Origin of the sequence: Corynebacterium sp. HMSC078A10 (assembly GCF_001811565.1) — a bacterium.
Taxonomy (GTDB): Bacteria; Actinomycetota; Actinomycetes; order Mycobacteriales; family Mycobacteriaceae; genus Corynebacterium; species Corynebacterium hesseae.
Window position 1 is genome coordinate 1 of record NZ_KV805179.1, and the last position, 57,348, is coordinate 57,348.

Consider the following 57,348-nt stretch of genomic DNA (forward strand, 5'->3'; position numbering starts at 1 on the left):
CACCCGGTGGCTTTCGCTCCTTCAATATAGCCATTGCATTCGATGTCGCGCTTCGCTTTTTCGCTCGCTGGGCAGCGCGCTTGTCCTCGATGTTGCAGATCATCAACCACAGCGTTTTCAGCGCCGCGGTGTCGTTCGGGAATTGCCCGCGGTTACGGGTAGCTTTACGCAGTTCAGCGTCGAGCGATTCGATCGAGTTTGTGGTGTAGATCACCCGGCGAGCCGCTGGCGGGAACTGCATAAACGGCACGAACCGGTCCCAGGCGTCGCGCCAGACTTTGACCGATTGCGGGTATTTACGGCCCAGTTCACTGGCTTCGAACGCGTCCAGGGCGTCGCGGGCAGTGTCCTCGTTGGCGGCCGTGTAGACCTCACGTAACGCACGGGAGACACCTTTGTGGTCCTGATACGACACCCACCGGTTCGCAGCTCGGTTCAGGTGCGCAATACAGGTCTGCACCATGGAATTCGGCCAGGTAGCCTCCGCTGCTTCCGGCAAGTCTTTGAGCCCGTCGTAGCACACGATGAACGCGTCTTGGACGCCACGGTTGGTCAGATCTGCGCAGACTGATGCCCAGAAGGCGGCACCTTCATTGTCAGCGATCCACAATCCCAGGATGTGCTTGATGCCGTCGATGTCCACACCGATTGCCATATAGCAGGCCTTATTGACCACGCGGTGGCCATCGCGGATTTTCACGCGTAGCGCGTCGAGGAATACCACTGGGTAGAACTCGTCGAGTTGGCAGTTTTGCCAGATCAGCACCTCATCAGTCTAAAGACCAGGATCCCTTTTCCACCGTTTCCCTGCGGTGAGGGAGGGGGCTTTGGTGATCCTAGGGTTCGGGGCGTGGCGCTGGCCAGCCGCTGCCCGGTGGGGTTGGGATGGTGGGATTTGGGGGGGACGTCGCCAAGCAATGCAGCGCCAGAAGTATGCGATAATTCGAGAATGATTACCGTAGGCGACATCGCAGGCCAGATCGGAACCCCTCTGACAGGAAACGCCACCAAGGTGCTGCTCCTGGGAGCGGGCGAGCTGGGCAAGCAGTTGGTCATTGCCTTTCAGAACTTAGGGCTTGAGGTCCACGCCGTGGACCGCTACGCAGGAGCACCCGCGCAGCAGCTTGCGCACTTTAGCTATATTGCAGACATCAGGGACCCGCACAAGGTGTGGGAGCTGACCGAGCGCATCAAACCGGACTACGTGGTCCCGGAAGTGGAGACCGTCGCGGTGGAGGCGCTGAAGCGGATTGAGGAATTCGGCACCACCGTTGTACCCTCGGCGCGGGCGTGTGAGCTAACACAGTGCCGCGAGAGCGTTCGTGAGGTGGCTGAGAGCATCGGCCTGCCTGTCACGGCCTATCGCTTTGCTGAGTCCGCTGAAGAGTTGCAGGACGCGGTGGGGGAGCTGGGGCTGCCGTGCATCGTGAAGCCGGATATTACGACCTCCGGGAAGGGACACGTCCTTCTTAAGGAAGAAGAGGACGTGGCGGAGGCGTGGTCCATGGTGCGCCACGTGTCTTCGGAGTATAAGCGCGTGGTGGTGGAGCGCTTCGTTGACTTCGATTATGAGGTCACGCTGCTTGCTGTGCGCTCTATTGACCCGGCCACGGGCAAGATGGCCACGTGGTTCAGTGAGCCCATCGGCCACCGCCATGAGAACGGTGACTTGGTGGAATCCTGGCAGCCCATGGCGATGAGTGAGGACGCCCTGGCGAACGCGCGCTCCGTTGCAGCGCGTATTTCTAATGAGTTGGGCGGGCGTGGCGTCTACGGCGTAGAGCTCTTTGTGGCGGGCGATGAGGTGTACTTCTCATCTGTCTCGCCGCGTCCTTTGGATACCGCCATGCTGACTGGGTATACGCAGCGCTTCTCCGAGTTTGAGCTGCACGTCCGTGCGATTCTGGGCTTCCCTATTGACGTGACGTTGGTCAGCCCCGGTGCTGCGGTCATTCTGCACGCGGACGCTGAGCTTGATGACGTCTCCTTTACCGGCCTCGACACCGCCCTTTCCTACGAGGAGACGGATGTGCGTCTGTTTGGTAAGCCGTGGGCCTACGCCGGCCGACGCATGGGCATGGTGGCCACGACTGCTGAGGACGTTGAGACCGCCCGCGACAGGGCAGCGCTGGCGGCTGGAAAGATCACTGTCGGGCCGAATGCTGATAGAACCGTTCACGGTGACTCGCAGCCCGTGGAGACGAACGCCACTGCCGTCTCCGATATTGAGGTCATTGAGGTTCCGGAACCGGTTGTGGACGTCGACCCGAAGCTGACCCGCTCTGCCGATGACTAGGCCTAGTTAAGCGGAGGACTCCTCTAGCCGCGCGATATGCAGCGTCAGGTAGGAGACTTCATCGGGGGTTAATGCACTGTCGAGGCGCAGCTCAATCAGGTTAGCCACCATCTGGGCAGTCTCGACGGCATCGGGGTAGCGTGCGGAGATGGCGGTGGCCACCTGGCGGTCGTCGGAGTCGAGCTGTTGGTGTTCCGCCATGCGTACGAAGAGGTAGCGGAGGTGCGTGATGAAGCGGGCGACGGAGATGTCCTCGCTGTTGAGCTCCGTATCGTTGTGGGAACCGATGACGGCCAGGATCTGTTGGATGAGGCCCGTCATGCGGTAGGTGCCGGAGAGATCCCCCACCGCGAAGCCGGCGTTGACCAGGTGCAGGGTGATGGCCACGGCTTCGTCAGGAGCCAGTGGTTTGTGCAGGCCGCTGTTGATGGCGTCGAGAAGCCGTTGCGCCAGGGCAAAGTCATCGGCGTAGAGGTGGCGCACCTCAGCTTCCAATGGATAGGACACGGTGTTGCCGCGGCTGACCGCGCCGTGGATGTGATCCGCAATAGCCACGACCAGCGTGAGTTTGCTGCGCAGTGCCTCAGACATGTCGACGGAGTGCATGGCGTCGATGACCAGCTGGACGTATTCGCCGGGAATGCCGGCGATCATGGCGGCGAGGTGGTCCGGATCGCGGCCGGAATCAGGGACGAAGACCTTCACCACCTTGGCCGGGTCAACCTCAGTGCCAGGTTTGGCTTGGAAGCCGATGCCGCGGCCGGTGACAATGACGTCCTCCGCGCCGCGCCGTGCGAGCACGACGTTGTTATTGAACACGCGCAACAGTTGCACAGGGCACCTTTCTGGTTGAGCTTAACCGGTTAAGGCTAGCCGGTTGGGGCTAGCCGGATCAGGCTAGTCGGTTGGGGTGAAAACGACTAAAGCCAGCCACGATGGTAGATACATCGAGCCAGCTTAGTCAGGGTTCGTCAAAGGCGTGCTAAAGGTTCCCTAGTGGGTCCTTTAGCGGGTCGTGGTGATGACCGTATCGCCAGCGGCGGCGTGGTTGAGACCAGCCGGGGTGACGGCGGACAGCGCCTTGGTGTTGGTCACGGCAAGGACGATGGTGGTGTCGTAGCCGGCTTCGGTGACCTTGGCGAAGTCAACGGTGGCAAGCAGCTCGCCCTGCTTGACCGTGTCGCCCTTCTTGACGGCCGGGGCGAAACCTTCGCCCTTCATCTTCACGGTGTTGATGCCGATGTGGACGAGGACCTCCACGCCGTCTTCAGTCTTGATGCCGTAGGCGTGGCCGGACTTCATGGCACTCATCACGGTGCCGCTGACCGGGGCGTAGACTTCGTTGTTTTCGGGGACGATGCCCACGCCGTCGCCCAGGGTGCCGGCGGAGAAGACCGGGTCATCGATATCAGCCATGGGAACAACCTTGCCGGCAGCCGGGGAGGCGATGTCGGTGGTGGTGCCAGCGGCAGGCTCAGCGGCCTTGGCCGGGGCGTCAGCCTTGGTGGCGGTTGCGGTGGCGGCACCGGCGCCAGCGCCGGCAGCGGCGGTTGCTGCGGGGGCGTCGGCAAGCGCGGCGTTGTCGGCGGTGTTGGCGTTGTCGAGCTCGGCCTTCTCGGCTGCCTCGCGGGCGGCCTTAGCCTCAGCGCGCTCCTCCGGGGTGCGGTAGTCGGTGAAGAGGATGAGGAAGAAGGCCACGAAGAAGGCCACTGCGATGGCGATGGCGTACTTGGCCATCGGGGTGAAGACCGGGATGGTCAGCAGGGAGGTGAAGACGAAGGCGTCGGTAGTAATGCCGTTCGTGCCCAGGGTCAACAGGGCCACGGTCAGGCCACCAGCGAAGCAGCCCACCAGCATGCGCGGGTAAATCCTCTTGTAGCGCAGGTGGATACCGTAGAGGGAAGGCTCGGACACGCCGCCGAGCAGGCCAGCCAGGAGGGCAGAGCCGGAGGTCTGACGCATCACGGTGTCGTGGTCACGGATGGACAGTGCCAGCACGCCAGCGGTAGCGCCGAAGCAGGCGAAGTTCCATGCGCCCATCGGGCCCTGGATGAAGTCATAGCCCAAGGTTTGAATGTTGACCAGCATGAGGGCGTTGAGCGGCCAGTGCAGGCCCAGCGGGACGAGGAACGGGTAGAGCATCGGGATAGCCAGGGCGAAGACGAACGGAACGTTGTCATTCATCCAGGACAGGCCAGCGCCAATGCCGTTACCGGCCCACACGCCGAACGGGCCAATGAGGAAGGCGGTCAGCGGGATGACGAAGAGCAGGGTGAGGAAGGGGACGAAGACCATGTGCACCGCGGACGGGATGATCTTCTGGAAGCCCTTGTAGAAGAGTGCGGCGACGGCCGCCATGATGAGCGGGACGAAGACGTTTCCGCCGTAGTCCTGCAGCTGCATGGTCAAGCCGAAGATTTCGATGGAGCACTGCTCAGCGCCGAGGGTGTCGTTGGTGACGCACTGGACGGCGGGGTTCTCCGAAAGATTCAGGAACTCCGGGGTGAAGAGCGCCGCCATGATGGTGGCTGGGACCCACGGGTCGATGCGCAGCTTCTTACCAGCGTTGTAGGCCACCATCACCGGCAGGAAGTAGAACACGGAGCGCCACATGGCGTCCACGAAGAACCAGGAGGCAGGCTTGTCCGGGGAACGGAAGTCCACGACGCCGAAAGCGTCCAGGACGGAGGCGAAGGCGATGATGAGGGAAGCGCCCAGCAGCACGCCCAGAATCGGGCGGAAGGAGTCAGAAAGGTACTCGAAGAAGGCGTCCATCCACGGCAGCTTGCCCTTGGACTTGGCGCGGGCGGCGGCCTTGACATCGTCATTAGTTTGGCCGCCGGACTGGTTGCGGTTCTTCATCTGCGGGAGGGCCTTGATCTCGTCATAGACCGTGGCCACGTCACCGCCGATGACAACCTGGTAGTTGCGGCCGCCCTGGGGCACGGCACCCATGACCTTGGGGATGGCCTCGAGTGTTTCCTTGTCTGCCTTGGAGGCATCAGCCAGCTCAAAGCGCAGGCGGGTGGCGCAGTGCGTGAGAGAGGTGATGTTCTCCGCCCCGCCGATGCCATCCAGGATGGCCTCGGCTGCCGAGCGAATATCAGTCGACATGAGAATCCTTTCGCGAGTTAAGGGCCTGTGAAAACCACAAAAGACCTAGGCCACAATGGTTCATAGCGAACCATCCCCACGCGGCTAAGAGTGGGGAGCCTAGGTCTTGCCCGAAGTAACAATCCTGGTTAGGAGCCTACTCCGGGGTGCTCACGGGAGACAAGTTACTGTGGGATAGCACACTGTGGTTCCGGGATAGGTGTCGGTGGCCTGGGAAGTTGATGAGGAAAAGCGTCAAGCGGGCGGCGAGCAGGGATGTGTTCCCGTACTGTGAAAGTGTCGTAGTGTCACTGTGTGTCCCAAATTGTGACCCCGGGTACACACCTTCTATGCAGAGAAAGGTTGGTCATGACCGCCAAGTCCTCACGCAATTCTGCCTTTATCAGCGTCATCGGGCGCGGCTTCGACGGCTTGGACGTTGCTGCTGTGGCTCAGGAACTAGGAGCCACCTTCGCCCAGGTCGATGACTTGGGAACCACGCTCAGCGAGGTTTTGGACAACGCCCCCGCGGGCAACCTGGTCCTTCAGGGAACAGGCGTTATGGACTTTGACGCCAAGGCCGCAGCCGCTCTGGGCCTGCCCTTCGTGCTGGTTTCCGACGCGCCTGACCGCGCCGCAGAGCTGGCACTGGAGCACGCGCGCTCGGTGGGCGCCACCGTGGTGGGCGCGGTGGGCGACGTCTCCTCCGTCCCCAGTGCGATTTCCTCCCTGGAGGACATCGAGCCCTATATGTGCGCCGAGCTCTTCCAGAAGCAGCTTCTGGATCAGGCCCGCGAAATCGGGGCGCACATCGTGCTGCCGGAGGGCGAGGATGACCGCATCCTTCAGGCCGCGGGGGAGCTCATCAAGGGCAAGGTGGCGAAGCTGACGATTCTGGGTGACGGGGACGTCGAAAAGCGCGCCCAGGAACTCGGGATCGACCTGAGTAGCGTGGAGATCATCAACCACCTGGAATCCCCGTTGGCGGAGGAATTTGCAGCGGACTTTGCGGAGCTGCGCAAGAAGAAGGGCGTGACGCTGGAGCAGGCGCGCGAGACCATGAAGGACGTGTCCTACTTCGCCACGATGATGGTGCACAAGGGCTTGGCCGATGGCATGGTCTCCGGCGCGGCGCACACCACGGCGCACACCATTAAGCCTTCCTTCCAGATCATCAAGACCAAGCCGGAGGCTTCCGTGGTTTCCTCCATCTTCCTCATGGTGATGCCGGGCCGCCTGTGGGCGTTCGGTGATTGCGCGGTGAACCCGAACCCGACCCCGGAGCAGCTCGGCGAGATCGCCATCGTGTCCGCGCAGACCGCGGCACAGTTTGGCCTGGACCCGCGCGTGGCGCTGCTGTCCTACTCGACGGGTACCTCGGGCGCTGGCCCGGACGTGGAGAAGGTGACGCAGGCCGTCGAGGTGGCTCGCGGCATCGATTCTTCCGTGGCGGTGGATGGTCCGCTGCAGTTCGACGCTGCCTGTGACCCCGGCGTGGCCGCCAAGAAGGCGCCGGAATCTGACGTTGCGGGTAAGGCTACGGTCTTCGTCTTCCCGGACCTGGAGGCCGGCAACATTGGTTATAAGACGGCGCAGCGCACCGGTGGCGCGTTGGCGGTGGGCCCGATTCTGCAGGGGCTGAACAAGCCGGTCAATGACCTCTCGCGTGGCGCGACCGTTCCGGACATCATCAACACGGTGGCTATCACCGCTATCCAGGCAGGGGTGAAGTAGATGGCGTACGTACTCGTTCTCAATTCGGGTTCCTCCTCGGTTAAGTTCCAGCTGGTGGACCCGGAAAGCTCGGCCACGGATACCCCGCTGGTCTCCGGCTTGGTGGAGCAGGTCGGAGAGCCGCAGGGTGCGGTGACCGTCAAGACGGGCGGTGAGGAATACAAGGAAGAGCTGGAGATTCCTACCCACTCCTTCGGCCTCGACCGCGCGTTCGGCATCATGCACGAGCACGGCGTGGGCCCGACGGATGTCGAGGTCATCGCCGTGGGCCACCGCGTTGTGCACGGTGGGCGCCTGTTCAGCGAGCCGCAGCTCATCGTGGACCAGATTGAGTCCATGATCGAGGACCTCATCCCGCTCGCGCCGCTGCACAACCCGGCCAACCTGGACGGCATCCGCGTGGCGCGCAAGCTGCTGCCGGATATCCCGCACGTGGCGGTCTTTGATACGGCCTTCTTCAACCACATGCCGCCGGCGGCCGCGCTCTATGCCATCAATAACGATGTGGCCTCGCAGTACGATATCCGCCGCTACGGCTTCCACGGAACCTCCCACGAGTTCGTCTCGCAGCAGGTGCCGAAGCTCTTGGACCGCGACCCGGGCCACGTCCACCAGATCACGCTGCACCTGGGCAACGGTGCCTCGGCGGCGGCGATTCGCAACGGCCGCCCGATTGATACCTCGATGGGCCTGACCCCGTTGGCGGGTCTGGCCATGGGCACGCGCTCGGGCGATATTGACCCGGGTATTATCTTCCACCTCTCCCGTGAGGCAGGGATGTCGATCGATGAGATCGATAACCTGTTGAACAAGCGCTCCGGTGTGAAGGGCATTGCGGGTGTCAACGATTTCCGCGTGCTGCGCGAGCGCATCAACAACGAGGACCAGGATGCCTGGCTGGCCTATAACATCTACATCCACCAGCTGCGCCGCTTCATCGGTGCATACATGATTGCGCTGGGCCGCGTGGACGCGATTACGTTTACCGCCGGCGTGGGTGAGAACGATACTGAGGTCCGCCAGGATTCGCTGTACAACCTGGACATGTACGGCATTGACTTCGATAAGGAAGCCAACCTCGTGCGCTCGAAGGAGCCGCGCATGATTTCGACCGCGGATTCCCAGGTCAAGGTCTTCGTGGTGCCGACTAACGAGGAGCTGGCCATCGCGCAGAAGTCCGCGGGCATTGCGGCCATGGCTCGGGAGGCGGGCCTGTACTAGGCCGGGCGTCGGCTATGCCGACGTCTAGAACATCGTGACCGGGCGGACCTTATTGGCCAAGTCCACCAGCGCGTAGCGGTGGCGGGCAAACGGTGCCTGGCGGGCCAGTGCCCGCAGGGTATCCGCCAGGCCATAGCGCAGGCCGCGCTGGGTAAAGGGGAACTCGAAGAGGTCGTTGGGGGAGGCCGCGGCGTCGAGATCTGCCTCGCGCAAGAAGGTCAGCCCGGCGGAGATGACCGCAATTTTGATCTGCAAGAAGCGCGGCTCGTTCTGCGGAATCTCCTCCAAGCGGCGGGCGGCACGGCGGATGCGGGACTCGGAGAGATCGTGCACGATGAGCTGCAGGACCGTGGTCAAGCGGGCCATGCGGTGATGGCGCGACGCATTGGGCACCTTATCCAAGGTAGCCACGGCGAGCTCAACCTGGTGCTCGGCGCGCAGCTGGCGGGCCAGGCCGAAGGCGGAGGAGACCGTCGTCGGGTTCGTGGCCCACACGATGCCGTAGAGGCGCAGCGAGTTGAAGCGCAGGTGGGCCGGATCATCGGTGACGTGGTCCCAGATGCCGGGCTGATCCTCGAAAGCATCGTTGGGCAGATCCGCCAGCGACGTAGTGAGGTTGGCGCAGGCGCGGGCGACGGAGGCGTCGATAAGCGCGGCTTCCGAAAAACCCAGCTGCTGCAGGATGAGCTCGTTGACCGCGCCGATGGCTAGTTTGGGGGCGGCCTCACCGGGCAGCACGTCGAGGACGTGGGCGAAATGGGCCTGGGCCTCGCGGTACTTATCCAGCAGCAGCTCGGTCACGCCCGAGTACCAGTGGAAGCGCCAGTCCTTGCCCAAGCGCTCCTCGATGGAGGTCAGCCACTCGCGTGCCTGGCCGATGTATCCCAGATCAATCATGGCGCGCACCACGCCGAGGGGAATCTCCGCGGACTCCTCGTACTCCGGGGTCTGCATGGCCTGGCGCAGGGTTTCCAGCGCTTCCTGCGGCTCGGTGTAGGAGGAACCCTGCAGCAGCGGGGCGCCGATATCGGAGCGGACGATGAGCGGGATGGGCAGCGCGGAGACCACCTCGGGGGCGGTGATGCGCACGGTGCGGTCGATGCCGTCGATGAGCTGGTCGGTGCGGAAGACCAAGTGCTTCGTGCCGAAGGTCGTACGCTGCGGGGAGAAGACGGAGTGTTGGGCTGGGTGCTGGATGCCATCGCGCAGCGCGATGACCTCACGCAGCACTCCGAAGAGCTGGTTGCGGAGCTCGGACACGGACGCGAAGCGCTGCTCCGGGTCAGGATCGGTAGCGCGCAACAGCAGGCGGTAGAAGGAGAGGTAGCGGCGCAGCAGCGGCTCCTCGGTAGGGGAGGGTAGGCCGGGCTTATAGACGCCATCCTCCACCGGCAGCTTCAACGTCAAGCAGGCCAGTGTGCGGCCGATGGAGTAAATATCGCTGGCCACCGAGGGGCCCTGGGTGGCGATCTCCGGGGCCTGGAAACCCTGTGTGCCATAGATGTGGCCGAAGGCGCCGATGCCGGAGACCGCGCCCAGATCGATGAGCTTGACCTGGTCCTCGGTGACGATGATGTTGGAGGGCTTCAAATCGTTGTAGACCACGCCGCGGGCATGCAGGTAGTCCAGGGCGGGCAGGATTTCCAGGATGTAGGCAATCGCGGTGTCGACCGGGAAGCGGTCATTGACTTGGTCGTTGCGGCGCTGCTTGAGCGAGGGGCCGCCCACGTATTCCATGACGATGAAGCCGCCGGGGACGCGGGGGTCATCGATGAAGTTGAAAATCTTCACGATATTCGGGTGTGTGATGTCCGCGAGGAACTCGCGCTCCGCCTCCGCAGTCGCTGTCTCTTCGGCGGAGTTGGTGGATTGCATGCCCTTGAGCACCACGATGCGCCCGGAGACGAAGTGGTCATTGGCCAGGTAGATCCACCCCAACCCGCCATGGGCGAGCACGCCGAGGATTTCATACTGGCCGGCCACCATGTCGCCCGGCTTGAGCTGCGGGGGTGCGGCGCGGGGCGCATCCTTCGGATCGATGAGCGCCTCGCTGGGATCTACCGGGACCACGAAGGGCAAGGTGGCCATGCCATCGGCCACCTCGCGGTCGGTGCGCTTGGTGGCGCGGCGCTGGCGGAAGGTATCGAGCGCGCGGCGTCGCGAGGCCCGCGAGGGGTCCTCTGCTTTGCGACGATCACGCAGCTGCCCCAGCTCCTCGATGAGTGCCGCGATGTTATCCGAATCGACGTATTCGCCGTCGTCGGGTTTGCCCGTCGCGGTGCCATGCGCGCCGGGGCGGTCCGCTGGGGAGAGGACGGCGCCGGTGGCGCCGAGGTCCTCCTCCTCGAGGTCATCCGCGAAGGGATCGAAGGGGACTGCCGCGGTGCGGTCGGAGGCTTCCGCGTTGTTGGCGCCGGGCGCTGTTCCCGGATCCCCTGGTTCCGCAGGCGAGGCGCCGAGGTGGTGGTCCTCCGAAAAATCATCGTCCTCATCGGCGAAGGGATCGAAGCGCACGGCCTGGGTGGCGTCGGCAGCTTCGGGCTCCACGGCTCCGGGATCTGCGGCTTCGGGCTGCGCGTCTTCGTGCTCTTCGGGCGTGAGGTGGTCGAGCTCATCCTCGCTGAAGCGGTGCGACATTAGTGCCCCTCCTTCTTCTCACCGGGCTGGTTGCTGGTTGGGGAACTCGGCTGCGATTCCGTCGCGGGTGGAGTCTCATCGAGGTACTTCGGTGCCGGGAGCAAAGGCTGTTCCATATAATCCCCCAACCACGTGCTGAAGAGCTTCTGCCAGGTCCCGTCCTTGCGGATGCGCTCCAGCGTGGAGTTGACCTGGCGGATGAGCGGGCGCGAGTCATAAGAGCCATCGGGTTTGCGCACGGCTACGCCATAGCTTTGGCTTTCGAGGGGATCGCCGACGATCTCCGTGTAGCGATCCTGCGCCAGCATCCCGGAGAGCAGGGCATCATCCACCACGATGCCGTCCGTTTGCCCCAGCTGCAGCGCCATGAGGCAATCGCCCCAGGCGCGGGTCTCCAAGATATCGGAAGTAGGCGCGTGCTTGCGTATCGCGTCCACCATGGTGGAACCCTTCGTCGCGCACAAGGTCAACCCGGCGGTATCCGCGATGGAGTGAATGCCGGAGTTCTTCAGCACCAGCAAGCGGGCATCCGTTTGCATATAGGGAATGGAGAAGGCGACTTCGCGCTGGCGTGTGGGGCTGATCGTCATGGTGCGGATGACGATGTCCACCGTGCGGTCGTTGAGGGCACGCGCGCGCTCGGAAGCTTCCACGAAGCGGAAGTCCACCTTGTTGGGATCCCCAAAGATATCGCGTGCAATTTCGCGGGCGATGTCGACCTCGAAGCCGCGGACCTCGCCGGTGGCGGTATCGCGGTAGCTGAGCAGGTTATTGGAGCGGTCCACGCCCACGATGAGCCGGCCGCGCTCCAGGATCTTGGGCACGCGCTCCTTCGGCGTCTTATCGTCCGGGCGGTAGGAGCCGTAGGCTTCGGCATCGCTTTGCTTGGACACCTCACCGCTGCCTGCGGGCTCGATGATGGCGTCCTCCGGCAGCGGCGGGCCCGGCGTGGAATCGAGGTTCGCGGTAGACGGCAGGATGGGATCCGGCGCGCTGGGCGGCTCCGGCTCGCAAGCGCTGAGCGCCACGGCGCTGCTGAGCACGAGCAGGGACACGGTCCAGGCTGGGCGTTTCGTGGTAGGGCGGCGCATCACAGGTACTCCTGCAGACGGGGGCGGATTCCCAACCACACAGCGATAATCGCGCCGAAGGTAGCCAGGAGCACGCCGGTAGACACCATGGTCATGGCGTTGAGCCCCTGGACCAGGTAGGTGCGCATGGCGTCGCGGGCCTGGTCGATGAGCTCGGCCAAGGAATTATCCACGGCGTTGAAAGCACTGGCGGCGGTGGGGTCACCGTCCGGATCGATGGCGGTGGCCTGATACAGCGCGGCATCGTAGTCACCCATGGAGAGATCCTCCATGAAGTTCTCGTGCGTGGTCGTCCAATCCTCCACTGCCTGCTTTGCGCGGGGAATCAGGGTGGGATCGGAGGAGGGGAAGTCGTCGTCGACAAGCGCCTGCTCATAGTCCCGCAGGGCCTGGTTGACGGAGTACACCGTGGAGTTAAAGTGCACGGACATGTCCTGCTGAGAAGAGCGCAGGACCAAGGCGAGGGTCTCCGAGGTGCGCATCTGCTGGGCCTCGATGCGTGAGGCGGTCAGCGAGTCCCAGGGGCGCGACACCGTCTCGAAACCCTGGTGGCCCGAGGCCCACGTGGCGAAGTTGGAGGCGGAGGCCCACACCAGCGCCAGGAACAACAGACCCGTGGCCACCACGAAACCGCGGTTGAAGCGGCGGCGGGTCAGCCGCCACAGCCACCACTGCGCTAGGCCGAGGAAGATGAGAGCGGCGACAAGCCCCGACAACGGCACCCACTGCGGGCGGGTCAGGCGCTGCTGCTGTTGGCTCACCTTTTCCGACGTCAAGGTGAACAGCTCCGCGGCGGCGGGAAGAATCTGGGTCCGCATGAGCGCCGAGGCATTGGACATATAGGAATTCGCCACGGCGTGGCCCGCGCGGTGATTGACGCGGGCCTTTTCCACGAGCGCGGTATACACCGGCAGCTTGCGTTGGATAAAGGTGACGAGCTCGCGCACGCGTTCATCCTCCGCGGAGGTGCCCACGATGGCCTCCGTGGCGGCGACGGAGGCGGCATCGATGGCCTCGTTATAGCGGTTGCGGTTCACCTCCGGCTCCACACCCGCCTGCACGAAGCCGGTGGTGGCTACGGTATCCGCCAGGGACAGGTTGGTGTAGAGGTGGTGCGCCGCATTCGACATCGGCTCGGTGGAGGTCAGCAAGGCATCCAGGTCATCGTGCCTTGAAGCCGAGGATGAAGACATGGAAAAGCCGGCTGCCGCCAGCGCGACGGTGAGGATGACGGTGACCGTAAAAAGCTTGCCGGGCGTGGTGGCCGCGAAGCTATAGAGGCGCCGGATGACGCGCGCGGGGCCGGCGAAGGAGCTCATGGCCAGCTGCGTCGGGCGGCTAAACGCGGGTCTGGCGGGCTCGGTGACTTCATCGAGCCAGTGATCGCCCCATGATTCGGGGGAGTGCTCGCGCAGTTCGGTGGCCGGGCCGGTCATTCCCTTAGGATAGCGCCCTCGACCGCGTCGCGCGATGATTTGGGGCAGGGTGGCGCGGGCTGCTTCTGACGTATCGTGGAAGGCATGTGTACACGCGTAAACCCAGAACTCTCCGGTGATGGCTGGTCTAAGGGGCCGGGCGGGGTGCCGGTATGGGGCAAGTTTGGAGCTGCTGGCCTTTTCTTGGTGGCGGGGGATGAGGTGTTGCTCCAGCACCGCGCCACGTGGACGAATAATGGCGGGACCTGGGGAATCCCGGGCGGGGCGCGGGATAAGCCGGAGTCCCCGGAGCAGGCAGCGCTGAGGGAGACGGCGGAGGAAACCGGAATCTCGGCCTCAGACGTCGAGGTGCTGGATGCGCTGGTCACCTCCGGGCCCTTCGAGGAAGGCTGGACCTATACCACGGTGTTGGCGCGGACTGTCTCGGGCCAGCGGCTGGAGACGACCGCCAATGCGGAATCCGCCGAGCTGCGCTGGGTGCCGTTTAACCAGGTAGAAGAGCTAGATCTCTTGGCTCCCTTCCGGGAAGCGCTGCCGCGGCTGCTGGAGCGCTGGGAGGAAATCAGCAGCTGATACAGGCGCGCGGCGGGAACCTGTGGCACGCTGTAGGGCATGATTGAAGTAGCCGGACTGACCAAACAGTACAAGTCTGTCCGCGCCGTCGATGACCTCACCTTCCAGGTGAAGCCGGGACAAGTGACCGGCTTTCTGGGGCCTAACGGCGCTGGAAAATCAACGACGATGCGCATGATCCTGGGTTTGGACAAGCCCACCGCTGGCACTGCTCTGGTGCACGGCAAGCCCTACCGCGAGCTGAAGAACCCGCTGCGTGAGGTGGGCGCGCTTCTCGACGCCAAAGCGGTCCACGCCAACCGCACCGCCGCCAACCACCTGACGTGGATGGCGCAGGCTAATGGCATTCCTACTTCCCGCGTCGACGAGGTGCTGGGTCTTGTGGGCCTGGCCGATGTTGCCGGCAAGAAGGCCGGCGGCTTCTCCCTCGGTATGGGCCAGCGCCTCGGCTTGGCGGCCGCCCTGTTGGGGGATCCGGGCGTGCTGATCCTGGATGAGCCGGTCAACGGCCTAGACCCGGAAGGTATTCGCTGGGTGCGCTCGCTCGTGCGCGCGCTGGCCGCGGAGGGCCGCACGGTGCTCATCTCCTCCCACCTGCTGGCGGAGATGGCACAGACGGCGGACCACCTCGTGGTGATTGGCCGCGGCAGGCTCTTGGCTAATCAACGCACCTATGACTTTGTCAAGGAAAACTCCAGTGCCTCGGTTATCGTGCGCTCGGAGCACTTGCGCGAGTTCGGCTCGGCGCTGAAGGAGGCCGGCATCACGTATAGCGAGTCGGTCGATGAGGAGCAGCGCCGCACCTTGGTTATTCCGAACCAAACCACGGATTACGTGGGTCAGCTGGCCTACTCCACGGGTGTGCCGCTGACGGAATTGACGCTCCACCGCGCCTCGCTGGAAGAGGCCTACGTGACTATGACGGAACGCGCGGTGCAGTACCAGGCGGCGGCACCGAAGGAAGGGGTACAGCGCTAATGTTTTTCAACACTGTGCATGCGGAGTGGACGAAGCTGCGCACGACGAAGTCCTTCTGGTGGACCACGGCCCTCATCATTCTCATCGTGACGGGCTGGACACTGCTGAACTCGCTGAACGCGGGCGAGGCGGTGCTGGGCATTAGCCCGCTGCAGGAGCGGGCCTTGGCCTCCATCCTCTTGCTCATGGGCATGCCGATCATAATGATCCAGGGCGCGATGGTGGTGACCACGGAATACCGCTATAAGACGCAATCCTTGACCTTCATGACCAACCCGAAGCGCTGGACAGTGGCCTGCGCCAAGCTGCTGCTCTACGGCGTCATCGCGGCCATTATTGCTTTCTTGAGCCTGGTGTACATCTTCGCGTTGGCGGATATGACGACGAATGAATCGGCGGCGGAGGCTTTCCAGCCCTTTGCCAGCGAGGACGGCAAATACATGCTGTGGTCCTTCCCGCTCGCGGCCTTCGGCGTGGTTGCCTTCGTGCAGGGCCTGGGCATGCTGTTGCGGCAGACCGCCGGCACGGTGGCGATTTCCCTCATCTTGTACTTGGGCTTGGAAAACATCGTGCGTGTGCTGCCGACGGTGGGCGATAAGGCCATTCACTTCATGCCCTTTACCGCCTTCCAGAACTGGGCGGTGAACTATGTCGATGAGAACGCGCCGTGGTCATCGGTAGGATTTGAGGCCCTCGTCTTCTTCGGTTGGGCCGCGGTGCTGTGGATTTTCGGCGTCATCGTGCTGGAGCAGCGCGACGCGTGATTCCTTTTCCACTCCTGGCTACCTTGGCGCTGTTGTCCGCAACAGCGCCTTTTGCCACTGATATGTACTTGCCGGTGATGCCGGAGATCCTCTCCGATCTGGGCACCACCCGGGCGATGGTCCAGCTGACCATTTCGGGCTTCTTCATCGGCATGGGCGTGGGACAGTTGGTGATGGGCCCGCTTTCCGACGCCATCGGGCGCAAACGCCTCCTCATCGCCGGCGCCTCCCTCGCGCTGGTGGCCTCCGTGCTGGCGGCGCTGGCTCCGACCGCCACCGTGCTCGTGGCCGCCCGCGCGCTGCAGGGCCTCGGCGGCGGTGCGTGCGTGGTGCTTGCCCGCGCGGTGGTTCCGGACCTTGTGCACGGCGCGGCGGCCGCGAAGGCTTATTCGCTGCTCATGGCGCTGCAGGGCATCGCGCCGGCGGTGGCCCCGGTGCTCGGCGGTGTCCTGGCGGAGCCGCTGGGCTGGCGCGGCATCTTTTGGGTGCTCGCCGGGCTGCATGCGGTGCAGTTGGTGCTTGCTGTTTCCATCGTCCCGGAAACCGCGGGCGGCCGCTCCCGCGCCGGGCTGTTCCGCGCGGTGGCGGGCAACTACTGGGCGGTCCTGACCAATGCCCGGGTGTGGGGCTACCTGGTGACCATGGCCTTCGGCTTCTGCTCGATGTTTTGCTACATCTCAGCCTCGGCCTTCGTGGTGCAGAACCAGTGGGGCTTTTCGCCGTTGGGCTATTCGCTGGTTTTCGGCATCAACTCCGTGGGCCTCTTTATGGCCACGCTGGTGAATTCGCGAGCCATGGATTCGGTCTCCCCGGCGGTCATGCTGCGCATTGGTGTTTGTGGCGTTCTTGCGTGTGGGGTGCTCTTGCTGCTGTCGGTGCTGTTCGGCGCCCCGGTGTGGGTGTGCCTCCTCGTGCTCTTTGTGTGCGTGGCGCCGACCGGCTTCATTATGGGCAACGCCACCGCGCTGGCGACGGGCCTCATGCGCCCGCGTGCGGGCAGCGTGTCCGCCATCATGGGCTTTGGTCAGTCCTTGCTGGCCAGCGCCATCAGCCCGCTGATGGGATGGGGCTCAAATGCGGCGCTGACCATGGCCACCGGAATGGTGTGCTGCAGCTTCATCTCGCTGTGCGGCCTTGTGGTGTCTACGCGGCTGGCCCGCGGCGCCGCTTAGTACGCACGGCTTAGCGCACGGCGCCTTGCAAACGGCGCCCTGCAAAAGGCATCAGTCAAAGGGCGTCTTTGCCTCTGAAAACGCCTTTTGCGGGCGCTAGATGGCGTTTTTAGGACCAAAAACGCCTTTTGGTGGACGCCTTCTGGGAGATGCCTTTTGCTTTTGGTGGGTCTACTGCAGGGCGGAGGTTAGGCGCATGACGTTGTCCACGTAGCGGCGCAGCAGGCCGCGCTCGTTCCACTCCTCGAGGGTGAGCTCGTGGCAGACCTTCTTGTAATTCCTCGCCAGCTGGGTGAAATCCTCGATGAGGTCGCCCTTGGCCACCAGCATCGTTGATTCATAGTTGAGGCCGAAGGAACGCATGTCCATGTTGGAGGAACCAAACATGCACAGTGGGTCGCGCTCCGGAAGATTCGGGTCCGCCAGGATGAACTTGGAGTGCAGCACGAAGGGCTCGGGGAATTGGAAGATCCGCACGCCAGCCTCTAAGAGCGCCTGGTAGTAGGAGGACTGCGCGTGGTTGACCATGAATTGGTCCGCCTTCGCTGAAACCAGGAGCTCCACCTCGACGTCGCGGTAGCACGCGGTGGTGACCGCTTCCAAGAGGGACTCGTCCGGAACGAAGTAGGGCGAGCAAAGGATGAGCTTCTCCTTCGCGTGGTGCACCACCGAATTGAACATACGCAGGTTAGGTTCCGTGGTGTAGCCGGGACCGGAGGGGACCAGCTGGAGGTGGTTGGAGTCCGCGGTCATGGCGTCGTCATAGGGCTGCATGTCCAAGGACAGCTGCTCCTCAGATTCCAGGTACCAATCCACCGCGAACACCGAGGCCAAGGACGTCACCACAGGGCCGGTCATCTCGACCATGTAGTCGATCCATGCGCGGTCCTTCGTCTTGTATTCGCGCTTAATCATGTTCATCGAGCCCAAGAAACCCGTGTGGCCGTCAATGACCACGATTTTGCGGTGATTGCGCAGGTCCGGGCGGCGGAAGCGGCCCTTGTGCAGCTGCAGCGGAAGCATGAGCCGCCAATCGACGTCTATAGCGCTCAGGCGCTTGCCCAGCGTGAAGTAACCCTTGTACTTCAGGCTGCCAATCTGATCCAGCAGCAGCTTGACCTCCACGCCGCGCTTTCGGGCGCGCGCTAGGGATTGGAAGAAGACATCGGTCACTTCATCCCAGGACTGGATGTAGATTTCAATGAGCACGTACTTTTCCGCGCGGTCCACCGCCCGCGCCATGGCCAGGATGGCCTCCTCATAGGAAGCGTGCAAGCCCTTGTTATGCCCAATCAGAGCCGGGTGCCCGGTGAGGTTGCGGTTGAGCTGGATGAGGGATTCCACCTCCGGGGAGAGGCGGCCCGAGGGGTGGTTGGGGGTGGAGGCGGTGACGTCGTTAAGCAGTGCGTTGGCCTCTTGCTGGATGCGGTGGCGCCGACGGTTGATATAGGGCGAGCCCATGAGCAAGAACAGGGGCAGGCCTACGATAGGCAGCACCAGAATGGCCAGCAGCCAAGCGGTGGAGCTAGACGGGCGGCGGCCTTCGGGGACCACGCCGATGGCGATGATTTTGATGCCGTAGTCAATGATCAGCAGCACAAGCTGCCAGACGGAGAGATCGATGTTGAGGTTCATGGCAGGCTAGCGCACCGATGCGAAATCGGGGACATCGAAATCTGCGATCAGTGGCACGTGGTCGGAGGTCTTGTCGCCGGCGCGCTCAACCATATCCACCTGGGCACCTTGGATCAGGCGTGCAAGCGGCTCGCTGGCCAGCTGGAAATCGATGCGCATGCCCTCGTTTTTCTGGAAGCGCAAGGACTTGTAATCAAAGTAGGTCCAGCGGTCTTCCTCGGTGAAGCGGCGTGTGACCTCCTCAAGCCCGGCCTCCTCCAGCATCTGGAAGGCCGCGCGCTCCGGTTCGGTGACGTGTGTTTTGCCGCGGAAAAGGGACATATCCCAGACGTCCTCATCGCGCGGCGCAATGTTGAAGTCACCCGTGAGCAAGAGTTTCGACTGCGCGCGGGTCTCCACATAGCGTGCCAACGAATAGAGGAAGTCCAGCTTGTAGTCGAAGTGGCGGTCCGTGATCTCGCGTCCGTTGGGAACGTAGAGGGACCAGATCTCAATCCCGCGGATGCGGGCCGATACCGCCCGGGCCTCGCGCGCCTGATCCTTAGCGGGATCTTTGTGGAAACCGGGCTGACCGGGGAAGAAGGTCTGGACCTCCTCCGGCTCCTCCTTAGACACAATGGCCACGCCATTCCACTGGTTAAGCCCGTGGCAGGTGACGTGGTAGCCGGCCTCCTCAAAAGGCTCGCGGGGGAACTTCGCATCCGCCACCTTGGTTTCTTGCAGACAGAGCACGTCGATGTCGTGCTTGGCCAAAAGATCCACCGCGCGCTGCGCGCGGGTGCGAACGGAGTTGATGTTCCAGGTAGCGATGCGCATGTGGTTTAGGGTACTTGAGGCAGGCGGCGGGCGTAACGGTGGCGGTGCTGCTCTAAGAAGCCGAGCTTCTCATAGAGGCGAATTCCCGCCGCGTTGTGTGCCACGACCTGCAGGTAGGCCTTTTCCGCGCCCTGAGCCTTACCCCAGGCCAGCATGTGCGCGCCCAGCGCGGTGCCCAGGCCCTTGCGGCGCCAGCCTTCGGCCACCTCCACGGCGGAGTAACCCAGCCACACGGTGCCGTCACCGGATTCGGTGAGCGTGCCGCGCGTGATCGCGATGGTCTCACCAGCAGGGGAGAGGAGGCGTCCGAAGCCCATCGTGCCCTCGATGTGGCTGCGCAGGTACTCCAGCGCCAGCGGTGGCAGGGCTTGGCCGCGGAAGTGGTAGAGGTTGAGCCACTCGGAATCGGGTTGCTCATCGATGACGAAGTGGACGTCGGAAAGCGCGGGCAGCTCATCCAGGTCTCGGACCATCACCAGGATTTCCGGTTCGAGCTCCCAGACTTCGGGCTGCGCCGCCACGAGCTTCTCAGCAGGCTTGCCGATGCGCTCCGGGATGGCCAAGCGCACCGGAAGATCGTGGCGTGCATAGAAGGCTTCAATCTCATCGAAAGGCACCGGCAGGAAACCCGCAGACGGGCCGAGCGGCACCGCCGAATTGGAGCGGCCCGTCACGCCATCGCCCGCGCGCATGAGCCACTGGCCATCGGAGGTCCACGTGTGCTCCTTTCCCGGGAAGGCAGCCGCGGTGGCCACCTCGACGGCGCGGATATCGGAATTGCGCACCGTGCGCGGGGAGAGGCGCTTAATAATCTTGAGCTGCTCCGGCGGAATCTCCACCGCGTCGAGCGAAGAGGGGTAGCCGCCGACTTCCTGCGGGCGGATGACCAGCGGATCTACGCTGAGCACGTGGCCAATCACATCGCTGTGCACGCCGCCGAAATCGCGCCGGGCCACCACACGCTCGCCCACCTGGACGGCATCGGAGCGGAAGATGCGGGACATTAGTCCTCGTGCCCGAAGGGGTCTTCGTCCTCGCCCGGAACCCAGGTGAGGCCGGCCTCGGTCCAGCCGTTGCGCTTAATGGCCTTCTTGGCTTGGCGCTTGTAGCGGCCGGTAAGCACGTCGGTGTAGACGAAGCCGTCGAGGTGGCCGGTTTCGTGCTGCAGCATGCGCGCGAAGAAGCCATAGCCCTCGATGGAGATGTCCTCGCCCTTTTCATTCTTGCCGGTCACGCGGGCCCAGTCAGCGCGGCCGGTGGGGAAGCCCTCGCCCGGAACGGAGAGGCAGCCTTCGTCCTCGGAGCCGTCGTCAGCCGGCATGGTCTCCGGGATCTCGGAGGTTTCCAGCACCGGGTTGATGACGCAGCCGCGGCGCATGCCGCCGTCGGGAAGCTCGGTGCCATCCGGCCCGTCGGTGTCGGGGCAGTGGTAGACAAAGAGGCGCTTGTTCACGCCGATCTGGTTTGCGGCCAGGCCAACTCCGTGTGCGGCATCCATGGTTTCGTGCATGTCTGCGATGAGCTCCTGCAGCTCGGGGGAGTCGATGGGCTCGGTGACCGGCTCGGTGGGGTTGTGGAGGACCGGGTCGCCGTGGATAACGATGGGACGAATAGTCATGGAATACAGTTTAAGCATGCATTCCCTGTCAGACCTAGACGCCGCGATTTTGGAGTTCGAGTCCCACGCCCCGCGCGATATCGGCGCGAAGGAGGAGGCCATCCGCACGCAGCTGGACATTACTCCGGTGCGCTATCACCAACGCCTCAACGTGCTGCTCGACAACCCCGCCGCGCACGCCTCCTACCCGCTGCTGGTCACCCGTTTGCGCCGGCTTCGCGACGCCCGCGAGGACATCCGGCGCGCCGCACGCGACAATGCGCCGGACTAGGGCTCGCAGATACTAGAGTGACCAATGTGACTAATGTGAATCCGGAAAACTCTGCCTCGTCCGCTGACCGCGCGCGCCACGCCGCCGAGTCCGACTCGGCCGCCGCCCCGGCCTCCGCTAGCAAGCTCCCGCTGCGTGGTGTCGCCATGGTGCTCATCGCCGTGGCCGTCATGCTCGGCATGTGGGCTCTGTACGCCATGACCTCGGATAGCTCCGAGGATGCCGCCCAAGACGCGCCCGCCAACGATGCCGCCGTGTCCAGACCCGCCACCGGTGGTGCCGAGGGCGATGCCGCGACTGGCGGCGCTGCGGGCGAAGCCGGCAAGAACAAGGACGCCGCCGAGAACGAGCGCCCGGCTGATACCGAGGCCGACTCGGAGAACGCTGCTGAGGCCGGCGCTGAGCATGGTGGGAACGCCGAGGCCGGCGCACCCGCGGGCAATGCCGATCGCCCGCAGGCGGAAATCCCCGTCAACGTTTATAACAACTCCGGCCGCGTCAACTACGCCGCCGATGAGGCCGAGCGCCTCAAGAGCAAAAAGTTTAGGGTCGCCGAGGTAGGAAACATCAGCGATGATGTCCTCGTCGCGCCGCAGACCACCATCTTCTTCCCACAGGGTGATGCCGCGGCCGAGAACCTGGCCAAGGAAGTCGCCGCCCAGTACTACGGCGGCAACGTTCCGGCGGAAGCCATCGCGCCGTACCCGGCCGAGCTGACCGGGGATTACACCAAGGGCGATGCCGTCGTCGTGGTCCTCGCCGTTCCCCAAGCCTAGGGAATAAAAACTTATTAAATTCACCCTGTTGGTGGATAGGATGAATGGGTGAATATTCCGGAAGAGAACTTCGCCCGTTCGCCCGAGCCCACGCTGGGTGTTGAGTGGGAAGTTGCCCTCGTTGACCCAGTGACCTGGGATCTCGTGCCGCGCGGCGCCGAGCTTATCGACGTTGTCCGCGCCTCCCACCCCTCCGTGCACCTGGAAAAGGAATTCCTCCAAAACACGGTGGAGCTGGTGACCGGGGTGTGCCGGACGGTGCCGGAGGCGATGGGGGACCTTCGGGCGTCGCTCAGCGCAGTGCGTGAGGCGGCCGATTCCATGGACGTGCGCCTGTGGGCCTCGGGTGGGCACCCGTTTACGGACTTTCGGAAGAACCCCGTCTCCGCGAAGGAGAGCTACTCCGAAATCATCAACCGCACCCAGTACTGGGGCCAGCAGATGCTGCTGTGGGGCACGCACGTGCACGTCGGCATCAGCCACGAGGAACGCGTGTGGCCCATCATCAACGCGCTGATGACGAAGTACCCCCACCTTCTGGCCATTTCTGCCTGCTCACCGGGGTGGGAGGGGCTCGATACTGGCTATGCCTCCAACCGCACGATGCTCTACCAACAGCTGCCCACCGCGGGCATGCCCTACCAGTTTGAGAATTGGGAGCAGTGGCAGGCCTACATGCGGGACCAGGCTATTTCGGGGGTCATCAACCACACGGGCTCGATGCACTTCGATGTTCGCCCGGCCTCCAAGTGGGGAACGGTGGAGGTACGCATTTCCGACGCCGCCTCCAACCTCCGCGAGCTTTCCGCCATCGTGGCGCTGACGCATTGCCTGGTGGTGCACTATGACCGCATGATCGACGCGGGCGAGAAGCTGCCGACCCTCCAGCCCTGGCACGTGGCGGAAAATAAGTGGCGCGGTGCGCGCTATGGCATGGACGCGCTGGTCATCACCTCGCGCGAGACCGATGAGCGTTGGATCAAGGATGAGCTGACGGATCTCTTAGTGGAGCTGGCCCCGCTGTCCGAGGAGCTGGGCTGTGCCCGGGAGCTGCAGCTGGTGCAGGAAATCATCGATTCCGGGGCGGGCTATGAGCGCCAGCGCCGCCTGTACGAGGAAACCGGCAGCTGGCAGAAGGTGGTCAAGGCCACCGCGGATGAGATGGAGCAGCTCTTGCCGCTCTAGCCTGAGTACCGAACGATCAATCAAGGCCCGGAAACTGATGGTTTTCCGGGCCTTACTTGATCGAAACGTCCTTTTGGGAAGCTGCCTCGCCTCGACGAGGACGTTTCGATCAAATAGTGCGCTAAAACGGGCGGGTTTTGCCCCCTTATTTGATCGAAACGTCCCCTAGCTCTCCGCCACCGCGCGCTTGCGTGGCGCGACGAATCCCCACACCGCGTAGACGGCGATGAAGGCAACGCAGGACAGCGTCCACAGAGAAGTCGCCCACGGCTGGAAGGACTCGATCGCATCGAGGTTGGCCGTGGACATGGTGAACCACACTGGCACCGACATAAACGGCAGCGACACCACGAACAGTGCCGCCACGGAGGCGAGGCCGGCGAGTTGCTCGCCGAACTTACCGGACAGGCGCGCGCTGAGCGCCTGGTTGACCGATACGAAGACCATGACCACGAAGGGGATGGTCCACACGAAGTGGTGGTACCACGAGAAGGGGGAGACCAAGCAGGTGCTCAGGCCCGTCAACGCGAAAGCCGCCGAGCGGTTGCCGCGCAGGTATGCGGTGCGAAGCGCCAGGCAGGTAAGCGCAAAGACCACGATGACCGCCAGCAGCCACCAGATGCCGCCGTCGACGCCTAGAACGCGGTACATGAGCGAGCGCAGCGACTTCGCGCCGGGGTTGGCGTGCTCGCCCACGCGGGAGGAGTTGAACATGGCGTCGGTCCAAAAATCCATCGCATCGGGCACGAAGAGGAAACCGAGCACGACGGTCACCAGGAAGGTAATGACCGCCCCCGCGGCGGCCCACCAGCGCTTCTCAAAGAGCAAAGCCAACCCCATATAAGCCGGGGTCAGCTTGATTCCCGCGGCCAAGCCAATACCCACGCCCGGCAGGCGGCGCTTAATCGGCAGGAAATCTAGGGCCACGAGCAGCATCAAGAATACGTTGACCTGCCCGTAGTACAGCGAGCCGTGCATCGCCTCATTCGCCGGGGTCAGGGCGGTGAGCAGCACCGCTACCAGGACGGCCGCCGGGGTCACCTTCATGCCCCGCTCACGGAAGATCATGATGATGATCGCCAACACCGCCAGGAACATGAGCGAGGGCCACATAAAGGTCAGCGCACCCTTGCTGAAGAAGGGCAAAACCTTAAACAGCAACCCCGCAAAGGGCGGGTACGTGAAGGGGAACTCGAAGATATAGGGGGCGTCGTAAAGCAGGCCGCCCGCGTTGAGGTCTTCGCCCGCCATGCGGTAGATGGAGAGGTCGAAGGGGAGGATATTGATGAAGGCATGGGGCCCATCGAACTGGCTGAACTTGTACACCATCACGGCGATGCACAGCGCGAGGACAGCGCATATCGTTGGTACGCCTTGCAGCTTCTTCACGTCGACTCTCCTCGGATGACCACCAATTATTGCCTTTTGCAGCCTATATTAATTCCCCCTCATTTCCTGGGAGAAGGCGCCCGTGTCCCTACTTTCGGCGCATGGAACGCGCGGCAGGGGCCTCATTGCGCAGCATTGACTCCGGCGGACCGTACAGGCCCTCACGGCGGGCGATACGCGTGGTTCTTTGCGCGGTCACCGGGCTGGTGATCATGGCGAAAAGAACAAGCAGCACCAGGATGCCCAGGTCGCCGCGCTCAGCCACGCTGAAGCTCTCCGAACCCGTCACCTTGATGATGGCACCCAAAATCGTGAAGATGAGCCCGGTGGTTTGGGGTTTGGCAATGGCGTGGACGCGCGCCATCGTGTCCTTAAAACGCGCCACTCCAATCGCGGCCGCCAAGGTGAGTATCGAGCCAAGGAGAATGAGGATGATGGAGAGGATATCGGCAACTACTGCATAACTCATGAGTCCCTCTTCCTAAAGCGAGTAACGGAGACCGTCGAAATGAATCCGAGGAGCGCCACGACCAACATCGCGTTGGAGACCGTCGTGTCCAGCGTCCAACAGATATAGGTGGCCAGGGCGCATTGGAACATGGCCACGAGCCCGTCCATCGCGATGAGCCGGTCGAGCGAGTTGGGCCCGATGACGATGCGCCACGTGGTGATGAGGAAGGCCACCACGAGGAAGCCCGCGGCCACGGTGAGCAGGATGTTATACACGTCAGTATCCATCAGGGGTGGCTCCTTTCGAAGATGGCAATCATATCGGCCTCCAGCTTGCGCACCGCGGCGATCTCACGCTCCAGGTGGGCTTCAGAATCGGCGTCGAGGAGATGGATGGTGAGCATGCGGTTCGCAATGTCGATATCGGACACCGTGCCGCCCGGCTGCAGGTTGTACAAGCTGACCGCCAGCGCCAGAACGAACTCATTCTCCACGCGCATCGGGAGCCTGACAATCGCGGTCTTCGGCACCTCCTGCGGGCGCACGGCCAGCCAGCCCACCTTGATGGAAGCTTCCATGAGCTCTATAAACCACTGCGCCATGAAGACAATCAGCTTGCCCCAGCTCACCGAAATCCCCGCCACGGGCATCGCCGGCAGCGGCAGCGCGAAGACAATGAACAGGCTGGCAATCAGCCCGCCCACCAGGTTCGCCACGGTGACTTCGCCCATGAGCATGCACCACATGACGATGATCCACACCATGAACCACGGGCGGAAGCGGTGCTTAATTCCGGAGAATCTCATCGCGAAACCTCCTTTTCTTCCTTATCCACGGAGGTGGGCAATGCAGGCGTGGCGCTTGGCGACGTCCTCGTTGTCGGCGCCACCGGCTCCGGATCCGGGAGGGGCTCGCTGCGGTTCTTCCGTGAGTCGGCGCCCTCCTCGTAGCGTTCGGCGGGGTCCAAGTGCCGCGTTGGGTTCTCGGCGGAATCTCCCAGTACCGCGTAGCGGTAGATGGAGTCATCCTGCGCGGACGTCGCCGCGCGGGTGGTAACCCCGGAGATGGGGCCGGCGAGGAAGGTCATCGATACTGAAGCGATGACGAGCAGGGACGTGGAAGCCAGCATGCCGAAGGGTACGCGGCCGACATCGGCGCGCTCCTCCAATTCGACGTACTCGGTGACCTCCCCGAGCGGGGAGGGCCGCGCCATGGCGAGGTTGCCTTCGGGGGCATCCCTGCGATCACGCAGGAAGCCCTTGGCCCACACGAGGATCATGACGTAGAGGGTCAGCAGCGAGGTGAGGACCGCGCCGCCGATGAGGACCCACGACATCCAGGAACCCTCGTTCGCGCCGGCCTGGATCAACATGATCTTGCCCAGGAAGCCGGAGAAGGGCGGGATGCCGCCCAGGTTCATGGCCGGGATGAAGTACAAAATGGCGATGAGTGGCGCGGAATAAATCAGCGAGCCCAAGCGCCGCAGCGAGGATGTGCCGGCTTGGCGCTCGATGAGACCTACCACCAGGAAGAGTGCGGTCTGCACCAGAATGTGGTGCACGGCGTAGAAGATGGCGCCCGACAAACCTTGCGCGGTGCCGAGGGCAACGCCGAAGACCATGTAGCCGATGTGGCTGACCAGGGTGAAGGACAGCAAGCGCTTGATATCCGATTGCGCGATGGCGCCCAAGATACCCACGAGCATCGTGGCCAGTGCGACCCACATGAGCAGGCCATCGAGGCCGCCGCCGGTGAAGATGGAGGTACGCGCGCGGATGATGGCGTAGACACCGACCTTGGTAAGCAGGCCCGCGAAGACCGCGGTGACGAGCGAGGGCGCGGTGGGGTAGGAGTCCGGCAACCAGGCATCGAGCGGGAAGATGGCCGCTTTGATGCCGAAGGCGATGAGCAACACGGAGAAGACCGCGGAGCGGGTACCGGCCGGGATGTCCTCCATCCGGAGGCCGATCTGGGCCATGTTCATCGTGCCCACCGCGGCGTACACATAGGCCAAGGCCAGCACAAAGATGAGCGAGGAAGCCATGGAGACCATGACGTAGCCCACGCCCGCCCGCACACGTGCGGGCGATGCGCCGAGGGTCAGCAGCACGTAGGAAGACACGAGGAAGATCTCGAAGCCTACGTAGAGGTTGAACAAGTCACCGGCCAGGAAGGACACATTCACGCCCATGGTCAGCAGCATGTAGTTGGGTAGGAAGACCGCCACCGGCTCGTCCTTGGTGCCATCGCGCACGCCCTGTGAGATGGCGTACCACATGACGGAGAACAGGACGACGGAGGAGGTAAAGAGCATGACCGTGGACAAACGGTCCGCCACGAGCGTGATGCCCACCGGGGCGTCCCAGCCGCCCACCTGGAGGGTTTGGATGCCGGTGGTATCCGCGATGAAGATCAGTGCGGCGTTGACCGCGGCCAGCGTGAGCAGGGAGAAGAAGGCGATGCGGCGTTGCGCATGAGCATTGCGCGCAAAGAGCATCGCCAGCGCGGCCGCCAGTGCGGGGATGATGATCGGAAGGGGAATCAGGAAGCTGACGTAGGGCAGTAGCAGGTCCACCAGGGGCGAGATAGTTTCACTCATCGGTGGCCTCCTTCACGGGAGCCTCGAAGAACTCGGGGCCAAACTTATCGCCTTCCTTCGTGGTACGGCCGGTGGTCGGATCATTGGAGGCATCGTGGTCGGGGGCGGCCGAGGCATTGCCCGGGCGCGAGGCAATCGCCGCGATGGCGGTGTCCTCGGTGTCATCCTCAATCACGTCCGCGGTGCGGTAGCGGTATTGGCGGTAGGCCAAGGTGAGGATGAAGCCGGTCAGCGCCATTGAAATGACGATCGCGGTGAGGATCATCGCCTGGGCCAGCGGATCGGCGATTTCTTCGCCATAGGGCAGGGAGGTCCGGCCGTCGATAGGCGGCGATCCCGCCTTGCCGCCGGCCATGAGCACGAAGAGGTTCGCGCCATTGCCCAGCAACAAGATGCCGAGGAGCATCTTTGTCATCGCGCGGTCCAGCAACAAGTAGACCCCGGCGCCGCAGAGCACGCCCGCAGCGAGCAGGAGCATGAGGTTGGCATCCACTAGGCGTGTCCTTTCTCTGCGGTGGCAGCTTTTTCTTTCTCTTTTTCTTTCGTGCGGCGTGCCAAGGAGCGGGCACGGTCGCGGGCGCGTTGCTTACGCATCTCTTCTTCCTCATCGAGCTTGGCGCCCAAGGAGGACAGGACGTAGAGCGTGAGGCCGACGACGATGAGGTAGACGCCGGCGTCGAAAATCAGCGCCGAAGGCAGGGACACATTACCGATGAGTGGCACGCCGACCTTCGTGTATCCGGTGGTCAGCGGCGGGTAGCCCAAGAGCATCGGGGTGATGACTGCGCTGAGGGAGAGCAGCAGGCCGACCGCCATGGTCCGACCGCCGTCGAGAGGCAGCGCCTCATCGAGCTCCGCGCGCCCGCCGGCCAGGTAGCGCAGAATCAGCGCCAAGGCCGCCACGAGGCCGCCGGCAAAACCGCCGCCGGGGGCGTTGTGGCCGCCGAAGAAGAAGTACAGGGAGAGCACCATCATCGAGGGGAAGAGGATGCGGGTGCTCACGTCCACCATGAGCGAGCGGTTGAGTGCCTTCTCCGATTCCACGCCCGCGGCCAGCCAGCGGCGGCCGGTGACCTGCAAAGTCGGGCGGCGGGAGGAGCGGGTGAAGCTCTGCGTGCGGTAGATCAGTGAGGCGATACCCGTCGCCGCGATGATGAGTACCGTGATTTCGCCGAAGGTATCCCACGCGCGCAGGTCCACGAGCAAGACGTTGACCGTGTTGGCGCCGTGGCCGATCTCCTTGGCCAATTCCGGCATGTACTGCGAGATGGGTTCCTCGCGCCGGGCGTTGATGGCGAACATGCCCACCACGGTGACGGCCAGGCCCACGCCCACCGCCAGCCACGCGCGCAGGCGGCCGGATTTGGGGTCCTGCTTCCACTCGGTATTCGCCGGCATGCGGCGCAGCACGAGCATGAAGAGCACCATGATGATGGTTTCCACGAGGAGCTGCGTCAGCGCCAAGTCCGGCGCGCCGTGAAGCGCAAAGATGAAGGACAAGGCGTAGCCCGTCGCGCCCACCAGGATGACGCCGGAGAGGCGGTTATCCAGCACCGTGGCGGCGACGGCGGCGATGATGATGACCACCGCGGCGATGGCCTGCCAGGGGTTCTCGGCCACGATCATGTGTACGTTGGTGAGATCGCCGCGGATAAGCATGACGATGGGCAGCACCATGAGCGTGGCAAAGATGACCGTGAGGTTGAACTGCAGCGAACCGCGCTGCGTGGAGGCGGTGATGCGCAGGGAGAGTTGGCGCAGGGCGTTAATGACGGCGTCGTAGGAGTCATCGGCCGAGCCCAAGGCCGGGTAGGTGAACTGGGCCTTCGCGAGGGCCTGGCGCTGCCAGTGCAGGAGAGAACCGGCCACGATGATGAGCACGGAGAGCAGCAACGGGATGGTAAAGCCATGCCACAGCGCTAGTTCGGAGGCCTGCTCCGCGCCAAAGGTGTTGTCCAGGTGCTGCGCGATGCCGTGGGACAAGGGCAGCGGCAGCAGACCAAAGAAGATGGTCAGCAGAGTCAGCACCGTCGGCGGGATCCACAGGAAGGGGCCGATGTGGTGCATATTCGCTACTGCCTCAGAGGGCTCCTCCTGCCCCTTCGAGGAGAACGCACCCCAGAGGAAGCGCAGCGCATAGGCCATGGTCAGCGCGGAGCCGACGACGACCGTCACGAGCAGCATGTTGCGCGGCATGCCGACCAAGAGCTCCTCGTGCATAATCGCCTCGAGCGTGGCCTCCTTGGACACAAAACCCAGCAGCGGCGGGATACCGGCCATCGACATCGCGGGGAGGATGGCCAGGATGTACAGCGCGGGTTTCTTCTTGCCCAGGCCTGCCAGCTTGTCGATGTCCCTCGTGCCCGCCGAGTGGTCGATGGCGCCGACGATCATGAAGAGTGCTGCTTTGAAGAGGGAGTGCGCGAAGGTCAGCGCCAGGCCTGCCTGCATGGCCTCGCGGGAGCCGATGGCGATGATGGCGGTGATAAAACCCAGCTGCGAGACGGTGCCGTAGGCCAGAACCAGCTTTAGGTCACGCTGCTTGAGCGCCATCCAGCCGCCGAGCAGCATGGTGAAGGCACCCAAGGGGATGACCACGAGGTGCCAGGTGGGGATGTCATGCACCGAGGGTGCTAGGCGTGCGACGAGGTAGATGCCGGCCTTCACCATTGCTGCGGAGTGTAGGTAGGCAGAGACCGGGGTCGGCGCGGCCATGGCGCCGGGCAGCCAAAAGTGGGCGGGGGCGATGGCGGATTTGGAGAGCGCACCGCAGAGAATCAACACGATGGCCACGGTGAGGAAAGGCGTGTTGGCCAGGTCCTCGGTGGCGGCGATATCGCTGAAGGACCACGCACCGGTCTGGCGGCCGAGGAGGGTAATGCCCACGAGCATGGCCAGGCCGCCGAGGACGGTGACCATGAGTGCCTGCTGCGCTGATCGCCGGGATGAGGCGCGCTCGCCGTAATAGCTCACGAGGAGGAAGGAAAGCAGGGAGGTGATTTCCCAGAAGACATAAAGCAGCAGGAAATTATCGGAAATGACCAGGCCATACATGGCCGTGGCAAAGCCCACCATCTGGCTACCGAAGAGGGCAAGGCGGCGCCGGGAGTGGTCGAAATAACCCCAGCAATACAGCAAGACCAGCGCGCCCACACCCAAAATGATGAGGCTGAACAGCGCGGAAAGCGCGTCCATGCGCAGGTTAATCGTTAGGTGCGCGGCGGGCATCCAGTCGAGGTCATACGCCAGCTGGTTGCCGTCGCGCAGCGTTCCAGTGGTGAGCTGTTGGAGCACCCAAAAGAAGCCCACCGCGGGCACGACGGCAAGGAGGCCGAAGGCGCGGCGGCCGAGATAGAAAAGGAGGAATGGAGCGACGATGGTAGTAAGTACCAAGGCGCTGAAGAGAGTGAGCACGAGGTTGCGGTGGCGTCCTTTCCTTGTCGGGGACTGGGCAAACCCCACCGCAGCGGCGGGCGTTCACTAGTGCTCACGATACAGTCTGAAATCCCAATTTTCACATTTTCGTTTCATACAGTTATATCTGTGTCTCCTGTTGGCGTTCCGCCACGTCGCCACCAACGCATCCAGGAGTAAGCGAGCCTGCGCCCGGCGGATGGCTCTGCCGGGCGGGATAGTGCCGCTTAAGCGAAACGCTGGAGGAAGAGAGCCTCAGCGATCGCAATGTTCTCAATCTCAGTCGGGTCGACCGACTCGTTAGCGGAGTGGATGGTGCACTGCGGCTCCTCGACACCAAAGAGCGCAATCTCCGCGTTCGGGTGCTTCTCCTGCAGCTCCACGGTCAGCGGGATGGAGCCGCCCATGCCCTGGGTGATGGTCTCGGAACCGTAGGCCTCGCCCAGGCACTCACCGAGCAGGGCGACGGCGGGCTTGGACGGATCGGTTTCGAAGCCCAGGTTGGCCTCGAGGATGGTGACCTCGATGTGCGCGCCCCACGGAATGTGCTTCTTCAGGTGCTCGGCCACTGCTTCCGCGGTGGAGCGGGGGTCCATGGTGGCGGGGGTGCGCAGGTTGATGTTGGCTTCGGCGGTAGCGGGCACGGCGTTGACCGCCTCGGAGACCGGGGTGGAGGTAAAGCCGGTCACGGTCACGGCGGGGCGGGCCCAAATCATGTCCGCGATGGCGGTGGCGCCTGCCGGATCCTTCGCGCCCATGATTTCGGTGCCCTCGAGCATCTGGGCGTCGGCGCGGAAATCTTCCTCGCGGTAGGCGGTGTCCTGCCCCTCGGCGAGCGGCCAGGTGCCCTCACAATCGACACCGTCGATAGTCGTGCGGCCGTACTCATCCGTTAAGGAATCCAGCGCACGCATGAGGGCCTTGACGGCGTCGGGAGCCGCGCCGCCGAACTGGCCGGAGTGCACTGCCGAGTTGAGGGTGGAGACCTTGACGTTGATCTGGGAGCCGCCGCGCAGGGAGGTGGTCAAAGTCGGCACGCCTGCCTTGGCGTTGCCGGCGTCGGCGATGAGGATGGCGTCGGCGGCGAAGAGCTCGGGGCGCTCCTCGATGAGCGCGGACAGGCCCTCGCCGCCGCGTTCCTCAGAGCCCTCGATGAGCACGGTGAGGTTGAGATCGGTTCCACCGTGAGCGTCGAGCGCGCGCAGCGCGGCGAGGTGCATGGCCACGTTGCCCTTGCAGTCCGCGGCGCCGCGGCCGTACCAGCGGCCCTCGCGCTCAGTCAGGGTGAAAGGATCGGAGTCCCACGCGTCGGGGTTTCCGGCAGGAACCACGTCGTAGTGCGAGTACAGCAGCACCGTCTTCGCGCCCTCCTTGCCGGGGCGCTTGGCGACGATCGCCGTGGAACCATCAGCGGTGGTGATGGCTTCGGGGGTGAAGTTGGCGTCGACAAGCGCGGCCTGAACCCACTCGGCAGCCTTCGCGGGCTGGTCCTCGAGGCCCGGCTCGTTATGGACGGAATTGAAGGAGACGAGCTCCTTGAGTTGCTGGAAAATCGTATCGCGGTCGTTGCTGACAAACTCAGAAATGTTGCTCATGCCTTCCAACCTACTCGCATCCTCGAATCGGCCTGCCGAGCGTTAGGTAGTAATATATTCATGGTTCTAGTCCAAATTCTTTTAGAAAGGACCTGACATGGCGACTACCACCGCCGAAGGTTCCCAGTCCACGGTTCGCGAGCTCACGCTCCGGGGCATCATTATTGGTGGGCTCATCACTCTCATTTTTACCGCCGCCAACGTGTATCTGGGCCTCAAGGTGGGTCTGACGTTTGCCACGTCCATTCCCGCTGCCGTGATTTCTATGGCGGTGCTGCGCCGCTTCGCCGGGCACAACGTCAAAGAGAACAACATTGTGCAAACCATCGCGTCGGCAGCCGGCACTCTCTCCGCCATCATCTTCGTGCTCCCCGGCCTGGTCATGGTGGGCTACTGGCAGGGCTTCTCCTTCATCGATACCGCCGCTGTCTGTGCCATCGGTGGCGTGCTCGGCGTGATGTACTCCATCCCGCTGCGCCGTGCGCTGGTGACGGGCTCCGATCTGCCCTACCCGGAGGGCGTGGCCGCGGCCGAGGTCCTCAAGGTGGGCGATAGCTCCGGCGAGGACGGCGAGGCCGCGCACGAGGAAAACGCGAAGGGCCTGCGCGTCATCGTCTTTGGTGGCATCCTTTCCGCCGTCATGGCTTTGCTTGCCGCGATGAAGGCTGCAGCCTCTGAGGTGGCCACCTATTTCAAGCTGGGCTCGGGTGCGACGACGCTCGGCACCTCCCTGTCCCTGGCGTTGGTCGGTGTGGGCCACCTCGTGGGCTTGGCGGTGGGTATCGCCATGCTCGTCGGCGTGGTCATTTCCTACCTCATCCTGCTTCCCATCCTCACCGGTGGGGAGGCACTGAGTGACCCGGCCACGATCATGGACACCGTCGACACGGTCTTCTCCGACAGGATCCGCTTCATCGGCGTGGGTACCATGGCCATCGCCGCCATTTGGACGCTGATCAAGATTTCCGGTCCGATTGTCAAGGGCATGGCTGAGTCCTTCGCTTCCTCCCGTAACCGCAAGGACGGCCACCAGGTGGCGGTGGAGGAGCGCGATATTCCGGCACCGTATGTCGTTGGCACGATCCTTCTTCTCATGGTCCCGATTGGACTGCTGCTGTGGAACTTCGTGCGCGGCACCGATATTCATGACCACATGGCCGTCCTCATCACGGTCTCCGTACTCTTTACCTTGCTTGTGGGCCTCGTTATCGCGTCGGTGTGTGGCTACATGGCTGGTCTCATTGGTGCGTCCAACTCGCCGATCTCATCTATCGGCATCATCGCGGTCATCACCGCCGCATTGCTGATTGCCGCCGTGACGCGCGGTACGGATGCGGAGCCGCTCTCGCTGGTGGCCTACACGCTGTTTACCGCGGCCATCGTCTTCGGCATTGCGACGATTTCCAATGACAACCTGCAGGACCTCAAGACCGGTCAGCTGGTTGGCGCGACGCCGTGGAAGCAGCAGGTAGCGCTCATCATCGGTGTCCTCTTCGGCTCCTTGGTGATTCCGCCGATTCTGCAGGTCATGCTCACCGGCTTTGGTTTCCAGGGCATGGAGGGCGCCGGTGAGGACGCACTGGCTGCACCGCAGGCCGCGCTGATGTCCTCGGTGGCATCCGGTATTTTTGATAACTCGTTGCCGTGGGATCTCATCGGTCTGGGGGCGGCGATCGGCGCCGTCATCATCATCGTCGACGAGTGCCTGCGCCACTTCACCGACAAGTACTCCCTGTCCCCGCTGGCGGTGGGCATGGGCATGTACCTGCCGGCGGCCATCACGATTGTGGTTCCGATTGGCGCCATCTTGGGTGCCTTCTACAACCGCTGGGCGGTACGCCAGTCCAAGCCGGACTTTGCTAAGCGCATGGGCACGCTGTTGGCCACCGGCCTCATTGTCGGTGAGTCCCTCTTCGGTGTGGTCAACGCCGGCATTATCGCGGCGTCGGGCGGCGAGTCCCCGCTGGAGATCTTCGAGGGCGGAACCGCTGCCAAGATCGTCGGCGTCATCCTTTTCGTCGGCGGCATTGCTGCGGCGTACAAGTGGACGGCGAAGAAGGCTGCTTCCTAAGACAGTGTGATTGGTTCTTTTTAACGAGTGGTTCGATTTAGCGGGCAGTTTACTTTGATGGGCGGTGCTTATGCACCGCCCGTTCGTGTTGAACCTTGCAGTCGGTAGGTCTGAGTGCCAGAATGGTCGCTAGCACTTCCACATGGCAAGTGCCAGAAATAAACAGAGTCATCTATGTGGTTGGGGCTGGAGAACACTCGCCAGCCGTGCCGTCGCGGGCGTCCGTCATAGATCAGACGTGAGTGTCGTCCTCAACAAAGCTTAAGGAGCACAAACACATGGCAAAGATCATTGCCTTCGATGAAGAGGCACGTCGCGGCCTCGAGCGTGGTCTCAACACGCTTGCCGACGCCGTCAAGGTCACCCTCGGCCCCAAAGGCCGCAACGTCGTCCTGGAGAAGTCCTGGGGCGCCCCGACCATTACTAACGACGGTGTCTCCATCGCGCGCGAGATCGAGCTCGAGGACCCGTACGAGAAGATCGGCGCAGAGCTGGTCAAGGAAGTAGCCAAGAAGACTGATGACGTTGCCGGTGACGGCACCACCACCGCTACCGTTCTGGCCCAGGCTCTCGTGCGTGAGGGCCTGCGCAACGTAGCCGCTGGTTCCAACCCGATGGGCATTAAGCGCGGCATCGAGGCCGCCACCAAGAAGGTTGTTGACTCCCTGCTCTCCTCCGCAAAGGAAGTAGAGACCCAGGAAGAGATCGCCACCACCGCTGGTATCTCCGCCGCTGACCCGGCAATCGGCGAGAAGATCGCCGAGGCTATGTACACCGTGGGCAACGGCTCCGTAAACAAGGATTCCGTTATCACTGTTGAGGAGTCCAACACCTTCGGCGTTGACCTCGAGGTCACTGAAGGTATGCGCTTCGACAAGGGCTACATCTCTGGCTACTTCGCTACCGATATGGAGCGCCAGGAGGCAGTCCTCGAGGATCCGTACATCCTGCTCGTCTCCTCCAAGATTTCCAACATCAAGGACCTCGTCCCGCTGCTGGAGAAGGTCATGCAGACCGGCAAGCCGCTGCTGATTATCGCTGAGGATGTTGAGGGCGAAGCCCTGTCCACCCTCGTGGTCAACAAGATCCGCGGCACCTTCAAGTCCGTTGCCGTGAAGGCTCCGGGCTTCGGTGACCGCCGCAAGGCCACCCTGCAGGACATGGCTATCCTCACTGGCGGCCAGGTCATCTCCGAAGAGGTCGGCCTTTCCCTGGAGACCGCTGAGATCGAGTACCTCGGCCAGGCCCGCAAGGTTGTCGTGACCAAGGATGAGACCACCATCGTTCAGGGTGCTGGTTCCCAGGAGCAGATCGACGGCCGTATCAAGCAGATCCGCGCCGAGATCGAGAACTCCGACTCCGACTACGACCGCGAGAAGCTGCAGGAGCGCCTGGCCAAGCTGGCTGGCGGCGTGGCAGTCCTCAAGGTTGGTGCCGCTACCGAGGTCGAGCTCAAGGAGCGTAAGCACCGCATCGAGGATGCCGTGCGCAACGCTAAGGCTGCCGTAGAGGAGGGCATCGTCGCCGGCGGTGGCGTGGCTCTGCTGCAGGCAGCTGAGGTTCTGGATTCCCTCTCTGACCTCACGGGTGACGAAGCTACTGGCGTCAAGATTGTTCGCGAGGCGCTGTCTGCTCCGCTGAAGCAGATTGCACAGAACGCTGGCCTGGAGCCGGGCGTTGTTGCTGACAAGGTTGCGTCCCTGCCGGCTGGACAGGGTCTCAACGCCGCTTCTGGCGAGTACGTGGACCTCATGGCTGCGGGCATCAACGACCCGGTCAAGGTCACCCGTTCCGCACTGCAGAATGCTGCGTCCATCGCGGCCCTGTTCCTGACCACCGAGGCGGTTGTGGCTGACAAGCCGGAGCCGGCTGGTGCAGGCGCTGGCATGCCGGATGCTGACGCAATGGGCGGTATGGGCTTCTAGTCCTTCACTCTCCGGCTGAGGCGTTTATCGCCTCAGCCCCTAGCAAATTACGAGCTCCCCACGGTCAACCGTGGGGAGCTTTCTTTGTCTTGAGACCCTTTTGTGTTCTTCTGTCACCCCGAATAGGGGTAATTTGGAGTGTTCCTGCGAAAAATATTTCGCGAGTTTACAGTTCAATTCAGGCCTATGAATCGCTGCTGCTGGGGTCAGCGTTACGTTTTAAAGAGGAATTCTTGAAACTTCGTTACGGGCACTGTCCATTTGTGCAGTTAACGGCGTTGTCGCTGGCTAAGTTAACAAAAGATGAATAAATGAATGGGCGTGTATAACTGATTTCTAAAGGGCTTCGCGCGAAAAATCACCTACGAATCCACTTGCAATGTTGAGGCGGTGTGCCAAAATAGTTTCGTGTGACGCCCGCTGAGGGTGTCTGCAAAACCGCAAACCCCTCCGGGCAGTTTCTACCCGGACTTCACAAGAGGAGACCACAATGGATCTTTCTTTCATCGGCGACCAGCTCGGTAACTTCGCTACCTTCGCTGACGGCATCAAGAAGCTCTTCACCGGCTTCGCTGGCGTTTTCGATGCCATCTCCGGCGCTGCTCAGCAGGGTGACTCCTTCGTTGTTAAGCCGAACACCTCCGAGCTCAGCGTTCTGTCCTCCAAGAAGTAAACTAGCTTCCCTTTAGGGCAGCACTAAACACACACTTTCAATCCCAAGGAGATTTCAAATGGGTACCCTTTCTTCCTCCGGCATCATCGGCCTTCTGCTCAACATTTTCTACAACCTGGGCGACATGGCTTCCGGCGCTTCCAAGCTGATCGGCCTGCTCTAAAAAGCACGCTGCTCACGCAGAACTAAGCGTTAACCCCGCTGACCCATTCTGGGCAGCGGGGTTTCTCATTTCCGTACTCTGTTGCGCCCTCAGGATCAGGCGGTTTCGGGCCTTGCGCGCGAAAACGTACCTTCGCACACGCGGGGCGGGTGCGGAACGATCAATTAGGGCCCCAGATCTTCGACTTTTGGGGGCACTATTTGTTAGAAACGTACATTCTGGGCGGCTGCTGCCGCCCGTCGGGCATTACGGGGGTAAATTCCGCGGCTGCAACTTGTTTATCGCGCCAGATGCCTGCTTCCTAGATAGAATTAATGGTATGGCTGACATTAAAGACGACGAACTCCCCGAGATCGACCTTGCGCAGACCGACGGCTACGTCGTCGACGACTCTGATGAAGATGATCCCTCGCTGATTATGCCGGATGGCTCGCCTGTCGAGACTTGGCGCGAGAACTACCCGTACGAGGAGCGCATGACGCGCGATGAGTACGAATCCATCAAGCGCGCCCTGCAGATCGAGCTGCTGAAGTGGCAGAACTGGACCAAGGAAACCGGCCAGCGCCACATCATCCTCTTCGAAGGCCGCGATGCCGCTGGTAAGGGCGGCACCATCAAGCGATTCAACGAGCACCTTAACCCGCGTGGTGCGCGCACCGTTGCGTTGGAGAAGCCTTCCCCGCGTGAGTCCACGTCGTGGTACTTCCAGCGCTACATCGAGCACTTCCCGTGCGGCGGTGAAATCGTCTTCTTCGACCGCTCCTGGTACAACCGCTCTGGTGTCGAGCGCGTCATGGGCTTCTGCACCGAGTCCCAGCACGCAGAGTTCCTGCGCGAGGTACCGATGCTGGAGAACATGATCTTGGGCTCGGGAATCTCCCTGACCAAGCTGTGGTTCTCCGTGACCCGCAAGGAGCAGCGCACGCGCTTCGCCATCCGCCAGATTGACCCGGTCCGTCAGTGGAAGCTTTCGCCCATGGATCTGGCCTCCCTGGATAAGTGGGATGACTACACCCGCGCGAAGGAAGAACAGTTCCGCTACACGGATACCGAAGAATCCCCGTGGATCACCATTAAGTCCAACGATAAGAAGCGCGCCCGCATCAACGCTATGCGTTACGTGCTTTCCAAGTTTGAGTACACCAACAAGGACCATGAGGTCGTTGGTCAGGTGGATGACAAGATTGTGAAGCGCGGTCGCGACCAGATCGGTGACTAAATAGCGTATCTCGCGGGTGGGGACTAGCCTCGTCCCGCGGATAGAAATAACGCCCTAGCCCAACTTCTGGGCTAGGGCTTTTGGCTTTGGCCGGTTTAGAAGAGGGCCTCAAGCTGAACGATCGGCGCGATACGGCCGGTTTCCAGCAGGAGGGAGTAAACGCCGAAGGAAGAAAGGCCAAGGCCGACGGCGCTAGCGACGGAACCGATGATGGAGCTGATGATGGTTGCTACGGTGCCCATAAGAAAAGTCTCCTTGAGAGAATTAGAAAAATGCGGGTGGAAAGTTTAAACGTGGAAGGACTGTACGAAGTTCTCGATGGCCGGAATTTCTGCCATGTGGCCCAAGCGGGTGAGAATGTTGTAGAGGCCGAAAGAGGAGAGGAGCGTGCCGATCATTGTTATTGAACTCCTTGCGAGTTAGTGGGTTAGTGTGAGACCGAAACCGTGGCTTGTACTTGCTTCAGTTTCACTTTCAGAGTAACACCCGGCGGGTCAGTACGCAGCGCTTATTCTGCAGGTACATGATGTTAATGAAACAGGAAGCCCCCGCTGAGCGCTGTATGCGGGTGCATACAATGCAAGCGGGGGCTGCCTCGTGTTCTCTGTTTTCCTAGTGCTTCCAGGGCTCAATCGGATTGCCCTGCCACTCGGAGTTGCCCGGGACCTGGTCACCGCGCATCACCAAGGAGCCGGGGCCAACCGTCGCCACGCTGCCAATGACCGAGGCGGGTAGCGCCACCGAATGCGAGGCAAGCGTGGCCCCGGCCTTGATGGTCACGGTGTCCAGGCTCATCACGCGGTCCTGGAAGAGGTGCGTTTGCACCACGGTGCCGGGGCCGACGGAAGCGCCTTCGCCCACAAAACACAGGTCCGTTTCCGGGAACCAGTAGGAGTCGATCCACGCGCCGCGGCCAATCGTCACGCCCAGCGCGCGGAGGCCCTGGTTGATTTCACCCATGCCATAGGTGTGGGTAAAGAACCACGGCGCAGCAACCGCCTCAACAAAGGTGTCCTGCAGCTCGTTGAGCCACACGAAGGCGGACCACAGCGGGTGGTCGCCGGCGGTCTGCGTGCCCACGCAGATCCATTTCACCGCCACAGTGATGGTCATGGCGATAGCGCCTGCCACCATGAGGATGAGGCCGCCGAGGGCCCAGGCGGCGGCGATGCCGAGGGAGTCGGCAAGCGCGTAAATCGATGCCAGGGTTCCTGCCAGCAACATGGCCGAGGTCATCGGCGCCAACAGGCGCATGGTCTCAATCGCACCACGCGCGGCCTTGACCCCAAAACCCGGGTTATAGGTCAGGGATTCGCCCTCCACACCGTCCACGTGGGCCTCGACGCGGCGCATGCGCTCCGGCGGGGAACCCCACCAGTTCGCGCCGGACTTGGTCTTCTTCGGCGTCGAGGAGAGCACGGCAACCAGCGAGTTCTTCGACAGCTTGCGGCCCGGTCCGGTGATGCCGGAGTTGCCCACGAAGGAACGCTTGCCCACCTTGGTCTCGCCCGTGAGCATCCAACCGCCGCCGAGCTCATAGCCGCCGATCATGGTGTCATCTGCCAGGAAGGCACCGTCTTTGACCTCAGTGAGCTTGGGAACCATGACGGCCGTGGAAATCTCCACGTCCTTGCCAATCGTCGCGCCCAGCGAACGCAGCCACGCCGGGGTGAGCTGCGAGGCGTAGATGGGGAAGAGCTGCGTGCGGGCCTCGTCCATGAGGCGCTCGATGGCCCACAGGCGCCAGCCCTTGGCGGAGCGCACCGGTGCCACGCCGGGCTTAATGCCCAGTGACAGGATGCGCACGCCCAGCCAGGTCTGCAGCATGAAGGTAGCAAATGCCGCAAGCGCGCCCAGCGGGGCGAAGAAGATGGAGCCGACGAAGGCGGAGCCGTTGGTGGCCGCGATGAGAGCAACGACCACGGCTGCGCCCACGGCGAGTGCCACAATCGGCTGAAGCGCCAGCAGGATGGAGGTGGCACCATAGATGGCTACCCACCACGGGCGGCGCTTCGGGGCATGCGACGGGAAGCGGTGCTTGGAGCGGCCCACCTTCTTGGCGGGCGAGCCGGACCAGCGCTGGCCGTCCTTGATCTTCTTGCGGGCAGTCACGGTGGAGCCGGCCTCGACGTGGGCATCCTTGCCCACGACGGTGCCCGGAAGCAGCGTCGAGCGCGCGCCCACGCGGGCGCCTTCCTTGACCTCGATGGCGCCAACCCGCAGGATATCGCCGTCGAGCCAGTAGCCGGAGAGATCGACCTCGGGCTCAATCGCAGCGTGCTTGCCCAAGGTCAGCAGGCCAGTCACAGGCGGCAGCGAGTGCAGGTCCACTCCGCGGCCCATCTTCACTCCCAGCGCGCGGGCATAGTTATTGACCCACGTGGCACCCGCAATCGAGCGCGAGCCAGAAGCATCTGCCCAGCGCTCCGCTGCCCAAATACGCAGATGCGTGGAGCCGCCGCGAGGGTACTCGCCGGGCTTAATGCCGGCGGTGATAAGCCGCGCGCCGAAACCGCCAATGGGGATGCGGCCAACCGGGGTGACGAACACGACGAGCAAAATGGCCACCAGCCACCACGGTGTGGTCATGGCCCACTCCACGCCGAGCAGGTTCGCCACGTTGGAGCCCAACAACAGCCAGGCCAGCCACGTCGTGGCGGCCAGCGTCATCACGGGGATCTGGATGAGTGTTTGCGCGATGCGCGTGCCGGCGCCGACGGGCTTTACTTCGCGGGCGGGGCCGGCGTCCTCGACGGACTCGGCGTCGGAAAGCTGCTCCGCCAGGGAGCCGAGGCGTGGGTGATCGTAGAGATCACGCACGGCCACGGTGGGGAAGCGCTCGCGGATGCGGCCGACCAAGGTCGCCGCGGCCAGGGAGGTGCCGCCGAGGGAGAAGAAGTCGGCGTTGACGTCTTCCACAGATACGCCCAGGGTGTCCACCCACAGCTCCGCCAACCACTGCTCGGTGGGATTGAGTCCTTCTGCCTCCACGCCCACTCCCGGCAGCGGCCATGGCAGTGCCTTCTTATCCACCTTGCCGGAGGTGCGAATCGGCAGCTCCTCCATGACACAAATGCGGGGGACGAGCGCCGCCGGCATGGATTCCGCGAGACGGGCGTGCGCTGCCTCGTGGTCGAAGCCCACCGTGGGCTCCTCCAGCGACACGTAACCGACGAGCACGGACTCGCCGCCCGGCGTCTTCTGCACGGCCACGGCGGAGTTGTACACGTTGGGAAGGGCCGCCACGTTGGCTTCGACCTCACCGAGCTCGATGCGGCGGCCGCCGATCTTCACCTGATCATCGACGCGCCCGACAAAATACAGGCCGTCCTCTTCCAAGCGCACGTGGTCACCGGTGCGGTAGGCGCGCTCCCAGCCCAGGGACTCCAGCGGCGCGTACTTTTCCGCGTCCTTGACCGGGTCCAGGTAGGCGGCCAGGCCCACGCCACCGATGACGAGTTCGCCCACCTCACCGTTGTTTACGGGGACGCCGTGCTTATCGACGACCACCAGGTCCCAGCCCTTCAGCGGCAGCCCGATCGACACGGGCTGGCCCGGCAGCATGCGCTGCGCGCAGGCCACGACGGTGGCCTCGGTGGGGCCGTAGGTATTCCACATTTCGCGGTCTTCGGTGGCCAAGCGGTCCACCAGCTCCTGGGAGCAAGCCTCGCCGCCGACGATGAGGAGGCGGATATTATCCAGGGCCTCGGCGGGCCACAGGCCAGCCAGGGTTGGCACGGTGGAGACCACCGTGATGTCGCGGCGAATGAGCCAGGGACCTAAGTCCATGCCGGAGCGCACCAGGGAGCGCGGGGCCGGGACCAGGCAAGCACCGTGGCCCCAGGCCAGCCACATCTCCTCGCAGGAGGCGTCGAAGGCTACGGAGAGGCCCGCGAGGACGCGGTCGTCCGGGCCGAGCGGGCCATGCGGGTTATCCGCCAGGAAGAGGGCTGCCTCGGCGTCAACGAAGGCGGCCGCGGAACGGTGGCTCACCGCCACGCCCTTGGGCTTGCCCGTAGAACCGGAGGTGAAGATGATCCAGGCGGTGTCTTCGGGGCGCGGTTCGTCGAAGGGGGCGGTGCCGCCACTGTCCTTTTCGTCGAACGTGGGGCGCGCCCCACCCTCTCGCAGCATACGGAAGCCCTCGTCGGTGAAGACGCCGTCGATGTCAGCCTCGCCGAAGACCATCTCGGCGCGCTCATCGGGGTCGTCGGCGTCGACGGGTACGTAGGCCGCGCCGGCGGCGAGCGTGGACAGGATGGCCAGGTAGAGCTCGCGCTTGCCGGAGGTCATGCGGATGCCGATGCGGTCTCCGCGCCGCACACCGCTGGCGTGGAGTTCGGTGGCCCAGGCGGAGACGTCGGCAAGCAGCTCGGCGTAGGTCAGGATCTCGCCGTCATCCAGGGCGGCAGCCTCTGGATAGTTTTCTGCTGTGGTGCGCACGACGTCCCACAGGGTGCGCGCCGGTGCGGCCTCGGAACCTAGGAGGTAGTGCGCGGGAACCTCGGGCGTTGCTGGGGTCTCGGGCTCGTCCGCCTGGAGGGCGTGGCGGCCTCCGGTACTAGGAAGATTATCGGGCTCCGTCATTTAGGCATCACTGCTTTCTACATCACCGGGCGCGTCGGCCGCGATGATGGCGGTGGCCAGCTTGCGCAGGTGCTTGAGCTGCTTGTTGGTGGACTCGTCGAGGGCCTCGTCCTCCGCCTTCGCCACCAAGACCGCGAGCTCCTTGTGGGCCTTGACGCCCTTCTTGGTGGAGGCAATGATTTGGCGGCGGCGGTCCTTGGAGTCACGCTCGCGCTTGACCCAATGGCGGGACTCCAGTGAATCGAGGAGGCGCACCATGTCGGAGGCATCAATGGCCAGGGTCTCCGACAGGGCGGACTGGGAGGACGCGGTCTCCGCAACGAGGCAGGTGAGAACCCAGTATTCGCGCAAGGTGGTCCGCTGTGTTTGCAGCGCGGCCTCGACGCCTTCGCGGGTGCGGCGGCGGAGGCGCTCCAGCTGGAAGGAGGGGGACTCCAGGAGCGCGGTAGGGATGGAAACAGAATTCAATGAAGGCATGCCGATGATTCTAACGCGCCTACGGTGGCATGCCTAAATTATGGGTTGTGGCCCACTAGTTTCAGGCTGAGGCTAGCTTCTGCACGATGAGTGTGTTGAGAGAAACGCCTTCCCGTTCTGCTTCGATGGTCAGGTCTCGGTGAAGTGACTGAGGTATGCGGAGGTTGAACTTCCCCGAGTAGCTTCGCTGTCCGAATGGTTCCGGGATGCGTTCATTGTTGCGTTGCATATCTTCTAGAGTTTCTTCGACGACGCTGCGCAACTCGGCTTCTGCGGTGGTCGCAGTAGCATCCAGCCATGACAGGGAAGGGAACTCTAGGACTGTGGCAACGAACTCGCCATCTTCTTCTGACCAAGCGGTTTGGTAAGTGTATTTGTCTGCGAGATTCATGATCTGCTCCTAGGGGAGGTGGTCGATGGCGGCTAAAACTTGGCGAATCTGAAAGGGCTTCGCTTTCCCGTTGTGCCCCTCTTGGATATTGACTCGGGGGTCTCCCTGCCATGGGGTTTTATAAACGATGTGCGAAGTTCCACGCCGTTTCTTTCCGGCGCTTTCTTGGCGTTCGAAATAGAAGTCACATACAAGTTGCAGCTCTGAGAAGCGGACGTTTGTCCGTGAGGTCCGCATCTTTGTGAGGATCTTTTCTATCTTGGAAACCACACCTGTATGGTACCGCAAATGGTACCACTAGTGGTTTGGGTAAACCATAGGGCAGCCTTGGGCCTTCCAACCATCCGTTCCACCCTCGACGTTGATGACGTCCCAGCCCTTGGTGTGCTCCAAGTACTGGCAGACCTGCATGCTGCGCCCGCCTAGGTGGCAGATGACGTAGATGTCTTGGTCCGGGTCAATCTCGTCGATGCGATCAACTAGTTCGCCCATCGGGATGTGCGTGGCGCCCTGGGCGTGCTCGGTGTTCCACTCGTGGTCCTCGCGGACGTCGATAAGCTGGGCGTTCTCAGGTACTTCCTGTGGCGTTACGTTTCTCATGCCCCATACCCTAGTCACGCATAGGGCCTAGTGCTGTTACTCCACTCGCCGCGTCCAGGGAAGGGCTTCAAACTCTGCGCGGTCCCCGTTCACAAACCGTTCAAGGAGGGACAAGGCTTCGTCGATGTCCTCTAGGAGCATCTGGAAGTTTTCTTCCTCACCGTTGTTGTGGCCCCATTCGACGAGGTAGCGTGCCGCTCCTGTTTCTGAGGGTTGCACGCGGTCGACCTGGCAGTAGTCGCCCGGGACTATTCGGTCAAAGGCTGCTACCCACGCTCCCACTTCGGGGAAGCCGTCCTGGCGAACTGCCTCGAGAAGGTCATCGTTGAAAAGATACGCAGCTGAGCCGAAGACCGTGGCGTTGACCATGAAGCGCTCATCCTCAGGGATATCTGAGGACGACTTCTGATCTTGCCAATTCACTTTGTCCACCAACTGCGCCGGGGAGTAGGTGAATTCAACCATCAAATCTAGAGCAAGGGGCAGTGGGATGGATGGGATTTCGTGTAGGTTCCCGTCGGGGGTGACAAGGTCAAGCGAAACGTTGTCGCCCGTATAGGTTGTTTCCAAGGTATAACGCTCCTGGAAGTCCACCTGACTCCCGGATCGAACCTCAAGCCTCCATCCTGTGAAGAGGCGAAGCCCTGCTTCGAGTACGGAGGAGGATGTGGCCACCTCCCAGGTGTTCACATACAACTTATCCGCGAGTAGCTTCAACTGGCAGCTCTCAGCCCCTGGAAGCGGCTTGCCCGACGGGTTGTACAGTGCCAGGGAATCATCGACAACAAGCGAAATGCCATGATCCTGCGCCAGATGAGTAAGCCTCTCTATCGTGACCGACCTGACATCAGCAGGGATGAGCAGCCGAGTGAGTGCTTGTGCTTCCACGTGCTCCTCGGCGAGGAGGATTTCGCTTCCGAGCTTTGCGTTAATCCTCTCAGTATATTTCTGCATCCGAGGGCTGGGCTCGCCATTATGGTCAGCACGGATGCGGTGCATCATGCATACTGATGCTTCTGTCCACTGCTCCTCGCGCTCTGGAAGCTCCATTGCGGTGACCGTGGTGTACGGCGCCGGGTCCGACAAGGAAGAGTCCGGGAAGACTGTGGAAATCATCTCGCCGTTGCCGTCCAAATAGTGCTCCGCCACTGCGATGACTTCGTCTGCGATGTCGAAGGTCTGCACATTGTCGGTGCCGAGGTTATCGTAAACCTTCGCGGTCCACTGTCCTTGAGCATTGCGGCCGTAGGCCAGGGAAAACGTTGGCCATTTGTGTAGGTGGACCATCACGCCTGCGGGGAGCTCCTTCACTGCGTCCAGCCGGCGCCAGGGTGTTTCGTGGCGGACTGAAGCATCCAGGATTGGCTTAGATTCACGTTGAGGCAACGGTTCCCACGCAAGTTCTTCGATCAACGGGTTGTGGTCGCTGAAAGAAAGCAGAATCTCTCGTGCTTCTTCATAAGTATCGACAGTGAGCGTGCGGAATACTGGTTCAGTGGCCTCTGGAGGGAGGCTGGACCATATCAGTTCGAACTGCCCGCTTGCGCGCACGTGCATGGACATATCGAGGCCGTAGCTGCGTTCTTCCGAGCCATAGTTGACTACCTGAAGCCACGTTTGCTCGGACACCGGCAGGCGCAGGGCGTCCTCAAAGGCGCGATCAAGCATCGGTCTGCTGACCTGTCGCCACATAGTTCCCATGCAGTTCCTGATGGAGGAAAGGCCATTGCTGCTCGTGGGGATTCCAGTCGCATTAAAGAGGATGTCCGTGGTTCCAATGAAGACCACCAAGCCGTGGTAATACGCCAGCAAAGCTAGCTTTTCTTGGAGTTCTAAATTGCTCGAATCCATCGTGACCGTGACGGCCGAATGCGCGGGCACGTCCTGTCCGAAGAGTTTGGAGAGTGCGGCCGATGCTTCTTCCATTTCTGGATCCGGCTTCCGGAAGGAGTCCAGCCCTTCCGTCTGAATTAACTCCAGAAAATAGTCATGGTCAGCAATCTTTTCTCGGTTAAAGCGCACGATGTTGAGCTGCACGTCCATTAAGCGGGGTCCTTCCAGAGTGGGTTGGGTAAGGGCACGGACAAGCTTATGCGTCTTGCGTCACAGTTTCCTTGGGATCCTGTGGACGGTCTCTGTCAGGGCGCTCGTGTGGGACGGTGGGCGGGCGCGGGCTTTAGCGGTGTGCTGAGAGGTATTCCAGAATGGCTTTCACGCGGCGGTTGTCCTCGCTGGGGTCCAGCCGCAGCTTGGTGAAGATATTGGAAACGTGCTTGGCCACCGCGGCGGAAGACAGGACGAGCTCGGCGGCGATGTCCTTGTTGGACTTGCCGCGGGACATTAATTCGAGAACCTCGCGCTCGCGTGGAGTGAGCTCGCCCAGACCGCTGCGCCCGGAGCTCATTAACGCCTGCGCCACGGTGGGATCGATGACGGTGCCGCCCTGAGCCACCACGTCCAGGCTGGAGAGGAAGTCCCGCACTTCAGATACGCGGTCCTTCAAAAGGTAGCCGGTGCCGGCATCGGGGGAATCGAAGAGCTCCACCGCGTATGCGGGGGCCACATACTGAGAGAGCACCATAACGGGCAGACCCGGGTATGCGTTTCTTAAGTTCACGGCGGCCTTCAAACCGTCGTCGCCCATGCCTGGCGGCATGCGCACATCTGTGATGACGATGTCCGGAAGCTCGTCGCGGAGTGTATCCACCACCGCTTCGAGCGAAGGGGCAGAGTCCGCCTGGCCCACAATTGAATGCCCGCGGCGCTCCAGAAGGCCGGCGAGGCCCTCGCGCAGAATGGCGGAATCATCCGCCACCACAATTCTCAAACTCATTTCTTTAAACTCCTGACTGTCCGCGATCGAGTAGAAGAGGAATCGAGCACGCCACCCTGGTGGGCCCGCCCGGGGGAGAAGATAAAGTCATCTCCCCGCCAAAAGCGGCGAGGCGCTCGGCCATCCCGGCCAGCCCATGGCCTTGCACCACCTGCGCACCGCCGGGGCCCTCATCCACCACCGCAATCTTCAAGGAGGCATCTGCGGTCACCAAAACAGAAACCGGGGCACCCGGTGCGTACTTCGCCGCGTTGGTCAACGCCTCCGTGCCGAAGAAATAGCCACACGCCAGCACGGAGGCGGAGAGCTCCGGCAGCGGATGCGGGGCGAAGACGCTGACGTGGGGGCCATGGGAAGAGGAGACGTCGGCAAGCGCGGCCACCAAACCGTGGTCCTGCAGGACCTGTGGGTGGATGCCGTGCACCGTCGTACGCAGGGAATTCAGGCCGCGGTCCACGTCCTGCTTGGCGGCGGTGAGGAGCTCGGTGAGGTCAGAGGGGGCGTCGAGAAGCGCCTCGCCCAGCTTCATACTCGCGGCCACGAGATACTGCTGCGCGCCGTCGTGCAAGTCGCGCTCGATGCGGGCGCGCTCCACCTCGTAGGCATCCGCGATGGCGCGGCGCGAGGCCGTCAGCTGCGCGATTTTCTCCGCCTGCTGCTGCTCGTGGGTGGTCGGTTGGGCTTTTCTTCGGAACACGCCTCACAGCATATCGGGCGGTGGCCGCGCGAGGGGTAGTGCTGGCACTACCTTAAAAAGCAACGCTAGGACTGTTCTGAACGCGGGCTCGAGACGGTGAAATGAGAGACATGGCACAAACACTTTCCCTGACAGACATCACCAAGGATTTCGGCGGCGGCCCGGTGCTCGCTGGAATCTCCCTCGACATCGCGCCGGGCGAGCTCGTGGCCGTCATGGGGCCGTCCGGCTCCGGCAAGTCCACGCTGCTGCACTGCATGTCCGGCGTGCTCACCCCCACGCACGGCAGCGTGCGCTACGGGGACGAGGAGCTCTCCGCGCTTTCCGACGCCCACCGCTCCCGCCTCCGCCTTCGCAACTTCGGCTTCGTCTTCCAAGATGGCCAGCTCCTGCCGGAGCTGAGCAACGTGGACAACGTGGCGCTGCCCGCAATGCTCAACGGTATGGGGCGGAGTGCCGCCCGCAAGCGAGCACTGGAGCTGCTGGACCAACTGGGCCTGGGCGATTTGGCGGACCGCCGCCCGGCGCAGGTTTCCGGTGGTCAAGCGCAGCGCGTGACCATCGCGCGTGCGCTGGTGGCGAATCCGGGCGTGGTCTTCGCCGATGAGCCCACCGGTGCCCTGGACCAGTCCACCGGTCATGAGGTGATGCAGATGCTGACCACCATCGTGCGCCAGTCGGGTGCCAGCCTGGTCATGGTCACGCACGACCCGAAGGTGGCCGACTGGATGCAGCGCCGCGTGGAGATTCGCGATGGCATCATCCACGACGACCGCCGCCTTGGGGTGATTCGATGAACACCGCAACCTTGGTCTTTGACCTGCAGCGCGAATCGATACGCGCGCGCTCCGGTACTGGAATTGTCTCGGTGCTGGCGATTGTGAGCCTGACCATTGGTTCCGCCATTGCCTTCCTCGTTGCGGGTGGCACCTGGATGTTCTGGGAGCGCGCCCAGCACGTCGAGGACGCCGCCCCGGCTCTCAAGGAGCCCTTCGGCAACGAGATTGAGTTCTTCCTGTATTCGTGGTTTGCTCTGGCCCTGTTGGCCTGCGCCTTCATTCTTCCGGCGCTGTTTAACCTCACAGCCCAAGCCGCTGTCCTCGGCGCCTCAGGCAGGGAGCAGCGCCTGGCCACCCTGCGCCTGTTGGGATTGAGCTCCCGCCAGGTGGAGCGCATGGCCATCGTGGAGACGGGCCTGCAAGCCATCATTGGCATCGTGCTCGGCGGGCTGATCAGCCAGCTCATCGCGCCGGTCTTCACCCAGCTGGACTTCCAGATGCGCTCCATTTCTTTGCCTGAGATTCTGCTGCCCTGGTGGGGTTATCTGGCCGTGGCCGGCGTACTTTTCCTGCTGGCCATCGGCGCAGCACTCGTCGGCATGCGCCGGGTGCGGGTGAGCCCGCTGGGCGTGGCTAAGCGTCAGATGCCCGCGGCTTACCGCTGGTGGCGCGCCATCGTCTTCCTTGTCATCGTGGCGGTCGGCGGGGCTTTCCTCTTCGGCAAGGCGGGCCCGCCCACCGCTATGGTCATCGTGGTTATGTTCGGCATGCTGATGAGCATCAACCTCATCGCTCCCTTCATCCTGCAGCTCGGCGCGCACATCTTGTCCCTCTTCCCGGGTACCGCGCACTTCGTGGCCTGCCAGCGCGTGGCGGGTAATGCGCGCCCCGCGTGGAGGCGGAGTGCTGCCATCGGCTTCTTCGGTTACTTGGCGGGATTCCTCGTTACCGCGCCCTTGGGCTCCGATGCCCTGGCTCTGTCGCTCAAGGAAGACCCCGGAACGAACGTGGTGTTCAAAGACATCTCCACCGGTGTCGTGTTAACCCTCATCTTTGGCTTCACGCTGACCACCATGTCCATCATCCTGGGACAGGTCTCCGGAATCTTTGAAGACAAGGAGCTCATCCGCTCCCTGGATCTCATGGGCGTGCCGCGTGGCTTCCAGTTCCGGTCCGGCGCGCTTGCGGTCATGGGGCCCGTCGTGGGATTGAGTTTCTTCGGCTTCCTCTTTGGCGGCGGGATTGCCTCGCTGATGTTCTTCTCCAGCGTCGAGTCAAGCGACGTCAATGTACTCGCCCGCCTGCTCATGGCCTTCGGCTTCTTGGCAGTGGGCTGGCTGGTTACGCTCCTTGCCATCGTGATTGTGGAGCCTCTCCGCGGTTACGTGTTGCGCACGGGACGGCGAAAAGAATGAAAACGGTACTGAAAATCTTCGGTGGCCTGTTCGTCGTTGCTCTCATCGCCGTGGTCGCGGCCGTGTACTTCTTCGGCCCCTCCTATGGCGGGGCGCTGCTGGGCAAGCCCTACTTCCTCTTTAACGCCAGCGAGAAGCGCATCAATACCGCGATGGTGGATACCGCAGCGATCTCCGGAATCTATGGCGAGAGCGAAGAATTCCAGCGCGCCCGTGAGGCCTTTAAGGAGGACCCCACGAACCCGGATCTCCTCGATGCCGCCATTGACGCCGCAGGCGGCAAGCACTCCAGCGTCTTTAGCGCCGAAAAAGAAAAGGCCATTGAGCGCACCGAGCCTTCGGTCGATTTCGACGACGGTGTCCTACGCGCCACCGTGCCGTCGATTGGCCGCCATAATGACGGCCAGGCCTACGCGGACACGTTGGCCCAAGGCCTGACTGCCCACCCGGAGGCGTGCGCTGCCGTGGTGGACCTGCGCGGCAACGGCGGCGGTGACATGGGGCCCATGTACGCGGGGCTCAGCCCGCTGCTGCCGGACGGCACCGCGCTCTCCTTCGTTAGCCGCATGGGCACTACCGACGTCACCATCGACGGCAACTCCGTCACCGGTGGCGGCACCCCCACCACCACGTCCGGCGGCAAGCTTGAGGTCCCCGTCGCCGTGCTCACCGACGACGAAACCGCGTCCTCCGGCGAGGCCACCCTCCTGGCCTTCCGCGGCCTGGATAACGTGCGCACCTTCGGCGAGCCGACCGCCGGCTACGCCTCCGCGAACGTGGTTCTGGATTACCCGGACGGCCGCTCGCTCATGCTCACCACGGCCAAGGACAAGGCTCGCACGGGCGAGGAGTTCGCCGAAGATCCCATCGCTCCCGATGCACCCGAATCCGAGCTCGACGGCTGGCTCGCCTCCCACTGTGGCTCCTAGGCACGTTGCGGCTTCCTAGCAGCATCGCTCGCGCTCCCAGCGCCAATAGTGGTGCCATGTCCACGGCGGGGCCACGAAACTGCCCCGCCCTTTTATGACCGCGAGAACCTGCTGGACGGCCACGTCGAGATGGTGTTCAATTGTGGCGGCGGTGAAGTGGAGGGGCCGGTAGCCGCGCTGGATGGCGTCGTTAAGCTTCTGGCGGTCGATCTCGAAACGCTGCCGGTTCTCGCCTTTGTGATAGGCATAGCCGTCCACCTCGATGGCCACCTTGTGTTCCTCTAGGAGCAAGTCCCAGCGGTAGGGGCCAATCCGCACGTTGTTGCGGACTTTGACGTGGGGATCGAGACCCCGGGTGAGGTCGCGCTCCGGCTTGCTATCCGCCCCGACGATGGCCTTTTCCAACACCTCACGCGTGTGCTTGGGCAGGCGGCGAAAGTCCAGCTGTTCCGTCTCGATGCGAGAGCGCCCATGCGGCCCAGCGAAGAAGGCCTCGATGAAGGCCACGGCATCCTCGTGCTCCATCGCCTCAACGAATTGCAGCGGGCTACACACGTTTACCCCATTCATGCTGCCCAGCGCTTTGGGCCGCGCCCGTCGGCTCCGGAAGTACGTGCTCGGTGCCATCGTTCCTGCGCGCAGGAAGTGAAGCGGAAAAGTCAGTTCTTGGCCAAGATACTGCTGGGCGGCGGTGTAGCCATCCAGAGCTGAATCCGGCCAGCGTCGTGAGACGATTTCAGCGAGCTCGCGCGGCGTTGGCACCGCAGATAAATACAGACCGCGACAAATCTTGATTGCCTGGCCATTAGCCGCACGGCGAGTGCCCGCGCGTCCCTCGAAAATTTTCATGTGCCCCCGATGAGTACGTTTCTAGCAAATAAGCCCCCAGAAACCGCTGTTTTCGGCCCCCTATTTGATCGAATCGTACGTCACGAATGCGGAGTTGTCGCGGTGACAAAGAAAAAGGACGTTTCGATCAACTAAGGCCTCTCAAACCCTCGGATTTTGGGTCTTATTTGATCGAAACGTCCCTAGAAACGCGAATTACTTGAAGCGAGCCTTAGCCTCTTCGAGGATCTTCTCTGCCTCAGCCTTGTCGCCCCAGCCGGAGCCGGTAACTTCCTTGTTCGGCTCCAGGTCCTTGTAGTGGACGAAGAAGTGCTCGATCTCATCCTTGATGTGCTGCTCCACATCGTTGATGTCCTGGTAGCGCTCCCAGCGCGGGTCATCGATGACGGCGAGCAGCTTGTCGTCGCCGCCGGCCTCGTCGGTCATCTTGAATACGCCGAGGATGCGAGCTTCCACGACAACGCCCGGGAAGACCGGCTCCGGGAGGATGACGAGTGCGTCGAGCGGGTCGCCGTCCTCGCCGAGGGTGTGGTCGATGAAGCCGTAGTCAGCCGGGTAAGCCATCGGGGTGAACAGGTAGCGGTCCAGGTAAACCTTGCCGGACTCGTGGTCCACCTCGTACTTGTTGCGGGAGCCCTTCGGGATCTCGATGGTTACTTCAACGCTCACGGCTGAATCCTCCATAACTAATAGGTTGGCATGTGCTCCGCATAGTCTACCGCGCTAGTCTAAAGGGCGATGAAAGCTAAGCATGTCTGGTGGAGTACTGCGGCCCTCGTCACGGCCGGCGTCGTGGCGGCGACGGCCGCAGTGGGCGTAGAAGTCCAGCGCACCTACGATCAACTGGACCACGGCCAGCCCTATAAGCAGGCAGAACCCGAAACGCTGCTCCAACCCGTCGAGCCTGGTGAGATAGACACCGCCGCGCTTAAAGCGAAGTTGGATGAGCTGGGCAAAGACAAGGCTCTCGCCACTTTCGGCGGTCAGGTCATCGACACCACCACCCACGAGGTGCTGTGGGAGCGCGAACCCGCAAAGCCGCTCACGCCCGCCTCCTCAACCAAGGTCCTCACCCTCGCCGCAGCAACGCTCGCGCTCGATGAAGAAGAACGCCTCACCACGGAAGTGGTCAAAGGCGATAACGATGGCGACGTGGTCATCAAAGCCTCCGGCGATGTGTGGCTGACGGACGAGCGCCTCGATGAGCTCGCGGAGCAGATCAAGAAGCACATGAGTACCGTCAACCGAGTATCCATTGATACCTCCGTCTGGGCCGGCCCCGACCAGGCTCCCGGCTGGGACGATGACAATATCGACGGCGGCTATGTCGCCCCCATCCAGCCGGCCATGCTCTACGGCGGGCGCATCGGGGAGAAGACCGGGGACGTCCCGCGCTCCCATGAGCCGGCACTCGACGTCGCCCGCGCGCTCGCCAACCGCCTGGGTACCGATAAAGCCGACATGGCCCCCGCACCCGACAACGCGGAGGCCATCGCCTCCAGCGAGTCCGAGCCGCTGGCCCTGCGCGCGCAGCAAGCGGCGAAGGACTCCGACAACGTCATGGCAGAGGCCATCGTCCGCGAGCTGGCCATCAGCCAAGATGCGGAGGCAAGTTTTGACGGTGCCGCGCAGGCCACCCTCGACACGCTCAGCGGCGCCGGCATCGACGTCAACGGCGTCACCTTAAAGGACGGTTCCGGTCTCTCCCGCGATAATCGCATCCCGGCAGGCCTCCTCGCGCACATTGCGGACCAAGCCGTGGCCACCGAAGAGCTTCGCCCACTGTTGGGCTACCTCCCCCTCGCCGGCGGCGAAGGAACCCTCTATGAGCGCTATTCCGATTCGCCCGCCCGCGGCTTCGTGCGCGCCAAGACCGGCACACTCACCGGAACCTCCGCGCTGACCGGCACCGCCCAAGGCCAGTCGGGCCGGGTTTATGCCTTCGCCTTCCTGGTCAACGACGGCGAAGTCACCTCCGCTCGCCAGGCCCAAGACGCCCTCGCCGCCGCACTCCATGACTTCTAAGAAACCTTTTTGGCCACGTAAAAGCCCCAACTTCTTGGCCTGCCGGGTGGCCGCCCGCGCCGTGGTGGGGCAGCACCCCCGCGCCATCGCGGTGGGTTTGTCCGGCGGGGCCGACTCGCTCGCTTTGACCGCCGCACTCGTTGCGGAGGGGCACGAGGTCACAGCGCTCTGCGTCGACCATGGCCTACAGGAAGGCTCGGCCGCACAGGCGCGCCGGGCTGCCGACCAGGCTCGTGGATTGGGAGCGGGGGCGGAGGTGTTGCCGGTGGACGTCGCCAAGCAAGGCTCCGTTGAAGCCGAAGCCCGCGCCGCCCGGTACCGTGCCTTCGCGCCCTGGGGCGAGGTGGCGGTGGCTCATACCGCTGATGACCAGGCCGAAACCCTGCTGCTGAGCGCCCTGCGGGGGAAGGTGGCGGGCATGTGCGAGCGTTCCGATGTCGAGGGCGTGCGCGTGCTGCGCCCCTTGCTGAACGTGCGCCGCGCCCAGACCGAGGCCGCCTGCGCGGAGCTAGGGCTGGACGTCTGGCACGATCCCCAGAACCAGGACCCGGCCTTTCGCCGCGTGGCGCTGCGCCGCGAGATCCTCCCGCGCCTGCAGGAGATCCTAGGCGGTGACCCCGTGCCGGCTTTGGCCCAGGCCGCCCATGACGCCGCGCTTGACGACGCCCTTCTCACCACCCACCCCACCCCCGACTGCGCCGAGCTAGCCGCCCTTCCCGAGCCGAAGCGCCGCCGGGCGATTGCCGCGTGGCTGCGCGAGGAAGGGGTAGAGGTTACGCGCGAGGCGGTGCGCGGCATCGATGCCCTGTGTACGCGGTGGCACGGGCAGGGGCCAATCGCCGTCCGTGGTGAAAAGAGAGGTACAAGGTTGGAAGTCGCACGCGTTGGTGGCAAACTGTCACTATTGCCTCGGTCAGCAAAGGAGCGCTCACGTGCACGACAACCATGATTCAGCCGTCCCCGCCAATCCTTATGGAGAGGACATTAGAAACGTACTCGTCGCCGAAGACGATCTTCAGGCGCGCATCCAAGAGATGGCGGACCGCGTTTCCGAGAAATACAGCAACGCCGATGATGACCTCATTCTGGTGTGCGTGCTCAAGGGTGCGGTCTTCTTCTTGACGGACTTTGCCCGCAAGCTCACCATTCCGTCCCAACTGGAGTTCATGGCGGTGTCCTCCTATGGCAACTCGGCCTCCTCCTCGGGCGTGGTGCGTATTTTGAAGGACCTGGACCGCGATATCGAGGGCCGTGATGTGGTCATCGTGGAAGATATCATCGACTCCGGCCTGACCTTGTCCTGGCTCATCCGCAACCTGCAGGGCCGCCAGCCGCGTTCCCTGGAAGTGGTCACGCTGCTGCGCAAGCCTGAGGTGGTCAAGGCGGAGCTGGATCTCTTCGACGTGGGCTTTGATATCCCCAACGAGTTTGTCGTGGGCTATGGTCTGGATTTTGCGGAGCGCTACCGTGACCTGCCCTATGTGGGCACGCTGGAGCCTGCGGTATACAGCAACGACTAGTTTTTCTTGCCCTCTGTTGCATGAGGCCTCGAATTCGCAAGGTAATTAATGAAAAATAAGAACATCATCCGCTATGGCTCGATCGCGGGCCTAGTTCTCATCCTGCTGTACGCTTTCACGTTCTTTAGCAATGATGCCCGCAGCTTCAAGCAGGTGGACACCTCCGTGGCCATGCAGCAGCTGACGGATAAGAACGTCGAGGAAGCGCAGATCGATGACCGCGAGCAGCAGCTGCGCCTCAAGCTCAAGAAGCCGGTGACGGTGGAGGAGCAGGAGGGCGTCGAAGAGGTCATTGCCAAGTACCCGGCCCGCGCCTCCGAGCAGGTCTTTAACGCGGTGAAGGGCTCTGGCGCGGAGAAGTACCAGACCAAGGTGACGCAGGATTCCTTCATCGGTTCCATGATCAGCTTCCTGCTGCCGATGCTGATCCTCTTCGCGCTGCTGTTCTGGCTTATGACCCGCATGCAGCAGGGCGCGGGCGGCATGTTCGGCATTGGTGGCTCCAAGGCTAAGGAGCTGACCAAGGACATGCCCACCAACACCTTTGCGGATGTTGCCGGTGCGGATGAAGCGGTGGATGAGCTCCAGGAGATCAAGGACTTCCTGGATGATCCGGAGCGCTATCACGCGCTGGGTGCGAAGATCCCGCGCGGCGTGCTGTTGTACGGCCCTCCCGGCACGGGTAAGACCCTTTTGGCCCGCGCCGTTGCGGGTGAGGCCGGCGTGCCTTTCTATTCCATTTCTGGTTCCGACTTCGTGGAGATGTTCGTCGGCGTCGGTGCTTCCCGCGTGCGCGACCTGTTCAAGCAGGCCAAGCAGAATAGCCCGTGCATCATCTTCGTCGATGAGATTGACGCCGTGGGCCGCCAGCGCGGTTCCGGTACCGGCGGCGGCCACGATGAGCGCGAGCAGACGCTGAACCAGTTGCTCGTGGAGATGGATGGCTTCGGTGACCGTGAGGGCGTCATCCTCATCGCCGCCACCAACCGTCCCGACATCTTGGACCCGGCGCTTCTGCGCCCGGGCCGTTTCGACCGCCAGATCCCGGTGACCAACCCGGACCTGGCCGGCCGCGAGCAGATTCTGCGCGTGCACGCCAAGGACAAGCCGTTGGCCAAGGAAGTGGACGTGGCGCAGCTGGCTAAGCGCACCGCCGGCATGTCCGGCGCGGATCTGGCCAACGTGCTCAACGAGGCTGCCCTGCTCACCGCGCGCATTGGCGGCAACGTCATTACCTACGACGCGCTGGAGGAGGCCACCGACCGCGTCGTCGGCGGCCCGCGCCGCCAGAGCAAGATCATCTCTGAGCACGAGAAGAAGGTCACCGCCTACCACGAGGGCGGACATACCTTGTCGGCGTGGGCGCTCAAGGACATTGAGCGCGTCTACAAGGTGACCATCCTGGCTCGCGGCCGCACCGGCGGCCACGCCATGACCGCGCAGGAAGACGAC

48 protein-coding genes and 1 pseudogene (1 of these 49 only partly in view) are annotated in these 57,348 nt (G+C 63.0%); 21 read left to right on the forward strand and 28 right to left on the reverse strand.

All coding sequences use genetic code 11. The features are described from left to right. A pseudogene (locus HMPREF2808_RS00225) lies at positions 1-772 on the reverse strand (IS256 family transposase); the annotation flags it as partial. 177 nt (positions 773-949) lie between these two features. Between HMPREF2808_RS00225 and purT the strand changes: the two are divergent. Then, complete coding sequence (gene purT, locus HMPREF2808_RS00230; protein WP_070596806.1) at positions 950-2,296, forward strand: formate-dependent phosphoribosylglycinamide formyltransferase; 1,347 nt, start codon at positions 950-952, stop codon at positions 2,294-2,296. Between the two features lie 6 nt (positions 2,297-2,302). Here purT and HMPREF2808_RS00235 read toward each other — a convergent pair whose 3' ends face one another. Continuing rightward, on the reverse strand, positions 2,303-3,130 hold the full coding sequence (locus HMPREF2808_RS00235) for a PRD domain-containing protein (RefSeq protein WP_070596807.1): 828 nt from the start codon (positions 3,128-3,130) through the stop codon (positions 2,303-2,305). A 171-nt stretch (positions 3,131-3,301) separates the two neighbouring features. Further along, entirely contained in the window at positions 3,302-5,410 is a 2,109-nt protein-coding gene (locus HMPREF2808_RS00240) for a glucose PTS transporter subunit IIA (protein WP_070596808.1), read from the reverse strand. Positions 5,411-5,758: 348 nt separating this feature from the next. Here HMPREF2808_RS00240 and pta point away from each other — a divergent pair, with 348 nt between their 5' ends. Beyond that, a complete protein-coding gene (gene pta / locus HMPREF2808_RS00245; protein ID WP_070521628.1) occupies positions 5,759-7,123 on the forward strand; it encodes a phosphate acetyltransferase in 1,365 nt (454 codons plus the stop codon). Further along, the gene (locus HMPREF2808_RS00250) at positions 7,124-8,344 is read left to right on the forward strand and encodes an acetate kinase (protein WP_070562459.1); all 1,221 of its coding nucleotides are present in this window, start codon (positions 7,124-7,126) and stop codon (positions 8,342-8,344) included. Positions 8,345-8,368: 24 nt separating this feature from the next. On the opposite strand, the gene HMPREF2808_RS00255 is transcribed toward HMPREF2808_RS00250, so the two are convergent. The 3 genes from HMPREF2808_RS00255 to HMPREF2808_RS00265 are packed head-to-tail and all read right to left on the reverse strand — an operon-like array spanning position 8,369 to position 13,508. Beyond that, complete coding sequence (locus tag HMPREF2808_RS00255) at positions 8,369-10,981, reverse strand: tetratricopeptide repeat protein (RefSeq protein WP_070596810.1); 2,613 nt, start codon at positions 10,979-10,981, stop codon at positions 8,369-8,371. Next, positions 10,981-12,072 (reverse strand): glutamate ABC transporter substrate-binding protein, encoded by a 1,092-nt coding sequence (locus HMPREF2808_RS00260; protein ID WP_070596811.1) that lies wholly within the window; start codon positions 12,070-12,072, stop codon positions 10,981-10,983. Before HMPREF2808_RS00260 ends, HMPREF2808_RS00255 begins: the two co-directional genes overlap by 1 nt. Continuing rightward, positions 12,072-13,508: a hypothetical protein gene (locus HMPREF2808_RS00265; RefSeq protein WP_070622903.1), complete on the reverse strand. Its 1,437-nt coding sequence runs from the start codon at positions 13,506-13,508 to the stop codon at positions 12,072-12,074. Before HMPREF2808_RS00265 ends, HMPREF2808_RS00260 begins: the two co-directional genes overlap by 1 nt. Before the next feature lie 84 nt (positions 13,509-13,592). Here HMPREF2808_RS00265 and HMPREF2808_RS00270 point away from each other — a divergent pair, with 84 nt between their 5' ends. The 4 genes from HMPREF2808_RS00270 to HMPREF2808_RS00285 are packed head-to-tail and all read left to right on the forward strand — an operon-like array spanning position 13,593 to position 16,995. Next, positions 13,593-14,081 carry an NUDIX domain-containing protein gene (locus HMPREF2808_RS00270; protein ID WP_070596813.1) on the forward strand — a complete coding sequence of 163 codons (489 nt, stop codon included), beginning with the start codon at positions 13,593-13,595 and terminating at the stop codon, positions 14,079-14,081. A gap of 39 nt (positions 14,082-14,120) precedes the next feature. After that, on the forward strand, positions 14,121-15,059 hold the full coding sequence (locus HMPREF2808_RS00275) for an ABC transporter ATP-binding protein (RefSeq protein WP_070622906.1): 939 nt from the start codon (positions 14,121-14,123) through the stop codon (positions 15,057-15,059). Beyond that, positions 15,059-15,823, forward strand: a complete 765-nt coding sequence (locus tag HMPREF2808_RS00280; protein ID WP_070564185.1) for an ABC transporter permease — start codon at positions 15,059-15,061, stop codon at positions 15,821-15,823. Before HMPREF2808_RS00275 ends, HMPREF2808_RS00280 begins: the two co-directional genes overlap by 1 nt. Continuing rightward, entirely contained in the window at positions 15,820-16,995 is a 1,176-nt protein-coding gene (locus tag HMPREF2808_RS00285) for a multidrug effflux MFS transporter (protein ID WP_070622909.1), read from the forward strand. Before HMPREF2808_RS00280 ends, HMPREF2808_RS00285 begins: the two co-directional genes overlap by 4 nt. Before the next feature lie 171 nt (positions 16,996-17,166). Here the strand turns inward: HMPREF2808_RS00285 and HMPREF2808_RS00290 are convergent, their stop codons facing one another. From HMPREF2808_RS00290 to HMPREF2808_RS00305, 4 genes are read right to left on the reverse strand one after another with little or no spacing between them, the layout of a single operon-like run. Continuing rightward, complete coding sequence (locus HMPREF2808_RS00290; protein ID WP_070622912.1) at positions 17,167-18,630, reverse strand: phospholipase D-like domain-containing protein; 1,464 nt, start codon at positions 18,628-18,630, stop codon at positions 17,167-17,169. A 6-nt stretch (positions 18,631-18,636) separates the two neighbouring features. Then, the gene (locus HMPREF2808_RS00295; protein ID WP_070622915.1) at positions 18,637-19,446 is read right to left on the reverse strand and encodes an exodeoxyribonuclease III; all 810 of its coding nucleotides are present in this window, start codon (positions 19,444-19,446) and stop codon (positions 18,637-18,639) included. Positions 19,447-19,451: 5 nt separating this feature from the next. Continuing rightward, complete coding sequence (locus tag HMPREF2808_RS00300) at positions 19,452-20,450, reverse strand: N-acetylglutamate synthase, CG3035 family (protein ID WP_070622918.1); 999 nt, start codon at positions 20,448-20,450, stop codon at positions 19,452-19,454. Further along, the gene (locus HMPREF2808_RS00305; RefSeq protein ID WP_070532411.1) at positions 20,450-21,064 is read right to left on the reverse strand and encodes a peptide deformylase; all 615 of its coding nucleotides are present in this window, start codon (positions 21,062-21,064) and stop codon (positions 20,450-20,452) included. The genes HMPREF2808_RS00300 and HMPREF2808_RS00305 overlap by 1 nt, the downstream gene beginning before the upstream one ends. A gap of 16 nt (positions 21,065-21,080) precedes the next feature. Between HMPREF2808_RS00305 and HMPREF2808_RS00310 the strand changes: the two genes are divergently transcribed. The 3 genes from HMPREF2808_RS00310 to HMPREF2808_RS00320 are packed head-to-tail and all read left to right on the forward strand — an operon-like array spanning position 21,081 to position 23,296. Next, a complete protein-coding gene (locus tag HMPREF2808_RS00310) occupies positions 21,081-21,335 on the forward strand; it encodes a DUF3263 domain-containing protein (RefSeq protein ID WP_070522640.1) in 255 nt (84 codons plus the stop codon). 26 nt (positions 21,336-21,361) lie between these two features. Then, entirely contained in the window at positions 21,362-22,111 is a 750-nt protein-coding gene (locus tag HMPREF2808_RS00315; protein WP_070623139.1) for a LytR C-terminal domain-containing protein, read from the forward strand. 48 nt (positions 22,112-22,159) lie between these two features. Beyond that, positions 22,160-23,296 carry a glutamate--cysteine ligase gene (locus tag HMPREF2808_RS00320; protein WP_070622921.1) on the forward strand — a complete coding sequence of 379 codons (1,137 nt, stop codon included), beginning with the start codon at positions 22,160-22,162 and terminating at the stop codon, positions 23,294-23,296. 165 nt (positions 23,297-23,461) lie between these two features. Here the strand turns inward: HMPREF2808_RS00320 and HMPREF2808_RS00325 are convergent, their stop codons facing one another. The 8 genes from HMPREF2808_RS00325 to HMPREF2808_RS00360 form a co-directional block, all read right to left on the reverse strand. After that, entirely contained in the window at positions 23,462-24,685 is a 1,224-nt protein-coding gene (locus HMPREF2808_RS00325) for a glycosyltransferase 87 family protein (RefSeq protein WP_070532189.1), read from the reverse strand. Positions 24,686-24,773: 88 nt separating this feature from the next. After that, positions 24,774-25,154: a monovalent cation/H(+) antiporter subunit G gene (locus tag HMPREF2808_RS00330; protein WP_070522648.1), complete on the reverse strand. Its 381-nt coding sequence runs from the start codon at positions 25,152-25,154 to the stop codon at positions 24,774-24,776. Further along, positions 25,151-25,423 (reverse strand): monovalent cation/H+ antiporter complex subunit F, encoded by a 273-nt coding sequence (locus HMPREF2808_RS00335; RefSeq protein ID WP_010188770.1) that lies wholly within the window; start codon positions 25,421-25,423, stop codon positions 25,151-25,153. The genes HMPREF2808_RS00330 and HMPREF2808_RS00335 overlap by 4 nt, the downstream gene beginning before the upstream one ends. After that, a complete protein-coding gene (locus HMPREF2808_RS00340; protein ID WP_070522651.1) occupies positions 25,423-25,941 on the reverse strand; it encodes a Na+/H+ antiporter subunit E in 519 nt (172 codons plus the stop codon). Before HMPREF2808_RS00340 ends, HMPREF2808_RS00335 begins: the two co-directional genes overlap by 1 nt. Beyond that, positions 25,938-27,734, reverse strand: coding sequence for a Na+/H+ antiporter subunit D (locus HMPREF2808_RS00345; protein WP_070622924.1), 1,797 nt, complete (start codon positions 27,732-27,734; stop codon positions 25,938-25,940). The genes HMPREF2808_RS00340 and HMPREF2808_RS00345 overlap by 4 nt, the downstream gene beginning before the upstream one ends. Continuing rightward, the gene (locus tag HMPREF2808_RS00350) at positions 27,727-28,227 is read right to left on the reverse strand and encodes a Na(+)/H(+) antiporter subunit C (RefSeq protein ID WP_070564160.1); all 501 of its coding nucleotides are present in this window, start codon (positions 28,225-28,227) and stop codon (positions 27,727-27,729) included. Before HMPREF2808_RS00350 ends, HMPREF2808_RS00345 begins: the two co-directional genes overlap by 8 nt. Then, positions 28,227-31,148: a Na+/H+ antiporter subunit A gene (locus HMPREF2808_RS00355; protein WP_070622927.1), complete on the reverse strand. Its 2,922-nt coding sequence runs from the start codon at positions 31,146-31,148 to the stop codon at positions 28,227-28,229. The genes HMPREF2808_RS00350 and HMPREF2808_RS00355 overlap by 1 nt, the downstream gene beginning before the upstream one ends. A 227-nt stretch (positions 31,149-31,375) precedes the next feature. Beyond that, complete coding sequence (locus HMPREF2808_RS00360) at positions 31,376-32,743, reverse strand: dipeptidase (RefSeq protein ID WP_070562414.1); 1,368 nt, start codon at positions 32,741-32,743, stop codon at positions 31,376-31,378. 97 nt (positions 32,744-32,840) lie between these two features. On the opposite strand from HMPREF2808_RS00360, the gene HMPREF2808_RS00365 reads away from it, so the two are divergent. From HMPREF2808_RS00365 to ppk2, 4 genes are all read left to right on the forward strand, one after another. Further along, positions 32,841-34,814, forward strand: a complete 1,974-nt coding sequence (locus tag HMPREF2808_RS00365; RefSeq protein ID WP_070622930.1) for an OPT family oligopeptide transporter — start codon at positions 32,841-32,843, stop codon at positions 34,812-34,814. A gap of 278 nt (positions 34,815-35,092) precedes the next feature. Continuing rightward, positions 35,093-36,739: a chaperonin GroEL gene (gene groL / locus HMPREF2808_RS00370; protein ID WP_070445838.1), complete on the forward strand. Its 1,647-nt coding sequence runs from the start codon at positions 35,093-35,095 to the stop codon at positions 36,737-36,739. A 490-nt stretch (positions 36,740-37,229) separates the two neighbouring features. Further along, complete coding sequence (locus HMPREF2808_RS00375; protein WP_070622934.1) at positions 37,230-37,412, forward strand: PorH family porin; 183 nt, start codon at positions 37,230-37,232, stop codon at positions 37,410-37,412. Positions 37,413-37,894: 482 nt separating this feature from the next. Further along, positions 37,895-38,794, forward strand: a complete 900-nt coding sequence (gene ppk2, locus HMPREF2808_RS00380; RefSeq protein ID WP_070622937.1) for a polyphosphate kinase 2 — start codon at positions 37,895-37,897, stop codon at positions 38,792-38,794. Positions 38,795-38,889: 95 nt separating this feature from the next. Here the strand turns inward: ppk2 and HMPREF2808_RS13420 are convergent, their stop codons facing one another. The 8 genes from HMPREF2808_RS13420 to HMPREF2808_RS00415 form a co-directional block, all read right to left on the reverse strand. Continuing rightward, the gene (locus HMPREF2808_RS13420) at positions 38,890-39,036 is read right to left on the reverse strand and encodes a hypothetical protein (RefSeq protein WP_168164027.1); all 147 of its coding nucleotides are present in this window, start codon (positions 39,034-39,036) and stop codon (positions 38,890-38,892) included. Between the two features lie 370 nt (positions 39,037-39,406). Then, entirely contained in the window at positions 39,407-43,381 is a 3,975-nt protein-coding gene (locus HMPREF2808_RS00385; RefSeq protein WP_070622940.1) for a Pls/PosA family non-ribosomal peptide synthetase, read from the reverse strand. After that, on the reverse strand, positions 43,382-43,858 hold the full coding sequence (locus tag HMPREF2808_RS00390; protein WP_070622943.1) for a MarR family winged helix-turn-helix transcriptional regulator: 477 nt from the start codon (positions 43,856-43,858) through the stop codon (positions 43,382-43,384). A gap of 61 nt (positions 43,859-43,919) precedes the next feature. Further along, positions 43,920-44,249, reverse strand: a complete 330-nt coding sequence (locus HMPREF2808_RS00395; protein ID WP_070622946.1) for a type II toxin-antitoxin system HicB family antitoxin — start codon at positions 44,247-44,249, stop codon at positions 43,920-43,922. Between the two features lie 297 nt (positions 44,250-44,546). After that, a complete protein-coding gene (locus HMPREF2808_RS00400; RefSeq protein WP_070522692.1) occupies positions 44,547-44,849 on the reverse strand; it encodes a rhodanese-like domain-containing protein in 303 nt (100 codons plus the stop codon). 36 nt (positions 44,850-44,885) lie between these two features. Then, a complete protein-coding gene (locus tag HMPREF2808_RS00405) occupies positions 44,886-46,892 on the reverse strand; it encodes a hypothetical protein (protein WP_070622949.1) in 2,007 nt (668 codons plus the stop codon). 133 nt (positions 46,893-47,025) lie between these two features. Continuing rightward, positions 47,026-47,682, reverse strand: coding sequence for a LuxR C-terminal-related transcriptional regulator (locus HMPREF2808_RS00410; protein ID WP_070622952.1), 657 nt, complete (start codon positions 47,680-47,682; stop codon positions 47,026-47,028). A gap of 4 nt (positions 47,683-47,686) precedes the next feature. Next, positions 47,687-48,379, reverse strand: coding sequence for a sensor histidine kinase (locus HMPREF2808_RS00415; protein WP_070622955.1), 693 nt, complete (start codon positions 48,377-48,379; stop codon positions 47,687-47,689). A 110-nt stretch (positions 48,380-48,489) separates the two neighbouring features. Between HMPREF2808_RS00415 and HMPREF2808_RS00420 the strand changes: the two genes are divergently transcribed. From HMPREF2808_RS00420 to HMPREF2808_RS00430, 3 genes are read left to right on the forward strand one after another with little or no spacing between them, the layout of a single operon-like run. Continuing rightward, a complete protein-coding gene (locus HMPREF2808_RS00420; protein WP_070622958.1) occupies positions 48,490-49,176 on the forward strand; it encodes an ABC transporter ATP-binding protein in 687 nt (228 codons plus the stop codon). After that, on the forward strand, positions 49,173-50,573 hold the full coding sequence (locus tag HMPREF2808_RS00425; RefSeq protein WP_042532379.1) for an FtsX-like permease family protein: 1,401 nt from the start codon (positions 49,173-49,175) through the stop codon (positions 50,571-50,573). Before HMPREF2808_RS00420 ends, HMPREF2808_RS00425 begins: the two co-directional genes overlap by 4 nt. Further along, entirely contained in the window at positions 50,570-51,502 is a 933-nt protein-coding gene (locus tag HMPREF2808_RS00430) for a S41 family peptidase (RefSeq protein WP_070622961.1), read from the forward strand. The genes HMPREF2808_RS00425 and HMPREF2808_RS00430 overlap by 4 nt, the downstream gene beginning before the upstream one ends. Before the next feature lie 15 nt (positions 51,503-51,517). Here HMPREF2808_RS00430 and HMPREF2808_RS00435 read toward each other — a convergent pair whose 3' ends face one another. Together HMPREF2808_RS00435 and HMPREF2808_RS00440 are read right to left on the reverse strand one after the other, a co-directional pair. After that, positions 51,518-52,351: an endonuclease domain-containing protein gene (locus tag HMPREF2808_RS00435; RefSeq protein WP_070622964.1), complete on the reverse strand. Its 834-nt coding sequence runs from the start codon at positions 52,349-52,351 to the stop codon at positions 51,518-51,520. Between the two features lie 195 nt (positions 52,352-52,546). Then, positions 52,547-53,020, reverse strand: a complete 474-nt coding sequence (locus tag HMPREF2808_RS00440) for an inorganic diphosphatase (RefSeq protein WP_039676644.1) — start codon at positions 53,018-53,020, stop codon at positions 52,547-52,549. Positions 53,021-53,089: 69 nt separating this feature from the next. On the opposite strand from HMPREF2808_RS00440, the gene dacB reads away from it, so the two are divergent. The 4 genes in view from dacB to ftsH are tightly spaced (at most 48 nt apart) and all read left to right on the forward strand, a layout consistent with a single transcriptional unit that may run on beyond the window. Continuing rightward, positions 53,090-54,376, forward strand: coding sequence for a D-alanyl-D-alanine carboxypeptidase/D-alanyl-D-alanine endopeptidase (gene dacB, locus HMPREF2808_RS00445; protein WP_070622967.1), 1,287 nt, complete (start codon positions 53,090-53,092; stop codon positions 54,374-54,376). Beyond that, positions 54,366-55,325, forward strand: coding sequence for a tRNA lysidine(34) synthetase TilS (gene tilS / locus HMPREF2808_RS00450; RefSeq protein WP_070622970.1), 960 nt, complete (start codon positions 54,366-54,368; stop codon positions 55,323-55,325). Before dacB ends, tilS begins: the two co-directional genes overlap by 11 nt. Beyond that, positions 55,309-55,896 (forward strand): hypoxanthine phosphoribosyltransferase, encoded by a 588-nt coding sequence (gene hpt, locus HMPREF2808_RS00455; RefSeq protein ID WP_070622973.1) that lies wholly within the window; start codon positions 55,309-55,311, stop codon positions 55,894-55,896. Before tilS ends, hpt begins: the two co-directional genes overlap by 17 nt. A 48-nt stretch (positions 55,897-55,944) precedes the next feature. Further along, a protein-coding gene (gene ftsH, locus HMPREF2808_RS00460) for an ATP-dependent zinc metalloprotease FtsH (protein ID WP_070622976.1) crosses the window boundary here: on the forward strand, positions 55,945-57,348 show its 5' portion. 1,053 nt of this gene lie beyond the right edge of the window; only the first 1,404 of its 2,457 coding nucleotides appear in the window; it begins with the start codon at positions 55,945-55,947; its stop codon lies beyond the right edge, outside the window.

What these genes read in the sequence shown, in the direction of transcription:
- purT (WP_070596806.1), top strand. Translation starts at nt 950, where the DNA reads ATGATTACCGTAGGCGACATCGCAGGCCAGATCGGAACCCCTCTGACA.
- HMPREF2808_RS00240 (WP_070596808.1), bottom strand. Translation starts at nt 5,410, where the DNA reads ATGTCGACTGATATTCGCTCGGCAGCCGAGGCCATCCTGGATGGCATC.
- pta (WP_070521628.1), top strand. Translation starts at nt 5,759, where the DNA reads ATGACCGCCAAGTCCTCACGCAATTCTGCCTTTATCAGCGTCATCGGG.
- HMPREF2808_RS00250 (WP_070562459.1), top strand. Translation starts at nt 7,124, where the DNA reads ATGGCGTACGTACTCGTTCTCAATTCGGGTTCCTCCTCGGTTAAGTTC.
- HMPREF2808_RS00255 (WP_070596810.1), bottom strand. Translation starts at nt 10,981, where the DNA reads ATGTCGCACCGCTTCAGCGAGGATGAGCTCGACCACCTCACGCCCGAA.
- HMPREF2808_RS00260 (WP_070596811.1), bottom strand. Translation starts at nt 12,072, where the DNA reads ATGCGCCGCCCTACCACGAAACGCCCAGCCTGGACCGTGTCCCTGCTC.
- HMPREF2808_RS00265 (WP_070622903.1), bottom strand. Translation starts at nt 13,508, where the DNA reads ATGACCGGCCCGGCCACCGAACTGCGCGAGCACTCCCCCGAATCATGG.
- HMPREF2808_RS00270 (WP_070596813.1), top strand. Translation starts at nt 13,593, where the DNA reads ATGTGTACACGCGTAAACCCAGAACTCTCCGGTGATGGCTGGTCTAAG.
- HMPREF2808_RS00275 (WP_070622906.1), top strand. Translation starts at nt 14,121, where the DNA reads ATGATTGAAGTAGCCGGACTGACCAAACAGTACAAGTCTGTCCGCGCC.
- HMPREF2808_RS00280 (WP_070564185.1), top strand. Translation starts at nt 15,059, where the DNA reads ATGTTTTTCAACACTGTGCATGCGGAGTGGACGAAGCTGCGCACGACG.
- HMPREF2808_RS00290 (WP_070622912.1), bottom strand. Translation starts at nt 18,630, where the DNA reads ATGAACCTCAACATCGATCTCTCCGTCTGGCAGCTTGTGCTGCTGATC.
- HMPREF2808_RS00295 (WP_070622915.1), bottom strand. Translation starts at nt 19,446, where the DNA reads ATGCGCATCGCTACCTGGAACATCAACTCCGTTCGCACCCGCGCGCAG.
- HMPREF2808_RS00300 (WP_070622918.1), bottom strand. Translation starts at nt 20,450, where the DNA reads ATGTCCCGCATCTTCCGCTCCGATGCCGTCCAGGTGGGCGAGCGTGTG.
- HMPREF2808_RS00305 (WP_070532411.1), bottom strand. Translation starts at nt 21,064, where the DNA reads ATGACTATTCGTCCCATCGTTATCCACGGCGACCCGGTCCTCCACAAC.
- HMPREF2808_RS00310 (WP_070522640.1), top strand. Translation starts at nt 21,081, where the DNA reads ATGCATTCCCTGTCAGACCTAGACGCCGCGATTTTGGAGTTCGAGTCC.
- HMPREF2808_RS00330 (WP_070522648.1), bottom strand. Translation starts at nt 25,154, where the DNA reads ATGAGTTATGCAGTAGTTGCCGATATCCTCTCCATCATCCTCATTCTC.
- HMPREF2808_RS00335 (WP_010188770.1), bottom strand. Translation starts at nt 25,423, where the DNA reads ATGGATACTGACGTGTATAACATCCTGCTCACCGTGGCCGCGGGCTTC.
- HMPREF2808_RS00340 (WP_070522651.1), bottom strand. Translation starts at nt 25,941, where the DNA reads ATGAGATTCTCCGGAATTAAGCACCGCTTCCGCCCGTGGTTCATGGTG.
- HMPREF2808_RS00345 (WP_070622924.1), bottom strand. Translation starts at nt 27,734, where the DNA reads ATGAGTGAAACTATCTCGCCCCTGGTGGACCTGCTACTGCCCTACGTC.
- HMPREF2808_RS00360 (WP_070562414.1), bottom strand. Translation starts at nt 32,743, where the DNA reads ATGAGCAACATTTCTGAGTTTGTCAGCAACGACCGCGATACGATTTTC.
- HMPREF2808_RS00365 (WP_070622930.1), top strand. Translation starts at nt 32,841, where the DNA reads ATGGCGACTACCACCGCCGAAGGTTCCCAGTCCACGGTTCGCGAGCTC.
- groL (WP_070445838.1), top strand. Translation starts at nt 35,093, where the DNA reads ATGGCAAAGATCATTGCCTTCGATGAAGAGGCACGTCGCGGCCTCGAG.
- HMPREF2808_RS00375 (WP_070622934.1), top strand. Translation starts at nt 37,230, where the DNA reads ATGGATCTTTCTTTCATCGGCGACCAGCTCGGTAACTTCGCTACCTTC.
- ppk2 (WP_070622937.1), top strand. Translation starts at nt 37,895, where the DNA reads ATGGCTGACATTAAAGACGACGAACTCCCCGAGATCGACCTTGCGCAG.
- HMPREF2808_RS13420 (WP_168164027.1), bottom strand. Translation starts at nt 39,036, where the DNA reads ATGGGCACCGTAGCAACCATCATCAGCTCCATCATCGGTTCCGTCGCT.
- HMPREF2808_RS00385 (WP_070622940.1), bottom strand. Translation starts at nt 43,381, where the DNA reads ATGACGGAGCCCGATAATCTTCCTAGTACCGGAGGCCGCCACGCCCTC.
- HMPREF2808_RS00390 (WP_070622943.1), bottom strand. Translation starts at nt 43,858, where the DNA reads ATGCCTTCATTGAATTCTGTTTCCATCCCTACCGCGCTCCTGGAGTCC.
- HMPREF2808_RS00395 (WP_070622946.1), bottom strand. Translation starts at nt 44,249, where the DNA reads ATGAATCTCGCAGACAAATACACTTACCAAACCGCTTGGTCAGAAGAA.
- HMPREF2808_RS00400 (WP_070522692.1), bottom strand. Translation starts at nt 44,849, where the DNA reads ATGAGAAACGTAACGCCACAGGAAGTACCTGAGAACGCCCAGCTTATC.
- HMPREF2808_RS00405 (WP_070622949.1), bottom strand. Translation starts at nt 46,892, where the DNA reads ATGGACGTGCAGCTCAACATCGTGCGCTTTAACCGAGAAAAGATTGCT.
- HMPREF2808_RS00410 (WP_070622952.1), bottom strand. Translation starts at nt 47,682, where the DNA reads ATGAGTTTGAGAATTGTGGTGGCGGATGATTCCGCCATTCTGCGCGAG.
- HMPREF2808_RS00420 (WP_070622958.1), top strand. Translation starts at nt 48,490, where the DNA reads ATGGCACAAACACTTTCCCTGACAGACATCACCAAGGATTTCGGCGGC.
- HMPREF2808_RS00425 (WP_042532379.1), top strand. Translation starts at nt 49,173, where the DNA reads ATGAACACCGCAACCTTGGTCTTTGACCTGCAGCGCGAATCGATACGC.
- HMPREF2808_RS00430 (WP_070622961.1), top strand. Translation starts at nt 50,570, where the DNA reads ATGAAAACGGTACTGAAAATCTTCGGTGGCCTGTTCGTCGTTGCTCTC.
- HMPREF2808_RS00435 (WP_070622964.1), bottom strand. Translation starts at nt 52,351, where the DNA reads ATGAAAATTTTCGAGGGACGCGCGGGCACTCGCCGTGCGGCTAATGGC.
- dacB (WP_070622967.1), top strand. Translation starts at nt 53,090, where the DNA reads ATGAAAGCTAAGCATGTCTGGTGGAGTACTGCGGCCCTCGTCACGGCC.
- tilS (WP_070622970.1), top strand. Translation starts at nt 54,366, where the DNA reads ATGACTTCTAAGAAACCTTTTTGGCCACGTAAAAGCCCCAACTTCTTG.